The sequence below is a fragment of the Streptomyces sp. NPDC006207 genome (assembly GCF_040613835.1).
Taxonomy (GTDB): Bacteria; Actinomycetota; Actinomycetes; order Streptomycetales; family Streptomycetaceae; genus Actinacidiphila.
Map to the genome: position 1 here is coordinate 55,809 of NZ_JBEXSX010000001.1, position 57,671 is coordinate 113,479.

Genomic DNA, 57,671 nt, shown 5'->3' on the forward strand with positions numbered 1-57,671 from the left:
TGGACATCGACGACGGCGACACCCTCGCCGTGCAGCTGCACGACACCCCCGTCGTCGTGGGCGCCGTCGCCGACAGCCGGCACCACTCGCCGCTGTCCGACCCGCGGCATCTGCAGACCCCGGCCGGGCGCGCCTCCGAGCTCGGCCGTCCGCCGGCCCCCGACGGCGCCTTCGGTCCGCCTGGCAGCGGGAACCCGCAGGTCAGCGCCCCCGTGGGCGGCTTCGGCGCGTTCGAGGACGAGGAGCTGAGCAAGCCCCGCAAGCGCGGCCGGTGGCTCAAGCGCTCGCTGATCCTGCTGGTCGTCCTCGGTGTCATCGGCGGCGGCCTGTACGGCGCGTACCGCTGGACCCAGACGCAGTACTACGTCGGCGTCAAGGGCGACCACGCGGCGATCTACCAGGGCATCGAGCAGAAGCTGGCCTGGGTCAACCTGTCGAAGGTCCACGAGGACCGCCCCGGTATCGAACTCAAGTACCTACCGCAGAACCAGCGCAAGTACGTCACGGCCACGATCGCCGCCAGCGGACTCGGCGACGCGCGCCGGACCGCGGACGAGCTCGAGCACCAGGCGAAGGTCTGCCAGACCAAGGAAGCCATCGACAAGTCCAAGGCCGCCGCGGCGGAGAAGGCCAAGAAGGACGCGCAGAAGGGCGCGGACACCGCCACCGGCAAGACCACCGGCAGCCCGTCCCCCGACGCGTCCAGCTCCCCCAAGCCCGGCACGACCCCCTCCAGCAGCCCGTCGACCAGCCCCACCCTCTCCGACGAGGACCAGTCGCTGGCCCAACAGTGCCCCAGCGGCAGCTAGTGAGCAGGAGGGGCGTCAGTCCAGCATGAGCGTTGTCACGAACACCACGACCATCACATCCGTCGGCGCACCGAGCCGCCGCAACACGGAGCTCGCGCTCCTGGTCTTCGCGGTCCTGATCCCGGTCTTCGCGTACGCGAACGTCGGGCTGGCGAAGAAGGGCACCCTGCCCGCCGGCATGCTCGCGTACGGCCTCGGCCTCGGCGCCATCGCCCTCGTCGCGCACCTGGTCGTCCGCAAGTTCGCCCCCTACGCGGACCCCCTGATGCTGCCGATCGCCACCCTGCTGAACGGCATGGGCCTGGTGTTCATCTGGCGGCTGGACCAGGAGCCCACGCTCCCCGGCGGTTCCTCCGCGCCGACGCAGCTGATGTGGTCGACGCTGGGCGTCGCGCTCTTCCTCGGCGTCCTGGTCTTCCTCAAGGACCACCGCATCCTGCAGCGCTACACCTACATCTCGATGGTCGTGGCGCTGGTCCTGCTGATCCTCCCGGTGTTCTTCCCGCCGGTCTACGGCGCGCGGATCTGGATCACCATCGCGGGCATGTCCATCCAGCCCGGTGAGTTCGTGAAGATCATCATCGCGGTGTTCTTCGCGGGCTACCTGATGGTCAAGCGGGACGCGCTCGCGCTCGCCAGCCGCCGCTTCATGGGGATGTACCTGCCCCGCGGCCGTGACCTCGGCCCGATCCTGGTGATCTGGGCCCTCAGCATCCTCATCCTGGTCTTCGAGACCGACCTGGGCACCTCGCTGCTCTTCTTCGGCCTCTTCGTGATCATGCTCTACGTCGCCACCGAGCGCACCAGCTGGATCGTGTTCGGTCTGCTGCTGTCCGTGGGCGGCGCGGTGGTCGTCGGCAGCTTCGAGTCGCACGTCCACAGCCGGGTGGAGGACTGGCTCAACCCGTTCCGCACCGTCGAGGCCGGCCAGGGCGCCAGCCAGCCCGCGCAGGCCATGTGGGCCTTCGGCTCCGGTGGCCTGTTCGGATCGGGTCTCGGCCAGGGTTACTCCCGGCTCATCGGCTTCGCGGCCAAGAGCGACTACATCCTGGCCACCGTCGGGGAGGAACTGGGCCTGGCGGGCCTGATGGGCATCCTGCTGCTCTACGCACTCCTGGTGGAGCGCGGCGCCCGCACCGCGCTGGCCGCCCGTGACCCCTTCGGCAAGCTGCTGGCGATCGGCCTGTCCGGGGCCTTCGCGCTCCAGGTGTTCGTCGTGGCCGGCGGTGTCACCGGGCTCATCCCGCTGACCGGCATGACCATGCCGTTCCTGGCACAGGGCGGTTCCTCGGTGATCGCCAACTGGGCCCTGGTGGCCATCCTGCTGAGAATCAGCGACACCGCGCGCCGACCGGCGCCGACCCCCGCCTCGTCCCCCGACGCCGAACCGACCCAGGTGGTGCGGACCCAGTGAACAAGCCCCTGCGCCGAGTCGCCATCTTCTGCGGACTGCTCGTGCTCGCCCTGCTCGTCAGGGTGAACTACATCCAGTTCGTGCAGGCCGACGAGCTCAAGAACGACGCGAACAACCGACGGGTCACGATCAACCAGTACGCGACGCCGCGCGGCGACATACTCGTCGACGGCAAGGCGATCACCGGCCACACCGAGACCACGGGCAGCGACTTCAGGTACAAGGCCACCTTCAAGAACGGGAAGATGTGGGCGCCGGTCACCGGCTACGCCTCGCAGGCCTTCGGGACGACCCTGCTCCAGGGCGTCGAGGACAAGATCCTCACCGGTGACGACGACCGGCTCTTCTTCACCCGCACCGTCGACGTGCTGTCCGGCAGGCAGAAGCAGGGCGGGGACGTCGTCACGACCCTCAACGGCGCCGCCCAGAAGGCGGCCTTCGAGGGCCTGGGCAACAAGAAGGGCGCGGTCGCGGCCATCAACCCGAAGACCGGGGCCATCCTGGCCCTGGCGAGCACGCCTTCGTACGACCCCTCCTCCTTCGCCGGCAACTCGCAGAAGGACAGCGAGGCCTGGAACGCCCTGCAGAAGAAGAACAACCCCGACGACCCGATGCTGAACCGGGCGCTGCGGCAGACCTACCCGCCGGGCTCCACGTTCAAGGTCGTCACGGCGGCCGCGGCGCTGCAGGACGGGCTGTACGACGACATCGACGAGCCGACCGACTCCGAGGTGCCGTACATCCTCCCGGACACCAACCACCAGGAACTGAAGAACGAGGGCGGCATCGCCTGCAAGAACGTCTCCCTGAGGGAGGCGCTGCGGGTCTCGTGCAACTCCGTCTTCGGCAAGCTCGGCGCGACCCTCGGCCGCGACAAGATGGTCGAGGAGGCCGAGAAGTTCGGCTTCAACGAGGAGCAGTTCGTCCCGGTCCGCGTGGCGGCCAGCAACTTCTCCACCAAGATGGACAGGCCCCAGACGGCACTGTCGTCCATCGGCCAGTTCGAGACCGCCGCCACCCCGCTGCAGATGGCGATGGTGGCCTCGGCGATCGCCAACGACGGCAAGCTGATGAAGCCGTACATGGTGAGCGAGCTCCGCGGCTCGAACAACAAGCTCGTGGACAGCGTCAGCCCCGAGGAGCTCTCGCAGCCGCTCAGCGCGGAGAACGCGCAGAAGCTCCAGCAGATGATGGAGACCGTCGTGCAGTCGGGCACCGGCACCAACGCCCAGATCCCGGGCGTCACGGTCGGTGGCAAGACCGGTACCGCCCAGCACGGCGTCGACAACAGTGAGAAGCCTTACGCATGGTTCATCTCATACGCGAAGACGGACAGCGGCTCCCCGGTGGCCGTCGCCGTCGTGGTCGAGGACGCCAGCGCGAACCGCGGCGACATCTCCGGTGGCGGCTTCGCCGCGCCGATCGCCAAGAGCGTCATGGAGGCCGTGCTGAACAAGTGATGCCGGTCACACCGTATCCATGGATGTGCGCTATGTCGCACGTCGCGGTACCGGTCGTGTATCGGCTACCGGCGAGGGCCGGGATCGGCACGCGGCGGCGGGTACGGTATGCCCGAGCAGCCACACGGACGGTTTAGGAAGGGCAAGCGCTATGGAAGAGCCGCGTCGCCTCGGCGGCCGGTACGAGCTGGGCTCGGTGCTCGGCCGCGGTGGCATGGCCGAGGTGTACATCGCCCATGACACCCGGCTCGGCCGCACCGTCGCCGTGAAGACGCTCCGGGTGGACCTCGCCCGCGATCCGTCCTTCCAGGCCCGGTTCCGCCGTGAGGCCCAGTCGGCCGCCTCGCTGAACCACCCGTCGATCGTCGCGGTCTACGACACCGGCGAGGACTACGTCGACGGGGTCTCCATCCCGTACATCGTCATGGAGTACGTGGACGGCTCCACCCTGCGTGAGCTGCTCCACTCCGGGCGGAAGCTCCTGCCGGAGCGTTCGCTGGAGATGACCATCGGCATCCTCCAGGCCCTGGAGTACAGCCACCGGTCCGGCATCGTGCACCGCGACATCAAGCCCGCGAACGTGATGCTGACCCGGAACGGTCAGGTCAAGGTCATGGACTTCGGCATCGCCCGCGCCATGGGCGACTCCGGCATGACCATGACGCAGACCGCAGCCGTGATCGGCACCGCCCAGTACCTCTCCCCGGAGCAGGCCAAGGGCGAGACCGTCGACGCGCGCTCCGACCTGTACTCCGCCGGCTGCCTGCTCTACGAGCTGCTCACCGTGCGGCCGCCCTTCGTCGGCGACTCCCCGGTCGCGGTGGCGTACCAGCACGTGCGCGAGGAGCCGCAGCCGCCGAGCGTCTACGACCCCGAGGTCACGCCCTCGATGGACGCCATCGTGCTCAAGGCGCTGACCAAGGACCCGGACTACCGGTACCAGTCCGCCGACGAGATGCGCGCCGACATCGAGGCCTGCCTCGACGGCCAGCCCGTCGCCGCCACGGTCGCCCTGGGCGCCGTCGGCTACAACGGCGGCGGCTACGGGGGCTACGGCAACGACGCACCCACCACGGCCCTCCCGCCCCAGCAGGACGCCGGCACCTCGATGCTGCCGCCCATGCGCGAGGACGACGGCGGCTACGGCTACGACCAGCCCCAGGGCAACGGCCGGCGCAAGCCGAAGAAGAGCAACACGTCCACGATCCTGCTGGTCGTCGCCGCCGTCCTGGTCCTGATCGGCGCGATCTTCATGGGCAAGGCGCTGTTCTCCGGGAACGGCAGCGGCAACGACACGGTGTCCGTCCCGCAGTTCGTCGGCGACACCAAGTCCGAGGCCCAGGACCGGGCCTCGAACGGCGGGATCACCATCACCTTCGGTGAGGCGATCTTCTGCGCCGACCAGCCCAAGGACCACGTCTGCAAGCAGTCGGCCGAGGCCGACAGCAAGATCCCCAAGGACCAGAGCGTCACCCTGCAGCTCTCCAAGGGCGCAGAGAAGATCGAGGTCCCGGACGTCACCGGTGACTCCTTCGAGGACGCCGAGGCGGAGCTGAAGGAAAAGGGCTTCGAGGTCGACAAGCAGTCCAAGACCTCCAGCGAGGAAGAGGGCACGGTCCTCAAGCAGGACCCCAAGAGCGGCGCGAAGCGGGACAAGGGTTCGACGATCACGCTCACCGTGGCCGTGGCGCCCGAAGAGGTCACGATCAAGGACGTGAGCAACAAGACCCAGGCGGAGGCCACTCAGATCCTCCTAGCCGACGGCCTGAAGGTGACCAGCACCCAGGAGGAGTCCGCCGACCACCCCCAGGGCACGGTCATCCGGACCGACCCGACGGCCGGAAGCACGATCAAGGCGGGCGAGACGGTCACCCTGATCATCGCGAAGCCGCCGTCCACCAACGCGATCCCCGACCTGAAGGGCATGACGGTCGCGCAGGTCAACGGCATCGCGCAGGAATTCGGCGTGACGCTGCAGTTGGCCCCCGGCTCGTCGCAGGACCCGAACGCCATCGTCCGGAACCAGAATCCGCAGCCGGGCACCCAGATGAAGCCGGGTGACATCCTGACGGTCTTCGCCCCGGACCAGAACGGCGGCGGAGGCTTCATCAACGGAGGCAACGGCGGCTGACGCCGAACGCACCGGAAACGGCGGAAGGGGCCGCGGACATCACGTCCGCGGCCCCTTCCGTTTGCGTCCCCTGCCCGTGCGGGCGGCTCCTGCGCGTCAGCCCAGCTCCGCCGGAGGCGTCCGCTTCGCGTCCACCTTCTGGGTACGGACGAGTTCGGCCCACACGATGTAGCGGTCGCGCGAGGTGTAGACCGGGGTGCAGGTGGTGAGCGTGAGGTAGCGGCCGGCCTTCTTCTTGCCGCTCTCCTTCGGGATCTGGTCGATCACCTCGACGTTGTACTTCGAGGTCTCGGGGAGCACCTTGTAGACCTTGTAGACGTACCAGGTGTCGCGGTTCTCGAAGACGACCGGGTCGCCGTTCTTGATCTTGTCGATGTTGTGGAACTTGGCGCCGTGGCCGTCGCGGTGCGCGGCGAGCGTGAAGTTGCCCTGCTTGTCCCCGGGCATGGCGGACTCGACGGGCTCGGTGTAGTAACCGGCGACACCCTCGTTGAGCACCTTCGTGGAGGTGCCCTTCTTCACCAGGACCTCGTAGTTCCTGCCCATGGCGGGGACGTGGAGGAAGCCGATGCCGCCCTTGGTGTCGAGCTTGCCCGGGGCGCTGTCGGCCCACTGGCGCCTGATGGCATCGCCCTCGTGCTTGGCGGCGCGGTCGGCGAGGACGTTGGTCCACCAAAGGGAGTAGACGACGAAGAGCCCGAGGATCACGCCCGCGGTGATGAGGAGTTCACCGATCAGGCTGACGGTGGCGGCGAACCACGAGAGCCGGTGCCGGTCGGGCACGGCTTCCCGGGCGCGGTCGTGCTGGGTGGTCGTCACCACTTGCCCCGATCCTTGTACGTCCGTACCTGGCTCAGCCGACCAAGGCGGGCGGCTTGCCCTTGCTGCGCGGCCATTCCTCGACCATCTTGCCCCACACGATCAACCGGAACTTGCTGGTGAACTCCGGTGTGCACGTGGTCAGTGTGATGTAGCGGCCGGGCTTGGTGAAGCCGGATCCGTCGGGGACCGGCTTGATCACCGAGATGTTGGAGGGCGGGGTCGAGGGCAGCGTGCTCGTGATCTCGTACGTGTAGTACGTGCTCTCCGTCTCGACCACGACCTTGTCCCCCGCCACCAGTTTGTTGACGTAGCGGAACGGTTCGCCGTGGCTGTTGCGGTGGGCGGCGAGGGCGAAGTTGCCCTGCTTGTCCCAGGGCATGGCCGTCTCCAGGTCGCCGGAGTAGTGGCCGATCATGCCCTTGTCGAGCACCTTGTGCTTGTCGACGCCCTCGGCGATGGGCGCCTTCACGTCCAGCTTCGGGATGTACATGATCGCGAAGCCCTGCCCGGGCGAGAAGGCGCCGGGGTCGCGGGCCGGGTCCTTCTCGCCCTGCCACTGCTTCTGCAGGTTGTTGGCGGCGCCGCCGGCCTGCTGGTGGGCGAGGACGTTGGTCCACCACAGCTGGTAGGTGACGAAGAGCAGCATCAGCACGCCCAGGGTGATGAACACCTCGCCGGCCACCCGGCTGGCGATCACCGCGGGGCTCTCCTTGGCCGCGCGCGCGGCGCGCCGGGCCTCCATGCGGGACCTGGGTGCGGCCGGTGTCGACGCCATGGGGGCCGTGACGGCCCCTGTGGCGGCCTGGGGGGCCTCGGGGGTACCGGAACGCCTCCGTCCCCTGCCACCGCGCCGTGCGGCCTCCTGGGCCGCTTTCCGGCGGGCGGCACGTCCGCCGCCCTCGGGCGCCGGGACGCCGGAGGGCGGCTGCGGGATCTCCTCCCGGTCCTGCTCCGGCTCGCGTTCCGGCTCGGCCCCGGTCACCACGGGCATCGCCATGGTGTCGCCGGGCGCGCCCGCGACCCGGCGGCGCGCGGCGGCACGCTCCGCGTCGGTGAGCGGACGCCGGACGGCCCTGAACCCCTCGGCGTACGGCTGCTCGGGCGGCCCTCCGTGCCGGGGGCGCGGCTCGGGCGGCTCCTCGGGGCCCGGCGCGGACGACGGCCGGGAGGGCCACGGGTCGGCCGGCTGCGGCTCGTAGGCGGGCCTCGTGGACCCGTAGTACGCCTGCTCCTGCCCTTGTCCCTGTCCCTGCTCGTACACCTGCTGGCCCGGCACCGCGGCCTGGGGGGTGACCGGCTGCGCGGTCGCGGACGGCGGCGCAGGCGGCGTCATGGGGGGCGGCGCAGGTGGCGCCGCGGCGGGCTCCGCGCCGGAGTCCGCGCCGGAGTCCGTGCCGGACTCCTGGGCGGGGCGGGCCGCGCGGCGCCCGGTGCTGGGCAGCGGGTCGTTGAGCGGGTCGGCCAACTGCTCCACCACGGCGGCGAATTCGGCGGTGTCACCGAAGTGCCGATGCGCGGTCACGCAGTCACGCCCTGGTTCCGACCACAGGCGCGAGGCCCGCGGAACGCTCGACGGCGCCCTTGTCGCCGCATTCCACCAGCCAGTTGGCGAGCATCCGGTGCCCCCATTCGGTGAGCACCGACTCGGGATGGAACTGGACGCCCTCCACCCGGGCGCTGCGGTGCCGCAGTCCCATGATGATGCCGTTCTCCGTCCAGGAGGTGATCTCCAACTCCTCCGGCACCGTGTCCCGTTCGACCGCCAGCGAGTGGTAGCGGGTCGCGGTGAACGGCGTCGGCAGCCCCGCGAAGACCCCGCGGCCCTCGTGGGTCACCAGGGAGGTCTTGCCGTGCAGCAGCTCCGGCGCCCGGTCCACCACACCGCCGTACGCCACCGCCATGGACTGCAGTCCGAGGCAGACCCCGAAGACCGGGACGTCGGTGGCGGCGCAGTGGCGCACCATGTCGACGCAGACACCGGCCTCCTCGGGGGTGCCGGGCCCGGGGGAGAGCAGGACCCCGTCGAAGCCGTCCTGGGCGTGGGCGAGCTCCACCTGGTCGTTGCGGAGCACTTCGCACTCGGCGCCCAATTGGTACAGGTACTGGACCAGGTTGAAGACGAAGCTGTCGTAGTTGTCGACGACGAGGATGCGTGCGCTCATCTGACGGCTGCCATCCCCTCGTCGACGGTCACGTCCCCGAACGGCAGCAGCGGCTCCGCCCAGGGGAAGACGTACTGGAAGAGCACGTAGACGGTGGCGAGGACCAGCACCAGCGAGATGAGTGCCTTCAGCCACACGTTGCCCGGCAGATGCCGCCAGATCCAGCCGTACATGCGCCGCCTTCCTGCCCTCCGTGCCCGTGCCTCGCCCAAGATTAGCCCGACAAACCCTCCGGCATACCGTCCTCCACAGGCCGTGTGGATTCCAGGTGCCCCCAGGTGATGAGCCGGTGGCTGTGGCCCCACTCGGGATCGCAGGTGGTCAGGGTCAGATAGCGGCCGGGAACCGTGTACCCGGACTTCTCCGGGACGGGATCGATCACAGCGACGTCGGTGGGGACGGTGCGGTAGGGTGCGCGGTCGATCTCGTAGGTGTACCAGGTGCGCCCGTCGGTCAGGACGACCTCGTCGCCCTTGCGCAGCCTGGGGAAGTCCTTGAACGGGTCGCCGTAGGTGCGGCGGTGGCCGGCGACGGCGAAGTTGCCCACGGCGCCGAGCCGGGCGGTGTCCGCGTAGTGGCCGAGGCCCTTCTTCAGGGTGCCGGTGCCCGTCCCCTCCAGCACGGGCTTGTGCCAGGAACGGCCCAGCCGCGGGACGTACATCACCGCGAAGGCCGTGCCGTCCCGGTACGGCGCCGCGGCCGGCCCCGACGGGGAAGGGGACGCCGAGGGGGTGGCAGCGCCCGTGCCCCCGGGGGACGGGGCGGCCGCGGCGACCGGCCCGGTCGCCCAGCGGTCCTGCAGCCGGTCGATCTCCCCGTCCATCGCGCGGTCCGCCCGTACGCCGGTCCAGAACAGCACGTAGCAGACGAAGAGCACGATCAGCGCGCCCACGGTGATGCACAATTCGCTCAGCGTCCGCACCACCAGGCGCATGATCACCCCACAGGCTTGGCGTACTGCAGGTCCACTGTGCCGGAGTAGCCGGGAAGAGTCACCCGTCGTTCGTCCTCGACCTTCCAGCCGAGCCCGTAGGCCTGGACGTACTGCAGGTAGTTCTGGATCGCGGGGCTGGCGTCGAGCGCCTTGTGCAGCTTCTCCTGGTCGCCGACGGCCGTGATGGTGTAGGGCGGGGAGTAGACGCGGCCCTGCAGGATGAGCGTGTTGCCGACGCAGCGCACCGCGCTGGTGGAGATCAGCCGCTGGTCCATCACCTTGATGCCGGAGGCGCCGCCCGCCCACAGGGCGTTGACCACGGCCTGCAGGTCCTGCTGGTGGATCACGAGGTCGTTCGGCTGCGGATTCGGCACGCCCGGGACGAGCGCCGTCGCGTCCGGCGGCGCGTCGTTCAGGGTGACGGAGACGGCGGGACCGGCGAGCTTCAGGGTGCCGGCCTCGGCGCCGAGCCGCGCCAGCTCCTTGCGCGTGGCGTCGCTGACGCCGCTGTCGGTGTGGGCGAGTCCGTCGACGTCCTCGCGCACCCCTGCGAGCTCGTTCTCCAGCTGCTCGTTCTGCCGGCTCTTCTCCTGGACACGGTCCGACAGGCGCAGCAGCGGGTCGTCGGTGCGGATGTCCAGGCCCTTGGCGGTGTCGAAGCTCATCCAGAACAGCAGACCGGCCATCGCGAAGACCCCGGCGCTGAGCACACGAAGCACCACAGACCGGGCGGATCGGGGGCCCGGGGAGGCGTCCACCGGATTGCTCACCGTAGCCTTATCTCCTTCCAACCCGCGGAAGCACTACGCTAACGGACGCCCGGAGGCGTGGGCCCCCCTGCCGTCGGGCCGCTCATACAAGACGTCACACGCGCGGTTACGCAGCGCATCGACAGGAGAGTCCCTCGTGCCGAAGTCACGGATCCGCAAGAAGGCCGACTTCACTCCGCCCCCGGAGAAGACCACCCCCATAAAGCTGAAGTCCGGCCGCGGCTGGGTGGCTCCGCTCATGCTGGCACTGTTCCTCGTCGGCCTGGCCTGGATCGTGGTCTTCTACGTGACGCAGGGCAGCTTCCCGATCGAGCAGCTGGGCAACTGGAACATCGCCGTCGGCTTCGGCTTCATCGCGGGCGGGTTCGTCGTGTCCACGCAGTGGAAGTAGCAGATCGCACAGTTATCCACAGGCGTCATCCACAGTGTTGAAAAGGTCGCATGATCTGTGGATAACCGCCAGCCGGTTGACACCGGTGTGACCGGTGGTCCGATGTACGGACCACCGGTCTTTCGTTGATCTTGCAGGTCAGACACGGTGTGTAGGGGCACGCGCACGGCTCGCCCACAGGATGCACAGGAGGCCTCCGCCTCTCTGTGGATAACGTCTGATCAACGCTGCGCGTTACGGCCTAGCCGGAGATATTCGCGACCCCGGCCCACACCGTGACCGCCACGGCGAGCAGCATCGCCACGCACGTCCCCCACTGGACCAGCGCCCGGCGCGAGCGGGGCGCGTACGCCATCGCGACGGCGATGATCGCCCCGGTGACGAGACCGCCGATGTGCGCCTCCCAGCTGATGTTCCCCCAGGTGAAGGTGAACAGCAGGTTCAGCCCGAGCAGGATCAGGACGGGCCGCATGTCCATCCGCAGCCGCTTCACGAAGACGGCCGTGGCGCCGAAGAGCCCGTAGATCGCGCCCGAGGCACCCAAGGTCAGGGTCTCCGGGGCCAGCAGCACCACCAGCGCGCCGCCCCCCAGCCCCGCGACCAGGTAGAGCGCGGTGTAGCGGGCCCGGCCGAGCAGCGTCTCCAGCGGGCCGCCGATCCACCACAGCGAGAGCATGTTGAAGGCGATGTGCGCGAAGTCCTCGTGGAGGAACATCGAGCTCACCAGCCGGTACCACTCGCCCGGCCCGCCCGCCACGCCGCACACCGCGGTGCCAGGGGCGTAGCACGGGACGAAGAGCCCCAGCTCGGTGACGAACTGCTTGCCCTCGACCTTGGCGAGCAGGAACACCAGCAGGTTCAGCCCGATCAGGATCTTGGTGACGAGCCGGGGGTCCCCGGCGACCGAGCCGCCCGCCACCGTGCGGGGTTCGGCGGCCTGGGCCGCACGACGACCCTCCCGCACGCACTCCGGGCAGTGGAAGCCCACCGACGCGTTGATCATGCACTCCGGACAGATCGGCCGCTCGCAGCGGGAGCAGCGGATGCCGGTCTCCCGGTCCGGGTGCCGGTAGCAGCGGACGGCCTGGTCGGTCATGTGTCAGCCCTTCGCAGCGGAATCGCCCCGCCCGTCATACGCACGGGCGGGGCGTTCGGGTTCCCGGGACCCTAGCGACGCTCGATCACGACGCTCTGAATCACCACGTCCTCCAGCGGACGCTCGGTGCGCGGGTTGGTGGGGGCGGTCGCGATGGAGTCCACGACCTTCTGGCTGGCGGGGTCGGTGACCTCGCCGAAGATGGTGTGCTTGCGGGTGAGCCACGCCGTCGGGGCGACCGTGATGAAGAACTGCGAGCCGTTGGTGCCCGGGCCGGCGTTCGCCATGGCCAGGAGGTAGGGCTTGGTGAAACCGAGGTCCGGATGGAACTCGTCGGGGAACTGGTAGCCGGGGCCGCCGGTGCCGTTGCCCAGCGGGTCGCCGCCCTGGATCATGAAGCCGGAGATGACCCGGTGGAAGACCGTGCCGTCGTAGAGGTGCTCGTGGGAGGTCCGGCCGGTGTGCGGGTCCGTCCACTCACGGGTCCCCTCCGCGAGCTCCACGAAGTTCTTGACCGTCTTGGGCGCGTGGTTCGGCAGCAGCCGGACGGTGATGTCCCCGTGGTTGGTCTTCAGGGTGGCGTAGAGCTGCTCGGCCACGATCTTGCCTTCCATAGTCCTCACTGACAGGGGCAAATCCTCGCACGTCACGCCTTCCCGCACGCAACTGTCGCGCCCCAGGTCATCCGGTGGCATCGTCGGTGACGGCTCCCCTTGACCCGGATGCCCGTACGCACATGCCGTACCCCGCGACGGCGGGCATGATTTCAAACCGGGTGGAAAGGCGAAAACCGAACGCCACCGAGGAGGAGGTTCTCGTGACCCGCATCGACAGCGTGCGCGACGCAGCCGAGAGGACGAGGGTCAGCGTGCGGCACGCCGCGGACGTGGTGGCGCCGTACGCCGACACAGCGAAGCTCAACGCCGCGCACTACACGGACGAGGCCAGGCTCTACCTGGCACCCCGGGTGTCGGCGGCCGGGCGGCAGGCCCGCGCGGCGGCCCGGACGCAGTACGACGCGCACCTGGCGGCGCGTCTCGACCAGGCCCTGGCGGCGGTGCCGCCGGGCGTCCAGCAGAAGGTGGGGACCGCCGCCCGGCGCACCCGTGACACCGCCCGTCTGGCGGCGGAGTTCACAGCGCCGCGGATGGGCCAGGCGGTGACCACCGTGCGCAGCGTCGCGGCCCCGGCCGCGGAGGAGGCGGCCGCCCGCAGCGCCGCCGCGGTCGCCGTGCTGCGCAGCCACGTCACGGCGGACGACATCCGCAAGCTGGAGCGCCGCCGCGAGCGCCGGGCCCGCAACGGGCGGTTCGCCAAGGGCCTGCTCCTGGCGGGCCTCGTCGCCGGGGCCGGCTTCGCGGCGTGGAAGTGGTGGAGCAAGCAGACCAACCCCGACTGGCTGGTGGAGCCCGCGCCCGCCACCGAGGTCGCCGACCGCGCCTCCCTCAACGGCGGCGTCGGGGCCGACGCCTCGTTCGGCAAGGTCGACGGCTCGCCGGTGGACGCGCTTGACCCGGAGGTACAGGCCAAGCAGGCGGAGTCGGACGCCGACGACCGCCGCGACCGCGGGGACACCCACCCGTGACGTGACGGTCCGGACACCGGCGGCGGTGCGACACGACCGGCAGGAGGGCGGCGGACCCGTGACGGGTCCCGCCGCCCTCCTGCCGTACGCACCCGTCACCGTCCGGAAGGCGCAGGCAGCGGCAGGACCTCCTCCTCGGCCTCTGGGTCGGCGATCTGCGCGGGCACCCCGCGCAGGGCGTACAGCGCCACGACGGCGCCGACCGCGAGCAGCGCCGCCCCCACCACGGTGGTGACCTGGACGCTGTGGCAGAAGGCGTCCTTCGCGGCCGCCAGCAGCGCGGCCCCGTCCGCCCTCGGCACCCGGGCGGCCGCCTCGGCGGCCCCGCCCACCGACTCGCGGGCGGCGTCCGCGGCACCTGCGGGCAGTCCCGCGGGAAGGGCGAGCGCGTCACGGTAGACCGCGCCGAGCAGCGAGCCGAGGACCGCGATGCCCAGCGAACCGCCCATCTCCATGGCGGTCTCCGAGACGGCGGCGGCCGCGCCCGTCCGCTCCTTGGGGGCACTCGCGAGGATCGTGTCGTTGGTGACCGAGACGATCAGGATGATGCCCGCGCCGTTGGCGACCAGCGGCGCCAGCAGCTCCCAGTACGGCGTCCCGGGCGTGGAGAGCCGGCCGAGCACCGCGGTGCTCGCGGCCAGCAGCACCAGGCCGAGGGCCACCACCCGCGCCCGGCCCAGCCGCGGGATCAGCGCGGTGGCCAGCGGAGCGGCGAAGGCCGCGGCCAGCGGGCCGGGGAGCAGCGCCAGCCCCGCGGTGAAGGGAGACCAGCCGCGGACGACCTGGAAGTACAGGGAGAAGGCGAGCGACAGCGTGGACGAGGCGAAGATCATGACCAGGTTGGCGCCGACGGCGCCGCTGAAGGCGGGGTTGCGGAACAGCCGCAGGTCGATCAGGGGCTCCTCGACCCGCACCTGGCGGCGGGCGAACAGCACCAGGGCCGCCGTCCCGATCGCCGCGGCGATCCAGACCGGCGCATGGTCCACGCCGTCCCGGAAACCCTCCTTGACGGCGTAGATGGCGCCCACGACACCGACGACCGACAGCGGCACGCCGATCCAGTCCAGCCGTCCCGGCCGGGGGTTGCGGGACTCCGGCAGCACCAGGGCGCCGGCCACGAGGACGACCGCCATGAGCGGGACGTTGATCAGGAAGACCGAGCCCCACCAGAAGTGGTCCAGCAGCAGACCGCCGACCACGGGGCCGAGCGCGAAGCTCGCGGCGGCGATGCCGCTGCTGATCCCGATGGCCGTGGTGCGCTCCTTGGCGTCGGTGAAGGCGTGGCGTACGACGGAGAGCGTCGAGGGCACCATCGCCGCCCCTGCGACGCCGAGCAGCGCGCGGCCGGCGATCAGCGCCCCGGGGTTCGGTGCGTAGGCGGTGAGCAGCGAGGCCACGCCGAAGGCGGCGGCGCCCAGCAGCATCATCCGCTTGCGGCCGAGCCGGTCGCCGAGGTTGCCCATGACGACCAGCAGGCCGCCCATGGCGAAGCCGTAGACGTCGGAGATCCACAGGATCTCGGTGCCGGACGGACCCATGTCCTTCAGCAGCGACGGGATGGCGTAGTTGAGCACGCTGTTGTCGATGCCGAGGAGCATGGCGGCCAGGCAGCAGACGGCGAGTGCGGCCCAGCGATGGCGGGCGGGGGCCGCGGGCGTCACGGCCGCGGCGTCGTGTGTGCGTGCGGGATTCGTCATGACCGACACGGTGCGCGCGGGCGCTGACCGGCCGCGCACCGTGCGCTGACCGGCGGCAGCCCGGGCCCGGTCAGCGCGTGGTCAGCCCGGTCAGTGCCCGCAGCGCCCGGTCGGCGGGGAGTCCCGCACCGCGCGCGTAGGCCTCCTGGTGGGCCGGGTCGCCGAGGGCGGCCCGTGCGGCGCCCTCGGTGCGGGCGGCGTCGGGACCGGCCGGCACCTCGGTGCCGCGCAGCGCACTTGCCACGCCCAGCAGTTCCGCAGCCCGTGCGGGGTCGCCCTCGGCGAGCGCGAGGCCGGCGAAGGCGTCGGCGAGGTTCGCCGCCAGCGGCAGGTCGCGGGCCCCGTGCTCCACACCCGCGGCCTCGCGCAAGTGCCCGCGGGCGCGGACGGTGTCGCCCTCCTCCTGGGCGATCCTGCCGAGGGCGATGTGCGCCTCGGCACGGGCGCTCTCGCCGGTGTACCAGCCGTCCAGGGACTCGGACAGGGCCAGCCCCGACAGCCGCCGCGCCTCGGCGAGGTCCCCGGTCAGCCGGGCGCACTCGCCGAGGCCCAGGTGGGCCCCGGCGAACATCTCCCGGGCGCCGCAACCGCGGGCGAGCTCCAGCCCGCGCGTGAAGTCGGCCCGGGCCTGCTCGTACCGTCCCGCCCGCAGGCCGCACCTGCCGCGTTCGCCGAGCAGCTCGGCGACGCTCTCGGTGGCGCCCAGCTCAGCGGCGTGACCGAGGGCCTCGTCGATCAGCCCCACGGCCCGCGCCACGTCACCGCGGGAGCCGGACAGCCAGGCCAGCTGTGTGAGGGCCATGGTGGCCCCCCAGCGGTCGCCCAGGGCGCGGAACCCGGCGAGGGCCCGGTCGAACTCCGTCTCGGCCGCGGCGATGTCACCGCCGACCATCCACGCGTGGAACCCCGAGCCGACGTGGACCAGGGCCCGCTGCCAGGGCTCGACGAGGCTCGCCGCGCCGTCCGCGTACCGGGCGTACGTCTCGTCGTCGGGCACTCCCGCGAAGGGCGCCCAGAGCAGGTTGAGCACGGGGTAGCGGCGGGCCATGCCGCCGAGCCCGGCGACGACGTCCGTGGCGGCCGCCAGGTGGACGGCGAGTTCGGCCTGATCCGCGGTGACGGAGGCGGCGGTGATCACGCACAGCGCGTACTCCTCGGCCAGCCCGGGCGGCGCACAAGGCCCGGTCACCGCCAGCAACTCGCTAGCAGGCCGGGCGCCCTCGTAGCGCATGCCGCGCAGCATCCAGTACGTGCACAGGGCCGCGAGCAGCCGCAGCGCCACGGCGGTGTCGCCCGCGGCCACCGAACCGCCCAGCGCGGCGTGCAGGTTGTCGTGGTCGGCCGCGAGCCGGCGCAGCCACTCCAGCTGCTCGGCCCGGCGCAGCCGCGGGTCGGCGGTCAGCGCCAGGTCGAGGAAGTACGCCGCGTGCGCCCGGCGCAGCGCCTCCGACTCGCCCGCCTCGGCGAGGCGTTCGGCGGCGTACGCCCTGATGGTCTGGAGCAGCCGGTAGCGCACACCGCCTCCGTCGCCGTCCGGACGGTCCACCACCACCAGCGACTTGTCGGCGAGGGAGGCGAGCAGGTCGAGCACGTCCTCGGCGTCGATGGCGTCGCCGTCCGCCGGGCCGGCCGCGGGTCCCGCGCAGATCGCCTCGGCGGCCGGGAGGGTCCAGCCCCCGGCGAAGACGGAGGCGCGGCGCAGCACGGTGCGCTCGTCCTCGGGCAGCAGCTCCCAGCTCCAGTCCACGACCCCGCGCAGGGTCCGCTGACGGGGCTGCGCGGTGCGACTGCCCCGGGAGAGCAACCGGAAGCGGTCGCCGGGCCCGGCGAGCACGTCACCGAGCCGGTCGGCGACGTCGGCGGCGGACAACGACCGCAGCCGGGCGGCGGCCAGCTCGATGGCGAGCGGGACGCCGTCCAGGGCCCGGCAGATCCGGGCGGCCTCCTCGGCGTCGGGCAGCCTGCCGGACGGACTCACGGCGGCGGCCCGCTCGAGGAGCAACCGGACGGCGGGGGAGCCGAGCACGTCCTCCTCGGGCGCGCCGGGGGCCGGCAGCGGCAGCGGTTCGAGCGGGCAGAGCGTCTCGCCGTTGACGCCGAGCGCCTCCCGGGTGGTCGCCAGGACCCGCACCCGCGGGCAGGCGGCCAGCAGCTCCGCGGTGATGCGGGCGACGTCGGCGATCAGGTGCTCGCAGTTGTCCAGCACGAGGAGCACGTCCCGGTCGGTCAGCGCGGCCGTGAGACGGGCGAGCGGCGAGCCCTCCGGCCCCCCGGCCTCCCGCCCGGCGGCCCCGGGGAGCAGACCCGCCTCCCGCAGGCCCAGGGCCCCCGCGATCGCCTGCGGCACCTCGGAGCCGTGGGTCAGCCCGGAGAGGTCCACGAAGCAGACCTCTCCCGTGTGCCGCCCGGCCGCCTCCACCGCGGTACGGGTCTTGCCCGCACCGCCCGGGCCGATCAGGGTGACCAGCCGGGCGTCACCGAGTCGCGCCCCGATCCGTGCCAGCTCCTGCTCACGGCCGATGAAGCTGGTCAGCTGGGCGGGCAGCGCGTGCCGGCGGAGCGGCGCGGACGGACTCCCGGCGGACGATGTTTCACGTGAAACACCCGAAGACCGGGCATCCGGCACGCCTTCGGTGCCCCCGGTGACCGCGGCAGGCGCGGTACGGGCGGGCACCGGCTCGCCGCGCAGCACCGCCAGATGCGCCTCCGCCAGTTCCGGACCCGGGTCGGCGCCGAGGGACTCGGCGAGTTCACGCCGTGCGTCCTCGTACACCCGCAGCGCCTCGGACTGGCGGCCGCAGCCGTACAGCGCCCGCATCAACTGGGCGCGCAGCCGTTCCCGCAGCGGGTACCGGGTGACCAGTTCCTGCAGTTCGGCGACGAGTTCCTGGTGGTGCCGTGCGTCCAGCGCCAGCTCGGCCGCGATGCGGTCCTCCACCGCCGCGATCCGCAGTTCCTCCAGCCGCGCCACCTGCGCCCGCGCGAAGGGCGCGTCGCCCACGTCCGCCAGGGCCGAGCCCCGCCACAGGTCCAGCGCACCGCGCAGCAGGCCCGCGGCCCGCCCGGGCTCACCCGCGGCCAGCGCCTCCCGCCCCTCGGCCGCGAGCCGCTCGAAGCGGTGCACGTCCACCTCGTCAGGGGTGACCACCAGCCGGTAGCCGCCCGGATGGCGCTCGATGGGCACGGCGACGGCCGCGCGCAGCCGCGAGACCTGGGACTGCAGCGCGTTGCCGACCCCGGCCGGCGGCTCGTCCCCGTACAGCCCGTCGATCAGCCGCTCGGTGCCGACGATCCGGCCCGGCTCCAGCAGCAACATCGCCAGCAGCGCCCGCCGGCCCGGGCCTCCGACGGCGGCGGTGCCCCCGTCGTCCCGCAGCGCTCTCGTCTCCCCCAGAATGCCGAACCGCACGCCGCCGATTCTGCCGTACGGGTCCGCGGCCGGCACCGGGCCCCGGGAACACGACAGGCCGGGACCTCCATGAGGTTCCCGGCCCGGTCGGACGGTGTGGAGCCTAGGGGAGTCGAACCCCTGACATCCGCCATGCAAAGACGGCGCTCTACCAACTGAGCTAAGGCCCCGTGCCGCAGACCAGCGTACCGGCTGCGGAGAGGATCACCGACCGAGTATCGGGGGTCCGTAGGATGACGGGCAAGTTCGCGGCCGCAAAGGTCCCCCGTCAGGAGCCCGCAATGGACAGCTCGCAGCCGGACGCCACCACCCGCGTCCAGGACATGCAGCGCACCTGGTACGGCGAGCCGCTCGGCGTGCTGTTCCGCCGCCTCATGGAGACCCTGGCGCTCAACCAGGCGCGGCTGGCGGGGGTGCTGGGGCTGTCGGCGCCGATGCTCTCCCAGTTGATGAGCGGGCAGCGCGCGAAGATCGGCAATCCCGCGGTCGTGCAGCGGCTCCAGGCGCTGCAGGAGCTCGCCGCGGAGGTGTCCGGCGGGACGGTGGCCGCGGCGGACGCCGTGCCGCGGATGGAGGAGATCCGCGGTTCCGAGGGCTCACCCCTGCTCGGCACCACCCAGAGCGCGACCGGAGCGCCGCTGCCGCCCGCGCGCAGGGTCGTCCACGAGATCCGCTCGCTGCTGCACGGGGTGGCCTCGCCCGCCGAGATCGCCGAGGCGGCCGATTCCCTCGCCCACCGCCACCCCCAACTGGCAGAGTTCCTCCGGGTGTACGGCGCCGGGCCGTCCGACGCGGCGGTCCGGGACTACGAGGCGCGGAAGCAGGGGGCGGACGCACGCCATGGGTGAGGTCTTCGCGGGCCGGTACGAACTGGTCGATCCGGTCGGGCGCGGCGGGGTGGGCGCGGTGTGGCGCGCCTGGGACCGGCGGCGCGGACGTTACGTGGCGGCCAAGGTGCTGCTGCATAGCGACGCCCACGCCCTGCTGCGCTTCGTCCGGGAGCAGGCGCTGCGCATCGACCACCCGCACGTCCTGGCCCCCACCAGCTGGGCGGCCGACGACGACAAGGTGCTGTTCACCATGGACCTGGTGCGCGGCGGCTCGCTGTCGCACCTCATCGGCGACTACGGTCCGCTGCCGGCGCGCTACGTCGGCGGCCTGCTCGACCAGTTGCTGTCCGGCCTGACGGCCGTGCACGCCGAGGGCGTGGTGCACCGGGACATCAAGCCCGCGAACCTCCTGATGGAGGCGACCGGCACCGGGCGCCCGCACCTGCGTCTGTCGGACTTCGGCATCGCCATGCGCAAGGGGGAGCCCCGGCTCACCGCGGCCAACTACGTCGTGGGCACCCCTGGTTACTTCGCCCCGGAACAGCTGCTCGGCGCCGAGCCCGACTTCCCCGCCGACCTGTACGCGACCGGGCTGGTCGCGCTCTACCTGCTGGGCGGCAGCAAGCCCGACGCGGAGGCGATCGTCACCCAGTACGTCCACGGCATGCCCCGGGCCCCGCAGGGCGTCCCCGGCCCGCTGTGGGAGGTGATCGGCACCCTGCTGCAGCCGGACCCGGAAGCCCGCTTCCGCACCGCCGCGGGGGCCCGCAAGGCCCTGGCGGCGGCGGTGGAGCTGCTGCCGGACCCCGAGCCGGACGAGGAGGCCGTCGAGGTCTTCGACCAGATCGGGCCGCTGCCCGCCGGCTTCTCCCCCGACGGACCGGTGGACCCGGCGCCGTCCGTGGAGGGGACCGGGAGCTTCCGCCTGCCGCCGCCCGCACCCGCCCCGCGGCCCGCCGCGACGGCTCCGACGCCGCCCACACTGCCGACGCAAGCGCCGGTCACCCCGGCGCCCACGCGTCCGTACACGGCCACCGTGGCGGGTGCCGGCGCCCCGGTGGCCGCCGCTGCCGCTGCCGCCGTCGCCGTCGCTCAGCCGCTGCCGCCGCCGATCGCACCGGCCGTGCCCGCCGCCCGGGCCGGTGCGCCGGCGCCGGCGCACCGGCCCGGCCCTCCCGCCAAGGTCGTCGTGCCGATGCTGCTCGTCGCGGTCCTCTGCTTCGCCTTCGGCTTCTGGGCCCTGTCAGCGTCCTCCTGAGACCGCGGCCGGCCCGCGCCGCGCGGCCACCGTCCAGACCGCGAGCGACAGCAGCAGCACGGTGCCGGCGCCCAGGGCCGCGAAGCTGAGGGCGCGCAGCAGCGGGTTCCCGGAGCCGGGCTCCCCGGGGAGGCCCAGGTCCTCGCCGGGGTCACCGTCGTACGACGGCCCCGCCTGCGCGGCGCCCTCGACGTTGATCCGCAAGGTGACCGGGACGGCGCCGTCGACGAAGCCCGCGACCTCCGGGTGCACCGACACCGCCAGGTAGTAGGAGCCGTCGAAACGGGCCGCCGCCACCGCGTCGCCGCTCTCGTAGCGGTTGGCGTAGGCGACCTTCCCGGTCGTGGCGGTGACGGAGGTCTGCTCGCCCGAGTAGGAGGCCGTGTCGCCGCCGATGAAGGCCCAGCGCGGGTTGTAGACCTCCACGCGCACACCGGAGCCGCTGTAGCCGCCCGGCTTCGTCACGTCCGCGTTGGCGAAGTCCGCCGCGGCCCAGGCCTGTTGTCCCCAGCCGACCGGTACCCGGTAGAAGCGCGTCTGCCCGGGCAGCACCTCGTCCTTCCAGACCCCGCTGCCGAGGGCCCCGGCATGGGCGAAGTCCGCGCCGCCGGTGGCCCCGCGGGCGGTGCCGCTCGCGGGCACCGGCGTCTGCGTGCCCGGGCTGAGGGCGGGGCCGGGCGTGGCGCCGCCGGTGAGCCCCGGCTCGTTGGTGAACCGGATCTGCAGCGGCCAGGGCGCGGCGTCCGAGGTGCCCTGCGAGGTGCGGGTCACCTCCAGGACGTACGCGTGCGCCTGCCGGCAGGGCCCGTCCTCGCCGATGGTCCGCTCGACCCAGGTGCCGATGGGCCGTGCCGCGCCGTCGGCGGAGAACGTCCGGCGGTCGCTGTCACAGCGGGTGCCGTCGGTGCTCGTCAGCGTCAGCTCGATGCCGTCCCCGTACGCCACCTCGGTGCCCGGGCGGGGCAGCGCGAAGACCGCGAGGTAGGCCGAGCGCACCGCGTCCAGGTCGAGGGCGTAGTTCTTGCCGCCCTCGTCCGCCGCCAGGCTGTCCCGGTACAGGACCCCGGGTTTGAGCTGCGGGGCGTCCGCGGTGCTGGCCCGCCCCCGTACCTCCTCGCCCTGCGGCTGCCAGGAGGGGACGGCCGGGTCGGCGTACGCCGCTCCCGCCGGTCCCGCCAGCAGCGCGAGAGCCGCCGCCACCGATGTGAGTGCCCTGCGGATCATGCCCCGTCCCTCCGCCTGCGGCCCAGCAGGGCCACCGTCCCGACCCCGACGAGCGCCACCGCGCCTCCCGCGGCCGCCGCCATCGCGTCGCGCGTCGTCATGAAGCCCCCGCCGTCCGCGGGGGCTGCGGCCGCTGTGGTGTCCCCGGCCGCCGCCCATTCCCCGCCGTCCCGGCCGGCGGCCGAACCGCCGCCGCGCGCGGGCGCGTCGTACTCCGGTCCGGCCAGTTCCGTCCCGGTCACGTCCACCCGCAGGACGACCCCCACCGCCGCGTTCCGCGCCAGCCCTGCCGCGCCCGGCCCGAGCGAGACCGCGACGTAGTGCTCGCCCGCCGTGCGGGCGCCCCGGGCGCCCCCGCCGGCGACCCAGCGGTTGGTCCAGGTCACGGGTACCGTGCCGAGCCCCACCGACAGCGGGCGCCCGTAGTAGCCGCGGCGTTGCGAGGCCCCGGAGGCGTCGCCCAGCGGCTGCCGTCCCGGCCCGTACGCGGCCGTCGCCACGAAGGACGAGGCCGTGGAACCACCCTTCTGGAGCGGTTCGTTGGCGAAGTCGGCGGTGTACGTCAGTCGCTGTCCCCAGCCGACCCGCACCTTGTAGAAGCGCGTCTGACCGGGCAGCAGCGTGTCCCGCCAGATGCCCCTGCCGAGCCGGCGCGCGTCGTTGAACCCCGTGCCGCCCTCGACGTCGCGCGGCGCGCCCGTCAGAGCCGCCGGCGGGTCCCCGTAACGGGTCGCGGCCGGTGCCGGGGTGGCACCCGCCGGGAACGGCCGCTCGGAGCCGTACCGCAGCTCCAGGGGCCAGCGGGCGCGGTCGGAGCCGGGGGCGCTGGTGCGGTGCACGGAGAGCACGTAGCGCCCCGCCCTGTCGCAGGCGCCGTCCCGGCCGTCGCCGGGAATCCGGCTGACGGCGCCGCCGATCACCATCGCGCCCTCGTCCTGCCCGAAGTGCGCGGTGTCCGAGCCGCAGGTGAGGGCGTACCTGCCGGTGCCCGCCAGCCGCAGCTCGACGCCGTCCCCGTACGCGGCCTTCACCCCCGGCCGCGGCACCGCGGTGACCGCCAGGTCGGCCGTGGAGGCCGCGTCCAGCGTCATCGCGTACCAGCGGGTCTCGCCGGGCCCGATGTCATCGACGTACTGGCCGGGGGACAGCCCGGGCGCACCGGTGGCGCTCGTCCCGCCGTCCACCCGCCGGCCCTGGAGGCGGTACGCGTCCGCGCTCAGCCGGGAGGCCCGCGTCAGCTGCCGTACGAGCGAGGCGGCGTCGGGGGCGTCCCGGTAGCTGCCGTGACCGGCCTCGGCGATGCACTCCAGCTGCTCGCGGGCGCCGCCGCGCACCTGGAAGCCGATGGTGTCGATCCGCAGGTCCACGCCCTGCCCGGCCAGCCGTGCCGCCACCTCGCAGGGCTCGGGCGCCCCGCAGGTGTCCTCGCCGTCGGAGACCAGCACGATCGTGCGCCGCCCGCCCTCGGGCAGGTCGGCGGCCGCCTTCTGCACCGACAGCCCGATGGGGGTGTCCCCTTGGGGCCGCACCCCGGCCACGGCCTGCTTCAGGGCGTCCCGGTCCAGCGGCCGTACGGGCTCCAGCAGACGGGTGTCGTCGCAGCCGTGCTCCTTGCCCGCGCCGTAGACCCGCAGTCCCGTCGGGTAGCCGTCCGGCAGGGCGTCCACGACGGCGCCGACGGCCTTCCTGGCCGCCGTCATGCGGGCGCCCGCCATGGAGCCGGAGGAGTCCAGCACCATGACCAGCCCGTCGCCGTCGTTCACGGCCTGGGCCCGGGCCCGGGCCGCCCCGGCCGGGCCCAGCAGGGCGGCCAGCACCAGCAGCCCGCACGCGGCCGCCCACAGCGGCGCCACGGGCCCGCACGGCAGCGCCTTCCCTCGTCGCATGTGCTGTTCCCCCTCGCACATCGTCGGCCTCAGCGAAGCTATTGATTTGCGACAGCAAATACAAGCGGATCGCATCACGGTCGGGCAACAACGCCCGGGCGACCACGGGCGGACATGACGAGGCCCCGACCACATCGTGATCGGGGCCTCGGGAATCCTTCGTCCGGGCTGTGCCGTCTCAGACGCTCGCGCCGGAACCCGCCGGAACGGAGTCCGTGGCCTCCGTCCACAGGTCCTGCTCGGCGCGGTCCGCCTGGATCTGGCGGTACACGAGGAGACCGCCGATGGCGGCCAGTGCGACCAGGAGAAACTTCTTCACCGCGCGACCTCGTCCTTCTTGCGTTGAGGGTCTTCCGACGGGCCCGACTATACACACCGGTCGATATCGAACGGTGACCTGCCACCGGAACCAACTGCGCGGACGCGGACAAGGAAACGGCCCGTACGGATGATCCGTACGGGCCGTTCACGCGGTGGGGCTAACAGGACTTGAACCTGTGGCCTCTTCCTTATCAGGGAAGCGCTCTAACCGTCTGAGCTATAGCCCCGCGCTGCGTTGAAAGATTAGCGCACCCGGGGCCGTGGCCCAAAATCGGTTACTCGTCCTCCGCCAGAGTCAGCTCGATCCCGCCCACCATGCCGGCCGACATGTTGTAGATGAAGGCGCCGAGCGTCGCCAGCGCCGTGGCCAGCACGACGTCGATGACCGCGATGACCGCCGTGAAGGTCAGCACGCGCGACAGCGACAGGAACGACACCAGGTCGAACCCGCCGTCCGAGCCGGAGGACGTCGCCTCGCTGAGCGTGCCGCCGACCGTGGTGAAGACGCCGATGGCGTCCATCACCATCCACAGCACCGCGACCGCGATGACCGTGCAGATGCCCAGCGCGATGGAGAGCAGGAAGCTGACCTTCATCACCGACCACGGGTCGGCCTTCGCCACCCGCAGCCGCGCCTTGCGCGTGCGCGGGACCGTACGGGCCGCAGGACGCGGCTGGCGGACGCCCGCGGTCGCGGGGGGCCCGGCCGGGGGCGCGTACGCCTGGGGCGGCTGGTGCGGGTCCTGGGTCAGCTGCGGCGCCTGCTGCGGCTGCTCGGCGACCGGGCCGGCGGGGCCACCGCCGTAGGTCTGCTGGTGCACAGCGTGCTGGTGCTGCGCTGGACGGGTGTCGGTCACGGTGATTCCCCCCTGGTGCGGGCCGTTGTCCGTACGTGGGCCAGGGGCACCGCCGATCGCGTCCGGAACGGCTGCCGGCATCGGCTGCCCTCCGTCCGCGCCCGTCCCACCCGCGGCGCCCTCGGCTCCACTCACGGCTTTCTACTCCTCCGACTCGGCGGCCAGGGGCTGCTCGCCCTCGGCCTCTTCGGCGGCGACGACCTCTTCGGCCTCCGCCCCCGCCTCGGCATTGCGGGCGACGCCCACGACTGCATCCTTTTTACCGAGGTTGATCAGTTGGACGCCCATGGTGTCACGCCCGGTTTCCCTGATCTCGTTGACACGGGTGCGGATCACACCGCCGCCGAGGGTGATGGCGAGGATCTCGTCGGTCTCCTCCACCACCAGCGCCCCGACCAGGGAACCCCGGTCCTCGACGATCTTGGCCGCCTTGATGCCGAGTCCGCCGCGCCCCTGGACCCGGTACTCGTCCACACTGGTGCGCTTGGCGTACCCGCCATCGGTGGCGGTGAAGACGAACGTACCCGGTCGCACGACATTCATCGAGAGCAGTTCGTCCCCTTCGCGGAAGCTCATGCCCTTCACGCCCGAGGTCGCACGGCCCATCGGCCGCAGCGACTCGTCCGTCGCGGTGAACCGGATGGACTGCGCCTTGCGGCTGACCAGCAGCAGGTCGTCGTCCGGGCCGACCAGCTCGGCGCCGATCAGCAGGTCCTCGCTGCCGTCCTCGGTCTCCCGCAGGTTGATCGCGATGACACCGCCCGAGCGGGGGGAGTCGTAGTCCTTCAGCGAGGTCTTCTTCACCAGGCCCGACCGGGTGGCGAGCACCAGGTAGGGCGCCGCGTTGTAGTCGCGGATGGCCAGCACCTGGGCGATCTGCTCGTCGGGCTGGAAGGCCAGCAGGTTCGCCACGTGCTGCCCGCGGGCGTCGCGCCCGGCGTCCGGCAGCTCGTACGCCTTGGCGCGGTAGACCCGGCCCTTGTTGGTGAAGAACAGCAGCCAGTGGTGGGTGGTGGTGACGAAGAAGTGGTCGACGATGTCGTCTTCCCGCAGCTTCGTGCCGCGCACGCCCTTGCCACCGCGCTTCTGCGAGCGGTAGTCGTCCGTCTTGGTGCGCTTGACGTAGCCGCCACGGGTGATCGTGACGACGATGTCCTCCTCTGCGATCAGGTCCTCGATGGACATGTCACCGTCGAAGGGGACCAGGGCCGAGCGCCGGTCGTCGCCGAACTTCTCGACGATCGCCGTCAGCTCCGTGCTGATGATGCCGCGCTGCAGCTCGGGCGAGGCCAGGATGCGGTTGTACTCGTTGATCTTCGCCTGGAGCTCGTCGTGCTCCTGGACGATCTTCTGCCGCTCCAGGGCCGCCAGGCGGCGCAGCTGCATCTCCAGGATCGCGTTGGCCTGGATCTCGTCGATCTCCAGCAGGCCCATCAGGCCTTCACGCGCCACGTCCACGGTCGCGCTGCGCCGGATCAGGGCGATGACCTCGTCGATCGCGTCCAAGGCCTTCAGCAGACCGCGCAGGATGTGGGCGCGCTCCTCGGCCTTGCGCAGCCGGAACCGCGTCCGGCGGACGATGACCTCGATCTGGTGGGTCACCCACTGCTTGATGAACTGGTCCAGCGAGAGCGTGCGCGGCACGCCGTCCACCAGCGCCAGCATGTTGGCGCCGAAGTTCGTCTGCAGGTCGGTGTGCTTGTAGAGGTTGTTCAGCACCACCTTGGCGACGGCATCGCGCTTGAGCACGATCACCAGGCGCTGTCCGGTGCGCGAGGAGGTCTCGTCGCGGACGTCGGCGATGCCGCCGACCCGGCCGTCCTTCACCAGGTCGGCGATCTTCTGCGCCAGGTTGTCCGGGTTGACCTGGTACGGCAGCTCGGTGACGACCAGGCACTGCCGGCCCTGGATCTCCTCGACCTCGACGACCGCGCGCATCGTGATGGAGCCGCGGCCCGTGCGGTACGCCTCCTCGATGCCCTTGCGGCCCACCACCAGGGCGCCGGTCGGGAAGTCGGGGCCCTTGATGCGCTCGATGAGGGCCTCGAGCAGTTCCTCGTTGGACGCCTCCGGGTTGGCCAGGTACCACTGGGCGCCCTCGGCGACCTCGCGCAGGTTGTGCGGCGGGATGTTGGTCGCCATGCCGACCGCGATGCCGGCGGAGCCGTTGATCAGCAGGTTGGGGAAGCGCGACGGCAGGACCGTCGGCTCCTGGTTGCGGCCGTCGTAGTTGTCCTGGAAGTCGACGGTGTCCTCGTCGATGTCCCGGACCATCTCCATGGACAGCGGCGCCATCTTGCACTCGGTGTACCGCATGGCGGCGGCCGGGTCGTTGCCCGGGGAACCGAAGTTGCCGTTGCTGTCGACCAGCGGCATGCGCATCGACCACGGCTGGGCCAGGCGCACCAGCGCGTCGTAGATCGAGGAGTCGCCGTGCGGGTGGTAGGTACCCATGACGTCGCCGACGACACGGGCGCACTTGTAGAAGCCGCGCTCCGGGCGGTAGCCGCCGTCGTACATCGCGTACAGCACGCGGCGGTGGACGGGCTTGAGGCCGTCCCGGACGTCGGGCAGCGCGCGCGAGACGATGACGGACATCGCGTAGTCGAGGTAACTGCGCTGCATCTCCGTCTCGAGGCCCACGGCCTCGATCCGCGTCGTGGTGTCCGCCTCGGCGGCGCCCGCGGCGTCCTGCGGGGTGCCGGGCGTGACAGGGGTGTTCTCGTCGGCCATTGCTGGTCAAAGTCCTTTCGGGCGGCGGCTGATGGGGGCCGACTCAGATGTCGAGGAAGCGGACATCCTTGGCGTTGCGCTGGATGAAGGAGCGCCGGGCCTCGACGTCCTCGCCCATCAGCACCGAGAACAGGTCGTCGGCGAGGGCCGCGTCGTCCAGGGTGACCTGGCCGAGCACACGGTGGTCGACGTCCATCGTGGTGACCCGCAGTTCCTCGGCGTTCATCTCGCCGAGGCCCTTGAAGCGCTGAATCGAGTCCTCGCGCACGCGCTTGCCGTTCTGGCGGCCCAGCTCGATCAGGGCGTCGCGCTCGGAGTCGGAGTACGCGTACTCGAAGTCGTCCCGGCCCCACTTGATCTTGTAGAGCGGGGGACGGGAGAGGTACACGTGGCCCGCCTCGACCAGCGGCCGCATGAAGCGGAAGAGGAAGGTCAGCAGCAGGGTGTTGATGTGCTGGCCGTCCACGTCGGCGTCCGCCATCAGGATGATCTTGTGATAGCGCAGCTTCGAGATGTCGAAGTCCTCGTGCACACCGGTGCCGAAGGCCGAGATCAGCGCCTGGATCTCGGTGTTCTGCAGGATCTTGTCGATCCGCGCCTTCTCCACGTTCAGGATCTTGCCGCGGATCGGGAGGATCGCCTGGTACTGCGGGTTGCGGCCGGACTTGGCCGAGCCGCCGGCGGAGTCACCCTCGACGATGAAGATCTCGCACTTGGCGGGGTCGTTGGACTGGCAGTCGCTCAGCTTGCCCGGCAGCGACGCCGTCTCCAGCAGGCCCTTGCGACGCGTCAGGTCGCGCGCCTTGCGGGCCGCGACGCGGGCGGTGGCCGCCTGGATGGACTTGCGGATGATGTCCGAGGCCTCGTTGGGGTTGCGGTCCAGCCAGTCCGTCAGGTGCTCGTGCACGACCTTCTGGACGAAGGTCTTCGCCTCGGTGTTGCCGAGCTTGGTCTTCGTCTGGCCCTCGAACTGCGGCTCGCCCAGCTTGACCGAGATGATCGCGGTCAGACCCTCGCGGATGTCCTCACCGGTGAGGTTGTCGTCCTTCTCGCGGAGCAGCTTCTTCTCGCGCGCGTACTTGTTGACCAGCGTGGTCAGCGCGGCGCGGAAGCCCTCCTCGTGGGTGCCGCCCTCGTGGGTGTGGATGGTGTTGGCGAAGCTGTAGACACCCTCGCTGTACTGGGTGTTCCACTGCATCGCGACCTCGACGGAGAGCAGCCGCTCCTTGTCCTCCGCGTCGATGTCGATCACCGACGGGTGGACCGGCTCGCCCTTGCGCGAGTTCAGGTACTTCACGAAGTCGACGATGCCGCCCTCGTAGTGGTACGCGACCGAACGCGGCTGGCCCTCGTTCTCCACGTCCGCGTGCTCGGGACGCTCGTCGGTCAGCGAGATGGTCAGGCCCTTGTTGAGGAAGGCCATCTCCTGGAAGCGCCGCGACAGCGTCTCGAAGGAGTACTCGGTGGTCTCGAAGATGTCACCGTCGGCCCAGAAGGTCACGGTGGTGCCGGTCTCCGCGACCGGCTCGTTCTTCTGCAGCGGGGCGGTGGGCACACCGAGCTTGTAGTCCTGGGTCCAGCGGAAGCCCTCACGCTTGACCTCGACCGCGACCTTGTTCGACAGCGCGTTCACGACCGAGACGCCGACGCCGTGCAGACCGCCGGAGACGGCGTAGCCGCCGCCGCCGAACTTGCCGCCCGCGTGCAGCACCGTGAGCACGACCTCGACGGCGGGCTTTCCCTCGGACGGGACGATGTCCACCGGGATGCCGCGGCCGTTGTCGACCACGCGCACGCCGCCGTCGGGGAGGATCGTGACGTTGATGGTGTCCGCGTGACCGGCCAGTGCCTCGTCGACGGAGTTGTCGACGACCTCGTACACCAGGTGGTGCAGGCCGCGCTCGCCCGTCGAGCCGATGTACATGCCCGGGCGCTTGCGAACCGCGTCCAAGCCCTCAAGGACGGTGATCGCGCTGGCGTCGTACGCCCCGCCGGTGGCGGGCGCGGCGGAGCCGTCAGCTGCGGACGTATTGATCTCGTTGGGGTTGCCGGAATCGGCCACGAAGCGCCCTTTCTGGCACAGCATGAGCGGGGTCCCGCGGCGCGGAACCGGCTGCATCACTCGACATCGTTCGACTGGTCCCGCTGGGGTCCCCCGGTGCCGGAGGCCAGGGGCGGGCGGTACTGCTACCAGTCTACCGGTAGCGCCGACATAGATGGGGCTTTGGCGGTACCTGAGTTCCCGTGTACCCGACGGAAGTACCTCCAGCCGACTCCCCACACGCGGACCGGGTCCCAAAACGGCTCACGCGGGCGCACAGGGCTTCGACCCGATTACGCACAGCAGGTTCCCGGCCTATCCGTACGTATCGCCCGGCCCACGGCTCCCGGGAGCACGCAGACGGCCGTACGAACGCACCGGTCCTCCCGGCCCCAGGACCTTGATCAACTTCACGGTGCCGTGCCCGAGATCGGCGTTCAGCCTGGCCACGAGCGTCGGGGCGAGCAGCCGCAGCTGGGTCGCCCAGGCCGTGGAGTCGCACTGCACCGTGAGGACCCGTTCCTCCTCGTCGTACCGCTGCGGCTGGCAGTGCAGGGCCACGTCGTCGCCCACCAGTTCCGGCCAGCGGCCCATCACGCCGCCCACCGCCGCGGGGGCCTCCCAGCCGCGCTCGGTGATCAGCCGGCTGATCGCGGCGCCCAGGGGCAGCGGGTCCCGCCCGTCCGCCCGCGCACCACTGCGCAGGCCTCCGCGCCGGGCCTGCTTCTTCTGCTGGGCGGCCGCGCCCCTCGCGCGGGCCTGCTCCTTGGCGGCGCGCAGCGCGACCCTGGCCAGGTCGACGCCGGACACCGGCTTGTCCTGGGCGCCCGGCTCCTGCCCCGGCTGCTGAGGTGGCTGCTGGTCCGTCATGCCCGCTCCACGCCGCCGTCCTCCACCGCGTACCGGGCGCCGACCAGCACGTCCGGCACGTCGTCGTCCACCGCCGCCGTCACCAGCACCTGCTCACCGGGGGCCACCAGCTCCGCCAGCCGGGTGCGGCGCCGGGCGTCGAGCTCGGCGAAGACGTCGTCGAGCACCAGCACCGGTTCGCCGCCGTCGGCGCGCAGCAGGTCGTACGAGGCCAGGCGCAGCGCCAGCGCGTACGACCAGGACTCGCCGTGGCTCGCGTACCCCTTGGCGGGGAGCTGTCCCAGCTTGAGGGAGAGGTCGTCCCGGTGCGGACCGACCAGGGTCACCCCGCGCTCGATCTCCTGCTTTCGGGCCTCGCCCAGGGCCTCCAGCAGCAGTCCGTACAGCTGCTCGCGGCCCGACGCCCCGGCGATCCGTTCGCCGATCGAACTGCGGTACTCCAGGACGACGGGGCCCCCGCCCGGTGCCAGCTGCTCGTACGCCTTGTCCGCCAGCGGCTGCAGGGCCTGGGTGAGGTCCAGGCGCTGGGCCAGCAGCTCGGCGCCGGCCCTGGCCAGGTGCTGGTCCCAGATGTCGAGCGTGGACAGGTCGGCCCCGCGGCCGCCGTGGCGGCGGGCCATGGCGGCCGACTTCAGCAGGGTGTTGCGCTGCTTGAGGACCCGCTCGTAGTCGCTGCGGACGCCCGCCAGCCGGGGCGCCCGGGCGGTGAGCAGCTCGTCGAGGAAGCGCCGGCGCTCCCCGGGGTCGCCCTTGACCAGGGCCAGGTCCTCGGGGGCGAAGAGCACCGTCCTGACTATCCCCAGCAGGTCGCGCGGGCGGACCTGGGAGGAGCGGTTGAGCCGGGCCCGGTTGGAGCGGCCCGGATTGATCTCCAGCTCGATCAGCTGTTGCCGCTCGCCCTGCACCACGGACGCCCGCACGATCGCCCGGTCCGCGCCCATCCGCACCAGCGGGGCGTCGCTCGCGACCCGGTGACTGCCGAGGGTCGCCAGGTAACCGACCGCCTCGACCAGGTTGGTCTTGCCCTGGCCGTTGGGGCCGACGAAGGCGGTGACGCCCGGGTCGAGCGGGACCTCGACCCGGGCGTAGGAACGGAAGTCGGCGAGCGACAGATGCGCGACGTGCATGGCTGCGCGCCGCCTCCTTCCCGTGGGTGTGACTAGTGCTTCTCGACGGCGTGGCCGCCGAACTGGTTGCGCAGCGCGGCGATCATCTTCATCTGCGGGGAGTCGTCCTGGCGGGACGCGAAGCGGGCGAAGAGCGACGCGGTGATCGCGGGCAGCGGCACGGCGTTGTCGATGGCCGCCTCGACGGTCCAGCGGCCCTCGCCGGAGTCCTCGGCGTACCCCTTGAGCTTGGCGAGGTGCTCGTCCTCGTCGAGGGCGTTGACGGCCAAATCCAGCAGCCAGGAGCGGATGACGGTGCCCTCCTGCCAGGAGCGGAACACCTCGCGCACGTCGGTGACCGAGTGGACCTTCTCCAGCAGCTCCCAGCCCTCGGCGTAGGCCTGCATCATGGCGTACTCGATGCCGTTGTGGACCATCTTGGCAAAGTGGCCGGCGCCCACCTTGCCGGCGTGGACGGAACCGAAGTTCCCCACCGGCTTGAGGGCGTTGAATACCGGCTGCACCCTCTCGACGTGCTCGGGCTCGCCGCCGTACATCAGCGCGTAGCCGTTCTCCAGGCCCCAGACGCCGCCGGAGACACCGCAGTCGACGAAGCCGATGCCCTTGGCGGCCAGCTCCTCGGCGTGCTTCTCGTCGTCCGTCCAGCGGGAGTTGCCGCCGTCGACGACCACGTCACCGGGGGAGAGCAGGTCGCCGAGCTCGTCGATCGTCGCCTGGGTCGCGGCGCCGGCCGGCACCATCACCCACACCACCCGCGGGGCCGCGAGCTTGTCCACAAGTTCCTGCAGGCTGTGGACATCGGCGAGATCCGGGTTGCGGTCGTAGCCGACGACAGTGTGACCGGCCTGGCGGATGCGCGTGCGCATGTTCCCGCCCATCTTGCCGAGACCGATGAGACCGAGCTCCATCGTTGATCCTTCGTTCGAAGCCTGCCTGACCTACGTCGAGCCTACGTCGGTACCTGCAGGGCGACGCGACCGGACAGGCCTCGCGTCAGCCTGACAGCCGGACCGGCATGATCAGGTACTTGTACGCGTCGTCGGCCTCGGCGTCGACCGCCGGACGGCCGCTGAGCAGCGCGGGCTTGGTCGACGTGGTGAACGACAGCTGCGCCACCGGCGAATCGATCGCGCTCAGGCCGTCCAGCAGGAAGGTCGGGTTGAAGGCGATCGAGATGTCGTCGCCCTCCAGCTTGGCGTCCACACGCTCCACAGCCTGTGCGTCGTCGCTGGAACCCGCCTCCAGGGTCAGCACGCCCTGCTCGAAGCTCAGCCGGACCGGAGTGTTGCGCTCGGCCACCAGGGCCACGCGCTTGACGGCCTCGACGAACGGAGCGGTCTCGATCACCGCGACGGAGTTGAACTCGGTCGGGAAGAGCGTCCGGTACTTCGGCAGGTCGCCCTCGAGCAGGCGGGTGGTGGTGCGGCGGCCCGCGCCCTCGAAGCCGATCAGACCCTCGCCCGCGCCGGAGCCGGCCAGGGCGATGGCGACCGAGTCGCCGTTGGTGAGGGACTTGGCGGTGTCCAGCAGCGTCTTGGCGGGCACCAGGGCGACCGCGGAGATGTCCGGGGTCTCCGGCTTCCACAGGAACTCGCGGACCGCGAAGCGGTAGCGGTCGGTGGCGGCCAGGGTGACCGTGTCGCCCTCGATCTCGATCCGCACACCGGTGAGCACCGGCAGGGTGTCGTCACGGCCGGCGGCGATCGCGACCTGGGCGGCGGCCGCGGCGAAGACCTCGCCGGGGACGGTGCCGGAGGCGGTCGGCATCGCGGGCAGCGCCGGGTACTCCTCCACAGGCAGGGTGTGGAGTGTGAATCGCGAGCTGCCGCAGACGACGCTCACGCGCACGCCGTCGGTGGCGATCTCCACAGGCCTGTTGGGGAGCGCCCGCGAGATGTCGGCGAGCAGCCGGCCGGAGACCAGGACGGTGCCGTCCTCCTCGACGTCCGCCTCCACGGAGACGCGGGCCGAGACCTCGTAGTCGAAGCCGGACAGGCTCAGCTGGCCTTCCTCGGCCTTCAGCAGCAGGCCCGCCAGGACCGGCACCGGGGGACGGGCCGGGAGACTGCGGGCCGCCCAGGCCACTGCCTCCGCGAGTACATCGCGCTCCACCCGGATCTTCACCGGAACCGCCTCCTGCTGTTGCTGGCTGTCTGTGGCCGACTGTCTCTTGGCCCTGCTGGCCCTCTTGCCGGAGAACAGTCTGACAGCCGCCACGGACATGCGGTGCGGGTTGCGGTCAAGCCGGAGGGCGGGGAGGCGGACGGCCCGCGGCTCGGTTGTGCACAGGCCCCACTTCGAAGCAGGTTCCCCGGTAACTATCCCTGGTCGTAGTAATAGGGGGTGTGGATACCGTGGATAAGTGGTCCCGGTGCAGGTCAGGCCCTGTTTTTTATCCACCGCGCCTGTGGGTGGAGCCCGTGGACAACCCGGCCGATCTGTGGACGCCCGGAAGTTGTGCACACGCGATTCACAGGGAGGCTCCGGTTCTCCCCAGCGCTGTCCCCAGGAATACCCAGGTTCTCCCCAGCCCAACCCACCACGTTGGTGTGATGCGGTTCACTCCGATCGGTGAGCGGGTGTGTTCCGTTGCCGAACAGTGGACAGGACTGTGGAGAAGTGGCCCCTGACTGGGGACAACGAGCCCCTGCCTGTGGGCGGCCGGTGGACAACCGGGAGGGCGGCCTTGTGGGCGGCCGGAGCGTCCACAGTCTGTGGATCAGGGTTGCCCACAAATCCACACGGCCTCCAGCAGCCCGAATGAGTATCCCGCGGCCGTGCCTGTGGACACGTTCGGGACAACCCGGGCATCCCCAGGCTGTGGACGGGGGAAAACCGCCCCCGCCTGTGGAGAGACGTTCCTGTCCCCAAGACACGGCCGGCGCAATCGAACAACGAGAAGCGCCCCGGGAGTTGGCCCGGGGCGCTGTGGAGGTCTCGGTGGACGCCGAGGGCGCTGCGCTCAGCTCTTGATGCGGTTGGTGAGCTCGGTGACCTGGTTGTAGATCGACCGCCGCTCGGCCATCAGGGAGCGGATCTTGCGGTCCGCGTGCATGACGGTCGTGTGGTCGCGGCCGCCGAACAGGGCGCCGATCTTGGGCAGCGACAGGTCCGTGAGCTCACGGCACAGGTACATGGCGATCTGCCGGGCCGTGACGAGCACCCGGCTGCGGGAGGAGCCCGAGAGGTCCTCCACGTCCAGACCGAAGTACGAGGCGGTCTCCGCCATGATCGCCTGCCCGCTGATCTCGGGGACGGAGTCCTCCCCGCCCGGGATCAGGTCCTTCAGCACGATCTCGGTGAGCTGGAGGTCCACCGGCTGCCGGTTGAGGCTGGCGAAGGCCGTCACGCGGATCAGCGCGCCCTCCAGCTCGCGGATGTTCCGCGAGATCCGGGAGGCGATGAACTCCAGCACCTCCGGCGGGGCGTTGAGCTGCTCCTGCACGGCCTTCTTGCGGAGGATCGCGATCCGGGTCTCCAGCTCGGGCGGCTGGACGTCGGTGATCAGGCCCCACTCGAAGCGGTTGCGCAGCCGGTCCTCCAGGGTCACCAGCTGCTTGGGCGGCCGATCCGAGGAGAGCACGATCTGCTTGTTGGCGTTGTGCAGGGTGTTGAAGGTGTGGAAGAACTCCTCCTGCGTCGACTCCTTGCTCGCCAGGAACTGGATGTCGTCGACGAGCAGGATGTCCATGTCGCGGTAGCGCTTGCGGAACGCGTCCGCCTTGCCGTCGCGGATGGAGTTGATGAACTCGTTGGTGAACTCCTCGGAGCTCACGTAGCGCACCCGTGTCCCCGGGTAGAGGCTGCGGGCGTAGTGCCCGATCGCGTGCAGCAGGTGCGTCTTGCCGAGGCCGGACTCCCCGTAGATGAACAGCGGGTTGTACGCCTTGGCCGGTGCCTCCGCGACGGCGACCGCCGCGGCGTGCGCGAAGCGGTTGGAGGCGCCGATGACGAAGGTGTCGAAGAGGTACTTGGGGTTCAGCCGCGCCGTGGGCTCGGCCGGGCCCACGGAACCACCCGAACCGCTCGCCCCCGTCCCGGCGCCCGTGGCGGAACCGGCACCACTGCCGCCACCGGTGCGCGGCGTCGGCATGGTGGGCATGGCCGGCCGCTGCGGCGGCACCGGCTCCGGACGCCCCTGAGGCTGGTGGGGCGGGGGGATCTCGTAGCGGGAGGCGGGCGGCCGGTACGGCTCGCGCTCCTGGTAGTCGCCGAAGTGCTGTTGCTGCCAGCGGTCCTCGGGCTCGTGGGGCGGCCAGCCGCCGGCACCGCCGGTGGACCCGACCGCGTGGTCGGGGTAGGCCGGGCGCATCCGCGGGACCTCGCCGTAGCCGTGCGGCTGCTCGCCGTACCGGGCGGGCTCCGCCCCGTACACGGGGGGCTGCTGCTGGCCCTGGGACTGTGGTTCGGGGGCGACCGGGGCCGGCGGCGCGGGGGCCGCCTCCGGTTCGCCGCCCGAGGCCACGGCGATGGCGATGCCCACGGGGTGCCCGAACTCACGGCTGAGGACATCGGTGATCAGCGGGAGGAGCCGTCCCTCCAGCACGCTCTTGGCGAACTCGTTGGGGGCGGACAGCACCGCCGTGCCCGCGACGAGCGCCAGCGGCTGCGTCCGCTGCAGCCACTCCGCGTCCTTCGGCTTGAGGTCGTCGCTTTCGGCGAGCAATTTCTGCAGGACCCTGGGCCACACTGAGGCAAGATCGGCAGTTACGTCAGCCACAGTGCACGCTCTCTCGTCGGTCGCTGGTTGGTGCCGATGGGTCCCACGAAGGTGTGGTTCTTGGGACGGACGGGAATGTTTCGGGGTTCGGCCACGGTAGTCAGCGCGGGCTACCTGGTTCAAGTCGTTGTCCACAGGGTGTGCAAAACCACGTCCGGATGGCGGTGCCGACGGCCCGCGCCCCGGCGGGTTTGACCTGATGCCGCGGCCCCGCGTACCGTAACCAGGTCGAGTTGTCGATGGCTGCTGCCGCCTGCCTACCGATGGGCGAGGATCACCAAGGTGATCGTCAAGCGGTGCACACCTGAATGTTCCGCGAGCTTCTCGTGGGCGCACGGTGACAGCCAGGCGACGCCCCGCCACCACCCGATTCATCCTGGAGCCCCCGAGTGAGCAAGCGCACCTTCCAGCCGAACAACCGTCGTCGCGCCAAGACCCACGGCTTCCGGCTGCGTATGCGTACGCGTGCCGGCCGCGCCATCCTCGCGACCCGCCGCAGCAAGGGCCGCGCCCGTCTGTCCGCCTGATCGCACCGAAGCGCGAGGTGTGAGTCGTGCTGCCCACCGGTAATCGGCTGAGGCGGCGCCAGGACTTCGCGACGGCGGTACGTCGAGGACGCCGGGCCGGACGGCCGCTCCTGGTCGTCCACCTGCGCACCGACAGTGACACAAGGGACCCGCACGCGGCGGGGGGGAGTGCTTCCCCGGCGCGTGCGGGTTTCGTCGTGAGCAAGGCCGTCGGTGACGCCGTGACCCGGAACCTGGTCAAGCGTCGGCTTCGTCACCTCGTCCGCGAACGTCTGTCCGTGCTGCCCCCCGGTAGCCTGGTAGTCGTACGAGCGCTGCCCGGTGCGGGTGACGCAGACCATTCACAGCTGGCCCGAGACCTGGATGCCGCCCTCGGGAGGCTCCTGGGGGTGGCGCTATGAAGTACCTGTTGCTGGCCTTGATCAAGATTTACCAGTGGACCATCAGCCCGTTGCTCGGTCCGGTCTGCAAGTACTACCCCTCGTGCTCCCACTACGGGTATACGGCGATCGATCGGCACGGCGCGATCAAGGGCACTGCCCTGACCGCGTGGCGGATCCTGCGTTGCAACCCGTGGTCGCTCGGCGGTGTGGACCATGTCCCCCCGCGCAAGCGACCGCCGTGGCACGCTCGCCTGCGCGAAGCCCTCCGGGGTGACGCACCAGGCGGGTCCGTTACTCCCGAGCCCGTCGAGACGCCTCATGCCCAAGGAGCCTGACCGTGGGGATCTTGAACCCCCTCTACGCCGCCGTTTCGTGGATCATTGTCCAGTTCCACTCGCTGTACGGCCTTGTCTTTGACAAGGACGGCGGCCTGGCCTGGGGTCTGTCGATCGTCTCTCTGGTGGTCCTGATCCGGATCTGCCTGATCCCGCTCTTCGTGAAGCAGATCAAGTCGACCCGGAACATGCAGGCGCTCCAGCCCAAGATGAAGGCGATCCAGGAGCGCTACAAGAACGACAAGCAGCGCCAGTCCGAAGAGATGATGAAGCTGTACAAGGAGACGGGCACCAACCCGCTCTCCTCGTGCCTTCCGATCCTGGCGCAGTCCCCCTTCTTCTTCTCGCTGTACCACGTGCTGAGCTACATCGCGCAGGGCAAGCAGGTCGGCGTGATGAGCCAGGACCTGGTCAACAGCGCCCAGAAGGCCCACATCTTCGGCGCCCCGCTCGCCGCGAAGTTCACCGACAGCGCTGACAAGCTCGCCACGCTGGGCGCCTCGGTCACCGACGTCCGCGTGGTCACCGTCGTCATGATCATCCTGATGTCGGCCTCGCAGTTCTACACGCAGCGCCAGCTGATGACGAAGAACGTCGACATGACGGTGAAGACGCCGTTCATGCAGCAGCAGAAGATGCTGATGTACGTCTTCCCGATCATGTTCGCCGTCTTCGGCATCAACTTCCCCGTCGGTGTCCTCATCTACTGGCTGACCACCAACGTGTGGACCATGGGGCAGCAGATGTTCGTCATCCGCCGGAACCCGACCCCCGGCAGCCTCGCCTTCCAGCAGCGCCAGGAGCGCCTGAAGGCCAAGGGCAAGCTGAAGGACGAGCCCGCCGCCGGCAAGGAGCCGCAGGACGCGGCGCCGGTGAAGCGCAGCCAGCCCAAGCGCCAGACCAAGTCCCAGCGCCAGACGGGCGGTCCCGCGCAGCCGGGTGCTGCTGCCGGCGGCACCAAGCCGAAGCCCAAGCCGGGCGGCGGAACGACCGCGGGCACCAAGCCCAAGCCGAGCAGCGGCGCGGACAAGCCGAACCTGTCGAAGAAGAAGTAGTAGAGGAGTCCTGCCGTGACGGACGGCAACACCACCGACGCGCTCACCCGCCTCGAGCAGGAGGGCGAGATCGCGGCCGACTACCTCGAGGGGCTGCTGGACATCGCCGACCTCGACGGTGACATCGACATGGACGTCGAAGGGGACCGCGCTTCGGTCTCCATCGTCGGCGACCCGTCGAGCCGTGACCTCAACAAGCTCGTCGGCCGGGACGGTGAGGTGCTGGAGGCGCTCCAGGAGCTGACCCGGCTCGCGGTCCACCGGGAGACCGGCGACCGCAGCCGGCTGATGCTGGACATCGCCGGTTTCCGGGCGCAGAAGCGGGCCGAGCTGACCGAGCTGGGCGAGAAGGCGGCCGAGGAGGTCAAGGGCTCCGGCCAGCCGGTCAAGCTGAAGCCGATGACGCCCTTCGAGCGCAAGGTCGTGCACGACGCCGTGGCCGCCGCGGGGCTGCGCAGCGAGTCCGAGGGCGAGGAGCCCGAGCGCCGGGTGGTCGTCCTTCCGGCCTCCTGAACCTCCCCCGGTCTCAGCGGTACTCACTCGGCCCCGTCTGTTCGCAGGCGGGGCCGAATCTTGTCAGCCTGGAGAAGGCCCGTAACAACGGAAGGACGGTTCTCGTGACGGAGGCAGCGGCGGAGCTTCCCCCGGCGCCGGAGGCGGCACGTGAGGTGTTCGGGGAGCGCTTCGCGGACGCGGTGCGGTACGCGGAACTGCTGGCCGACGCGGGGGTGCGTCGAGGGCTGATCGGTCCGCGGGAGGTGCCCCGGCTGTGGGAACGCCATCTGCTGAACTGCGCGGTGCTCGCCGAGGTGATCCCCCAGGGCGTCTCGGTGTGCGACGTGGGCTCGGGGGCGGGACTGCCGGGCATTCCACTGGCACTGACCCGGCCGGACCTCAGCATCACCCTGCTGGAGCCGCTGCTGCGCAGGACCACCTTCCTCGAGGAGGCCGTGCGGCTGCTGGGGCTGTCCAACGTCGTGGTGGTGCGTGGACGGGCCGAGGAGATGGTGGGCAAGGTGCCTCCGGTGGACGTGGTGACCGCGCGCGCCGTGGCCCCCCTGGACCGGCTCGCCGGCTGGGGGCTTCCCCTGCTCCGTCCGCACGGGGAGATGACCGTCCTCAAGGGCGACACGGCCGAGGAGGAGCTGAAGGCGGCGCGTGCCGCGCTGAGCCGTCTCGGTGCCGTGGAGACCTCCGTGGTCCAGGTCGGCGAGGGGATCGTGGATCCGCTGTCGACCGTGGTGCGGGTGCTCGCGGGGGAGAGCCCCGGCGGTGTCCGTGCGGCGACCCGGAGGGCCAAGGCGGCCCGGGAGAGCCGACGGCGCCAGCGCTGATCGCGGCCGGGGTCGTGTGCTCCATACAAACGGCCATACGTACATGATCCGGAGTGTCGTGTAGGAAACGGTCGCCGCGCTGCGCATCGTGTTTCACGTGAAACGGCGCTCTCTGCTTCCAGGAATCCTCGGCCGCGCCCGTGCCGCGGCCGAATCGCTCTCTCATCGAGCCGTCGAGATGACCCATTCAGCGACCCAACCGGTGGATTCATCCACAGGAGAACGGCCCTCACTGGTTCGTGACCCCGAAAGCATGGCAGGCTCTGTTCATTGCGAGCTTGTAGTCGAGGAGAGTGAATCCTTGCGGTCCGACGCCAACATCGCGGGACCGATGGCCGATCCGGTCCCCGGTCCCCGTACCGAGTCGTTCGGGGATGATGTTTCACGTGAAACACCGCCCCCGATGGACGACACCCCCATCGGCCGTGCAGCCCAACTGGCCGTGGAGGCGCTGGGGCGGGCCGGTGAAGGACTCCCCCGCCCACCCCAGACCCGAGTGGTCGTGGTCGCCAACCAGAAGGGCGGGGTCGGCAAGACCACCACCACGGTCAACATGGCCGCCTCCCTGGCCCTGCACGGGGCCCGGGTGCTGGTCGTCGACCTCGACCCCCAGGGCAACGCATCCACCGCCCTCGGGATCGACCACCACTCCGAAGTCCCCTCCATCTACGACGTCCTGGTCGAGAGCAAGCCGCTCTCCGACGTCGTCCAGCCGGTGCCGGACGTGGAGGGCCTGTTCTGTGCCCCCGCCACCATCGACCTGGCCGGGGCCGAGATCGAGCTGGTCTCGCTGGTGGCCCGGGAGAGCCGGCTGCAGCGGGCCATCGAGTCCTACGAGCAGCCGCTGGACTACATCCTCATCGACTGCCCGCCCTCGCTCGGTCTGCTGACCGTCAACGCCATGGTGGCCGGTGCCGAGGTCCTCATCCCCATCCAGTGCGAGTACTACGCCCTGGAAGGACTGGGCCAGCTGCTCCGCAACGTGGAACTGGTCCGGGGCCACCTCAACCCGAAGCTCCACGTCTCCACCATCCTGTTGACCATGTACGACGGCCGGACCCGGCTCGCCTCGCAGGTCGCCGAAGAAGTGCGCACCCACTTCGGCAAGGAGGTGCTGAGCACGAGCATCCCGCGCTCGGTCCGCATCTCGGAGGCCCCCAGCTACGGCCAGACGGTGCTGACCTACGATCCAGGTTCGAGCGGAGCGCTGTCGTACCTCGAGGCGGCACGCGAGATGGCCCTGCGCGGGCTGGGACGCACCCAAGAAGTCAATGAGCAGAACACGTCGGAGGGGATCCAGTGAGTGAGCGACGCAGAGGGCTCGGCCGTGGTCTCGGCGCGCTGATTCCCGCCGCACCGAACGGTGCGGACGCGGCGGCCGCGACCGCGGTGGCGACGGCGGCGAACGCCGCCCCGGTCCTGGCGCCGGAACGAGGGGTCGCCGTCGCCAAGGTGGCGGCCCTGGTGGAACAGCAGGGCCGTGAGGGCACCGCTGCGATCCCGGTTTCACGTGAAACCCCGGAAGCCATCGCGGCCCAGGAGCCGCCGATGGTGGCAGGGGCGTACTTCGCCGAGCTGCCGCTGGACGCGATCATCCCCAACCCGCGTCAGCCGCGTGAGGTCTTCGACGAGGACGCGCTGGCCGAGCTGGTCACCTCCATCAAGGAGGTCGGCCTCCTGCAGCCGGTCGTCGTCCGTCAGGTCGGACCGGAGCGCTACGAGCTCATCATGGGTGAGCGTCGCTGGCGGGCCAGCCGTGAGGCGGGCCTGGAAGCCATCCCGGCGATCGTGCGGGCCACCGAGGACGAGAAGCTTCTCCTGGACGCGCTGCTGGAGAACCTGCACCGTGCCCAGCTGAACCCGCTGGAGGAGGCGGCCGCCTACGACCAGCTCCTCAAGGACTTCGCCTGCACGCACGAGCAGCTCGCCGACCGCATCGGCCGCTCCCGCTCCCAGGTCTCCAACACCCTGCGCCTGCTGAAGCTCTCCGCGCCCGTACAGCGCCGTGTGGCGGCCGGTGTGCTCTCCGCCGGGCACGCACGGTCCCTGCTCGCCCTGGAGGACGTGGAGGACCAGGACCGGCTCGCCAGCCGGATCGTGGCCGAGGGGCTCTCGGTGCGCGCGGTCGAGGAGATCGTGCATGTGATGAACTCCGAGTCCCAGCCGACGAGGAAGGCCCCGTCCCCCCGGGCCGGCAAGCGGATGTCCCCCGCGCTGACCGATCTCGCCCTGCGGCTCTCCGACCGCTTCGAGACCCGGGTGAAGGTGGACCTCGGGCAGAAGCGCGGAAAGATCGTCGTGGAGTTCGCCTCGATAGAGGACCTGGAGCGCATCCTCGGCTCGATGGCCCCGGGTGAGGGCGAGGTCCTCGAGCGGTCGCTCACCGAGGAGACCGACGAGGAGGAGTGATCCTCTCCCCGTCATGTGACGGGCCGCAACTTCTGGGCGGGTCGCATCCCGAGAGGGATGTGGCCCGCTTTTTGCTGTGCCGTTCGCGTTGCTCCGGTGTCGGACTTGTCCGCTCACGGATACGATGCGTACGGGATGGAGCACTACCTCCGAGGAGGGGCTCATGCGATCGGTGCGGCGCGTCGGAGTCGAGCACGATTGGCAGAAAGCCGCCCTCCTCGCAGCGGGGCTTGGGCTGGGCGCCGTGGGTGGCTTCGTCGGCAGTTGGGTCCACGACAGAAACGAGGGTCAGACCTCATGGGGCGTCGGCTCGTTCCGCTCACGCTGGACAACCTCCCGGATCTCCCCAACCGCTGCCGCGCGTGCGTCTTCTGGGAACTCGATCCGGTAAGCGGTGAGGCCGCCGTCCAGGCCGGCAAGCCCGAACTGGAGAAGGAAGCCTGGATCTCCGCGGTGCTTCTGGAGTGGGGTTCCTGCGGCCGTGTCGTCTACGTGGACGAGGTGCCGGCCGGCTTCGTGCTCTACGCCCCGCCGGCTTACGTGCCGCGCTCGACGGCCTTCCCCACGAGTCCCGTCTCCCCCGACGCGGTCCAGCTGATGACCGCCCGCATCCTCCCGGGCTTCCAGGGACAGGGACTGGGCCGGGTCCTGGTGCAGTCGGTGGCCAAGGACCTCGTGCGACGGGGCTTCCGGGCGATCGAAGCCTTCGGTGACGCGCGCTGGGAGGAGCCCGCGTGCGTGCTCCCGGCCGAGCACCTGCTGGCGGTCGGGTTCAAGACGGTGCGGCCGCACCCGCGGTTCCCCCGGCTGAGGCTGGAACTGCGGACGACGATCTCCTGGAAGGAGGACGTCGAGATGGCGATCGACCGGCTGCTCGGCGCCGTGCAGAAGGAACCGGCGCTGCGGCCCCTGTGACGGACGAAGGGCCCGCCCCTCACGGGGGCGGGCCCTTTCGTGTCCGTCTGCGGTGCTCAGCCGATGAAGTCGGACAGGTCGCGCTCGATGGCGGCCTTCGGCTTGGCGCCGACGATGGTCTTCACGACCTCACCGCCCTTGTAGACGTTGAGGGTCGGGATCGACATGACGCCGTACTTGGCGGCGGTGACCGGGTTCTCGTCGATGTTCAGCTTGACGATGGTGATCTGGTCGCCGTGCTCCGCGGCGATCGCCTCCAGGGAGGGGGCGATCTGGCGGCACGGACCGCACCACTCGGCCCAGAAGTCGACGAGCACGGGCTTGTCGCTGGACAGGACCTCCTCGTCGAAGGTCGCATCGGTCACGGTCTTGGTGTTGCCGGCCACGGCTGTCTCCTCGGTGTGTAGGAAGGGTGGTTGTTCGTGCGGTGCGGTCAGACGACCGCGGCGACGGTCTGCTCGGGCTCGCGGGTGTGCTCGCTGCCCGCGTCGCTCAGAGCGGCGAGGTAGCGCTCGGCGTCCAGGGCGGCGGAGCAACCGGTGCCCGCGGCGGTGATCGCCTGGCGGTAGGTGTGGTCCACGACGTCGCCGGCGGCGAAGACACCCGGGATCTTCGTACGGGTGCTGGGGGACTCGACCTTGAGGTAGCCCTCCTCGTCCAGGTCGAGGATGCCCTTGAACAGCTCGGTCCGCGGGTCGTGGCCGATCGCGATGAAGAGTCCGGTGACCGGCAGCTCGGAGGTCTCGCCGGACTTGGTGTTCCGCAGGACCAGGCCCGAGAGCTTGCCGTCGCCGTTGATCTCGGCGACCTCGTTGTCCCAGACGAACGAGATCTTCGGGTCGGCGAAGGCACGCTCCTGCATGGCCTTGGAGGCGCGGAGGGTGTCCCGGCGGTGGACGACCTTCACGCTCTTGGCGAAGCGCGACAGGAAGGTCGCCTCCTCCAGGGCGGTGTCGCCGCCGCCGATGACGGCGATCTCGTGGTCCTTGAAGAAGAAGCCGTCACAGGTGGCGCACCACGAGACGCCGCGACCGGAGAGCTGGTCCTCGTTGGGCAGGCCCAGCTTGCGGTGCTGGGAACCGGTGGCGATGATGACGGCCTTCGCCCGGTGGACGGTGCCCGCGGAGTCGGTGACGGTCTTGATGTCGCCCGCGAGGTCGACCTCGACGATGTCGTCCGGGATCAGCTCGGCACCGAACCGCTCGGCCTGGGCCCGCATGTTCTCCATGAGGTCGGGGCCCATGATGCCGTCGCGGAAGCCGGGGAAGTTCTCCACATCGGTCGTGGTCATCAGAGCACCGCCGGCCGTGACCGCCCCTTCGAAGACCAGGGGCTTGAGGGAGGCGCGGGCGGTGTAGAGCGCGGCTGTGTATCCCGCCGGACCGGAACCGATGATGATCACGTTTCGGACGTCGCTCACGGGTGCTTCCTCGTCTCTGCTGTGCCGACTCGCCGGGTGCCTCGGCGACGGGACCATTGTCATCCCGCCTAACGGATCCTACGGTCCGGGCATTCCCATCGGCGCGGCGCTAGCGAGGGTATGTCTCCTCACGGAGGAGGGTGCCCGTGTCGGGGGGCTGCGCGGTGGCGCACGAGGCGTCCACGACGTAGGCGTCGACCAGTGCGGGGTCGCCCTCGTGCGGCATCACGACCAGGTAGGAGTCCATGCCCTCGTACCTGCCCCGCTGGAAGGCGATCGGGGCCTCCCGGCGGTCGACGGCCCCCAGGACGCAGGACGGCGCGGCGCTGTCCATGCCGACCATGGGGGACTGCCCCTGGGGCTTGCTCTCCGGGCCCTTGCTCGTGCGGTCTGTCAGCAGATCGTGTACCTGCACGCCGAGCATGTCGGCGTCAGCCTTGGCACCCGCATCGGAGGCCGACGACGACTGGCTGTCGGAGCTTCCCCCGGCGTTCCAGCCGGACTGGGCGAGGACGGTCCCGAGACCGAGCACGGCGGCCACGGAAGCGGTGATGAGGATCCCCTTCCCCCAGCGGCGACGGGACCGGGTGCCCGGGCGGCCGGGCCCGCTGGGACCGGTGCCGCGGCCGGTGGGCCTTCCGTCTGCCGGGGCCGATGTTTCACGTGAAACACGGGACGGCTCCGTGGTCTCTGTTTCACGTGAAACATCGGCCCCGCTCGCGGCGAGCAGTGCCTCGGCGGCGAGTGCGGCGTCGATCCGGCCCGCGATGTCGGCCGGCATCCGGGGCGGGCCGGGGAGGGTGCCCAGCAGCCCCCGGATCTCGTCCAGCGAGGCGTGGACGTCGGCGCAGAGCGCACAGCCGTCGATGTGCCCGCGGACGTCGGCCGAGCGCTCGGGCGGGAGGATGCCCTCGGTGAGCGCGGAGATCTCGGCGACCTCGGGGTGCTCGTCCGTACCCGTCGTCGACGTCATGGGTGTCCACCTCCGCCCTTCGTGAAGCCGTGGCCCGGCCGGGCCTCCGTCTCTGGGACGGATGCGTTCTCCGTCCGGTTCCTTCCCCCTGGGTGATCGCCGCTACTCCCCGGCGCCTCCCGTAGATGGGAGAGGAGCGGCAGCAGTCGTGCCCTGCCGCGGGCGCATCTGCTCTTGACCGTCCCCGTTGGCACGTCCAGGACGGCGGCGGCCTCGGCCACGGGGTAGCCCTGCATGTCGACCAGGACCAGGGCGGCCCGCTGCTCCACGGGGAGCGTCCCGAGCGCCCGCAGCAGTTCCCGGTGGAGCTCGCCCCGCTCGGCGGGGGCCGCGGCGGACTCATGGGGTTCGAGCAGTTCCTCGAACTGCTTCTCGTCCGTGACCGGAGCGGTGCGGCGTGAGGCGGCCTTGCGTGCCCGGTCCAGGCACGCGTTCACGGTGATGCGGTGCAGCCAGGTCGTGACGGCCGACTGCCCGCGGAAGGTGTGGGCGGAGCGGAAGGCCGAGACGAGCGCGTCCTGCACGGCGTCCGCGGCTTCCTCGCGGTCCCCCAGGGTCCGCAGCGCCACCGCCCACAGCCGGTCGCGGTGCCGGCGGACGAGTTCCCCGAAGGCGTTCGGGTCCCCCGCGACATGACGGGCGAGGAGGTCGCTGTCGCTGACCTCCCCGCCCGTTCCTTGCGTGCCCACCGTCCCCCTCCCCGCGGGGCTATTGCCCCTCGAACCTCACGTCGGTGATGGCCTGCTTGTACCCCGACCCGCTGAAGTTGTCCGCCGGAGAGTTGGGCATGGCCGTCAGCCAGACGAGAACGTACCGCGTCTCCACGGGTTGCTTCGTCGTGAGCTTGGCGGAACGACCGGAGGTCTTGACCGTGGCGATCTTCTTCATGCCCGAGAGGTCGGCCGACGAGGACAACGAGTCCGCTGCGTACAGCTCGACCGTGGTGTGGTCTCCGCCGTAGTAGAGGCCTATCGTCGCCGTGCTCAGCTTCTTCACGGCACCGAGGTCGTAGACGATGCCGACCCCCTTCTTGTAGGGGGCGAGCACCGGGCCCTTCTGGAAACTCCTGCTGCGCCAGTAGCTCCCGGCGTCCTGGTCGTAGGTGAGCTTCACCTGGTCGGTGTGCTGCGGCGTGCCGTCCGGGTAGTACTCGGCGGCGTCCTGGACCGGCAGCGGCTTCAGCGTCACTTGGTTCGCGCCGCCGTTGTCGCTGCCGCCGTCGCCGCCCGTGTTGTGGGAGGTGGAGGTCCCTCCGGACCTCGCCTGGTTCTCGCGGTCCATCAGGGTCTCCGCGAGCTGCCAGCTGCCGAGGCCGAGGGCGACGATGAGGAGGGCCGAGACGGACCACTTGAGGGCCTTGCCGGTGCGGCCGGGCAGGGCCGGGGGCGGCGCGGCGGGGAGGGACGCCGTGGCGCCGGGGGACGCGGGGCCCGCGCCGGTCTGGCGGTAGGAGCCCTGCTGGTAGGTGGTGCGCGAGTAGGGCGCCATCGCCGGCTCGGGCGGCCGGATCTTGGGGATCGCGGTGACGGCCTTGGCCAGCTCCTCGGGGGTGGTGCAGGGCTCCGGCTCACGGGAGGCCGTCGCCCCGTCGTTGACCAGGGCACGCATGGCCAGCTCCGACAGCCCACGGTGGACCCCTGCCCGCACCTGGTCGGGCGCGACCAGGCCGACGTCCTTGGGGAGGCCGGTGAGCCCGTGCTCGTCCTCCGGGTACGGCCAGCGCTGGGTGAGCGAGGCGTACAGGAGGGCTCCGATGGCCTCGGTGTCCTCCCGCTGCGGGCGCTCGGAGGAGATCCCGCGCAACGCGGCGGCGACCGCCAGACCGCGGATGCGGTACTGGCCGGAGTCGGTGCGCAGGACGGCGTCGGGGCCGAGCCGCAGATGGGCCAGCCCCTCACGGTGGGCGGCCGCCATGGCCTGGGAGATCTGGCTGACCATCTGGTAGGCCTCGTGCGGCTCCAGGGGGTCGGCGGTGATCAGGGCGGTCAGTTCGCGCGCGTCCGGGAGCCACTCGTGGATGACGTAGACGAGGTCGTTCTCCTCGACCGCGTCGAGGACCTGGACGAAACGGGGGTCACCGAGCAGGGCGGCGGAGCGGGCCGCAGCCAGCACCGAACGGGCCCGGCCGTGGTCGGCGGGCAGGGTGTGGATGCCCACGGCGCGGCGCAGCTTCTCGTCGACGGCCCGCCAGCTGCTGAAGCCGTCGGAACGGGTGAGGCACTCTTCCAGGCGGTAGCGCTTGGCGAGCTTGTGGCCGCTGTGGAGCTCCGGCGGCTCGGACTTGGTCGGTGCTGTCTCCTCGGGGATGGTCTGCTCTGGCGCGTCCTGCTCTTCGCTCCGGTCCGTCGCCTCGTCGGCCGTGGCCCCGTCCGTGTGGGCGGCGAGCTGCTCTTCGCCGCCCTCGTTGGCCACTCCGACGGCAGCCGTGCTCCGTTCCGCCACCGTCGTTCCTGCCTCCCCATCCGTTGCAAGATCTGACAACACAGCCGAGGACAATTGTGCCAACAGTCCACCGCTATGCACGACACACGACGGCCCACGAAGGTTGCGCGCTGGGCGCCGTCAGCGGCCCAGCCGGCCCCTGACCATGCCGACCATGGCCGTCAGTTCCTCGACGCGCATGCGCTTGGCGGCGATGAAGAAGATCCCGCCCAGCACAAGGGCGCCGAGCACCAGCGACAGCAACGATGCGGCAGCGCCGTGACCCAGCGATTGCGAGACACCGTAGACGACGGCGCCGGCGCCCGCAGCGGCGGGGATGCACGCACCGAAGAGCCTGGCGTACGTGCGGACCACGCGCTTGCCGTCGATGTCGCCGCCGAGGCGCCTGCGCAGCCGCTTGACCGCCACTCCGACGCCGATCGTGTAGGCGAGGCCGTACCCCGCCGCCATGCCGACCACGGCCCAGCGGGCGGGGAGAACGAAGTAGCAGACGGCGGCCGCGACGGCGTTGCAGGCGGCGACGATGACCGTGTTGTAGAAGGGGGTGCGGGTGTCCTCGTACGCGTAGAAGCCGCGCAGGACGATGTACTGCACCGAGAACGGGATCAGCCCGAGGCCGAAGGCCATCAGGATGTAGCCGATGTTCAGGGCGCCCTCTCCGGAGCTGCTGTAGAGCAGGGTGGCCATGGGGAGGCCGAGGGCGAGGAAGGCGAACGCGGCGGGCACGACGGCCACGCCCGAGGTCCGCAGGCCGTAGGAGAGGTCGTCGCGGACGGCGGCGGCGTCACCGTCGGCCGCGGCGCGGGAGATCCGCGGCAGCACGGCGGTCATCACGGAGACGGTGATGATGGCCTGCGGCATCTGCCACAGGAGCAGCGCGTAGTTGAAGCCGGTGATGCCCGCGCCCTCGTGGCCCGTCTTCTCGGCCGCCGCGCCCGCCGCCGTGGCGAACTGGGTGAGGACGATCATGCCGACCTGGTTGGCGAGGACGAAGAAGAAGGTCCACTTGGCCAGCTTCGCCGCGTGGCCGAGGCCGTGGCCGCGCCAGTCGAAGCGCGGCCGGATCCGGAAGCCGGCGTCGCGCAGGTAGGGGAGCATCGCCAGCGCCTGCACCGCCAGGCCCAGCAGGGTGCCGAGGCCCAGCAGCCGGACCCCGTCAGGGGTGATGGTCCCGGAGGAGACGCGCGTGTCGGTGAAGGAGCCGAAGGCCCAGATGAAGGCGCCGAAGGTGGCGATGATGACGACGTTGTTGAGGACCGGGGTCCACATCATCGCGCCGAAGCGGCCGCGGGCGTTGAGGATCTGCCCGAGGACGACGTGCACCCCCATGAAGAACATGGTGGGGATGCAGTAGCGGGCGAAGGTGACCGCGACCTCGAACCTGACCGGGTCGGAGGCGATGTCGTGGGACATCGCCTGGATGAAGACCGGTGCGGCGATCACGCAGACGGCGGTGACGGCTGCCAGTCCGACGACGACCAGGGTGAGCAGGCGGTTGGCGTAGGCCTCGCCGCCGTCGTCGTCGTTCTTCATGGCCCGTACCAGCTGGGGGATGAAGACCGCGTTGAGGGCGCCGCCGCCGACCAGGATGTAGATCATCGTGGGCAGGGTGTTGGCGACCTGGTAGCCGTCGTTCAGCGTGCCGACGCCGATCGCGGCCGCCATGACCAGGGTGCGGAGGAATCCGGTGACCCGGGAGACGAGGGTGCCGGCCGCCATAAGCGCGCTGGACTTGAGGATGCTGCCGGCCCGTCCGCCGGACTTCCCGGCCACGGGCTCCGCCGCGGGCTCGGGCTCCGCCGGGGCCGTCTGCACCGGCTCGTCGCGGAAGAGGTGGGCGTACTCGTCCGGCCGCGCCGACCTCCCGTCCTCGTCCGGGGCGTGGGAGACCAGCTCGTCGACGCCGACGTACCGGGTGTTGGCGTCGTCGGCGTAGGGCATGCGGTACGGCTCCTGGTGCGCGTACGGCGGCCCGTAGGCATGGGGCTGGGCCGGCGGGTGCGCGGTGCGGTCGTACAGCGCCTCGCCCACCGGGTCCTGCGCGGTCGGATCCTGCCGCTGGTACGGGTCGCGGGCGTAGGTGTCCTGCAGGTACGGGTCGGGCGCGGCAGGGTACTGCCCGGGCTGCTCGGGAAACCGCTCCCCGGCTTCCCGTTCGCGCTCACCGTCGTACGGTGCGTTCATCTCTGCCCCACCTCATCGGCCATGGCTCGCTGGCTATCGGTCCACCTTCTCACCCGTCCCGGACGGGTCCGTACTTTCCGGGGAGGTGTCCGGCGCCAGGTCACCCGGCTGCTCGTCCTCGACGCCGTCCCGGTCACCCATGGTGCCCTCTGCGGCGTCGTCCTCGTCCTCGCCCGTGTCCCCGTCCCCGGACGGGTCCGCGTCGTCCTCGGACGGATCAGTGTCGTCGTCCTCGCCCCCGGCGGCCGCGCGGCGCTTGCGCTGGTGGTACATCCGGACGCCCGCGAGCACGAGCAGCAGGAGCCCGGCGGCGATCACCAGCATGACGGTGGATGTGATGGAGGTGACATCCACCTGGAAGGTGATGGGGTAGCCGAACCTGGCGCCGTCCGCCGTGTAGAGCTGGGCGGTGACCGTGTTCAGTCCGTTGCGGGCGGCGGTTCCCTCGAACTTCAGGGAGCGGGTGTGGCCGCCCTCCACGGTCACGGGCTGCGCTTCGCCCGGGTCGAGGCTGTTGCCCTGGCTGGACGTGAGGCGCAGCTCCAGGCCCTGCACGGTCTGGCCGAGCTCGTTCTTCACGGTCACCGGGATGGTGCCGCTGCGGCCCGACAGCGTGAGCGTCCCGGTCTTGGGGAGCAGGTAGACCAGGCTCATCAGGTCGGACAGGTAGTCGAAGATGGCCGTGCGGTAGGCGGCCGACCCCCGGGGGGAGCCGCGCCACTCGGTGGACATCGAGCGCATCAGTGCGTTGCCGAAGGGGGTCCGCACCCGGTCGGGCTTGCTCAGGAGGGCCATGAAGTCGTCGAGCTCGCCCTGGGTCGCCTGGATCTGGCGGAAGGCCGCGGTGCTCAGCTCCTGCTTGCGCAGGCGCTTGGGGTAGGACCCGGTACCGGGCACCGTGCGGTTGGCCTTGGGGTCGGGGGTGGCCTTCGCCGCCGCGGAGAAGTCGACGGTCTCGGCCCAGCCGCCGGCGGCGACCTCCGTGATGGCCTGGGCCATGGCCTGCGCCTGTGAGGCCTTGGCCATGCGCTGCGGGGCGACGACGATGCTGCGCTGCCGGTCGGGCGCCTGCATCGTGATCATGAGCGTCTGGGCCAGGTACTTCTGCACCGCGAGGGTCGAGGTCCCGGCCGACGTCATGTCGCCCTGGAAGGCCTTGGAGAGCCCGGAATCGGCGACCACCGCCGTGGTGCCCCCGCCGATGGGCCGCGCCGAGGTGGGGGTGTACCTGAGGCCGCCGGGCTCGCCGAGGCTGTCGCTGCGGGCGATCACCTTGTCGGCGCCGGCCGAGGTGGCCACGTCGACGATGGAGGGGTCGACGGCGCCCTCCACGGGCCAGGAGACGTCCGTGTCGGGGGTGACCACGCCGTTGAGGACGGTCTCCACCGTCGTGGTCGCGAGCTCCGTGGCGGTCTTGAGGTGGTTCAGGGTGCCCGGGACGCTCTTGCCGTGGTGCGCGATCGAGGCGAGGTCGGGGTCGGCGAAGGGCAGGGCGACGACCTCGTCCCCGGCGACGGCCTCCTTGAGGCTGTTCAGCCAGCGCTTCGCGTCGTCGGTCCCGGTGCCGGACGTGGTGTGGTCGAGATCACCTTCGGGCCCCGCGACCTGGTACCGGCGCGTCATCGCGTCGACCGTGGCGAGCAGGTCCGGGTCGATGACCCAGGTGACGGGCAGGTCCCGGCCGAGCGCCACCATCTGCTGAAGACGGCCGCCGGGCGCCAGGTCCGCGGCGAGGTCGTCGTTGAGGAAGATCGGGCTCTGCTGGTCGTCGCTCTCGCTGCGCACGGCGAGGTGCGGGCGGTCGATCAGCGGCCACAGGAAGGTGTAGCGGGTCGGCTTGGCGTCCCCGTCCGGGTACCAGGGGAGGAAGGTCCGCTCGATCCCCAGGTACTCGTCGTAGCCGCGGTCCCTGGTCCGCCCGGTCAGGGAGACCCCGAGCTGGTAGACGCCGTCCCGGCCCAGGTCCAGGTCCTTGACCGGGACCTCCAGGGTGAAGCTGCGGCTGATGCCGGCCGGCAGGTCGTCGACGGGCACGGTGTGCCCGGGGATCTCCTCGCCGTCGGCCGCGGTGTGGGGCGCGCTGGTGGAGGTGCCGCTGATGGCGCTGCGGCTGCCCAGCGGGCCCTGAGGGGCGATCTCCACGCCCACGTGGGCACCGCTGACGGTGTGCTTGCTCTTGTTCGTGACGGTGCCGGTCACCGTGAGGGTGTCGCCCTTGGCCGGCACGGTGGGGGACAGTGAGTTCACCGACACGTCCACGGCCCGGCCGTCGGAGCCCTCCGCGTACGCCGCGGGAGCCGTACGGGCCTGGACCAGGCCGGTGAACAGGGTGGCGCCCACGAGCAGTGCCGTGGCCCGGCGCAGCCTCGAACGGGCCGGAGTGCCTCCGGGGTGCTGTGCCGCCTCGCCCACGCGCTGGCCGTCCCTCGTCGTCATCGGATGTGCGTCCTGGAATGGTAACGATGCTCGAAGACCCAAAGTGCTGTGAGTGGGCCACAAGATCGATACAGTCCGGGGGCGCGGAGGCGTCGGCAAGATCGCGGATGCCGGTAAACCGGTCCGCCGCGGGGCGCATGGCCACGTACCCTTTTCTGTTGTGCCGAATGCCAACAACGCCCCCCAGACCCTGAAGACCGCGCCGGTGATCGCGCCGGTGGCCGAAGAGCTCGGCCGTCGCTTCAAGGACGCCGGATTCCGGCTTGCCCTCGTCGGCGGCTCGGTCCGCGACACCCTGCTCGGCAGGCTCGGCAACGACCTCGACTTCACGACCGACGCCCGGCCCGACCAGGTACTGAAGATCATCCGCGGGTGGGCGGAGGCCGTCTGGGAGGTGGGCATCGCCTTCGGCACGGTCGGCTGCCGGAAGTACGGCTACCAGATCGAAGTGACCACCTACCGCTCCGAGGCCTACGACCGCACCTCGCGCAAGCCGGAGGTCTCCTACGGGGAGACCATCGAGGAGGACCTGGTCCGCCGGGACTTCACCGTCAACGCGATGGCGGTCTCCCTGCCGGAGGCGGAGTTCGTCGACCCGTACGGCGGGCTCGGTGACCTCGCCCAGCGCGTGCTGCGCACTCCCGGCACCCCGGAGGAGTCCTTCTCCGACGATCCGCTGCGGATGATGCGCGCCGCGCGCTTCGCCGCCCAGCTGGACTTCGAGGTGGCTCCCGAGGTCGTGACGGCGATGACGGAGATGGCCGACCGCATCGAGATCGTCTCCGCCGAGCGGATCCGGGACGAGCTCAACAAGCTGGTCGTCTCCGACCACCCCCGCAAGGGCCTGCAGCTGCTGGTGGAGACCGGCCTGGCCGCACGGGTCCTCCCGGAGCTGCCGGCGCTGCGCCTGGAGCGTGACGAGCACCACCGCCACAAGGACGTCTACGAGCACACGCTGACCGTCCTGGACCAGGCGATGGCACTGGAGACGGAGGGGCCGGACCTCGTGCTGCGCCTCGCGGCGCTGCTGCACGACATCGGCAAGCCGCGGACCCGGCGCTTCGAGCCCGACGGACGGGTCTCCTTCCACCACCACGAGGTGGTCGGCGCCAAGATGACCAAGGGACGGCTGACCAAGCTCAAGTACCCGAACGACACCGTCAAGGACGTCGCCCGGCTGGTCGAGCTGCACCTGCGCTTCCACGGCTACGGGACCGGGGAGTGGACCGACTCCGCCGTCCGGCGCTACGTCCGGGACGCCGGACCGCTGCTCGACCGGCTGCACAAGCTGACCCGCTCCGACTGCACGACCCGCAACAAGCGCAAGGCGGGGGCCCTGTCGCGCACCTACGACGGGCTCGAGGAGCGCATCGCGCAGTTGAAGGGCCAGGAGGAGCTGGACGCGATCCGGCCGGACCTGGACGGCAACCGGATCATGGAGGTCCTGGGCATCCCTCCGGGCCCCCAGGTCGGCAAGGCGTACAACCACCTGCTGGAGCTGCGCCTGGAGAACGGTCCGCTGGGCGAGGAGGCCGCTGTGGCCGCACTGAAGGAGTGGTGGGCCGCGCAGGGCTGAGCGTCACCCCGTCCGGGCCGTGGACGTGCCGAGGGGGTCGTGTTTCACGTGAAACACGACCCCCTCGGCCTTAACGCCCGTCCCGTCACTTGCTGATGGTCTGCAGGCAGAGCACCACGTTGTTGAAGTCGGTCCCGGACTGGGTGTAGTAGACGTCCGACTCGGTGACGGACTCACACTGCTTCTGGTCGGTCGAGTCGTCGAACTTCTTGACGATCTTGAACTGTGCATCGCCGGAGGAGCAGTCGGCGTCCACCAGGTCCGGGCTCTGCTCGGTGCCCTTGTTGTGGAGGCAGCTGCCGACCTTCGACGTCTCGGCGTCGGTCTGGTCGAACTGGGAGAAGGCGAATCGCACGCCGATGATGACCACGATGGTGACGATCACGCCGATGATGCGCTTGCCGATGTTTCTGCCGCGCCGCGGCGGGGCGGCAGGCGGCGGGAAGGCGCCGGGCTGACCCTGCGGGGGCGGGAAGGCGCCGGGCTGGCCCTGGGGCGGCGGGAAGGCGCCGGGCTGGCCTTGCGGGGCCGGAATGTTGGTGTTGTCGGGCGGCGGAGTCGCCATGGTCGTTCCCCTCCCTGGGATGAACCTGTCAGTTCCTGTGAACGCGCGAACGTTACTGGAGGGGTCGGACAGCCCATCCGCCGGGGCATGTGTTTCACGTGAAACGGGCGGACGCGGGGTGATCTTCGTGTTTCACGTGAAACGACGCGGAGTCCCGGCGGTGCCGACCGCCACCGCCGCATAGACCGCGGAGAGCCCGAGGAGGAGCCCCACGGAGCGACCGTCCGGCGGGAGGACCAGCGCGCAGATGGCTGCGGCGCCGACGAAGGCGACGTTGAACAGCACGTCGTAGATCGAGAAGATGCGCCCCCGGTAGGCGTCGTCGATCGAGGACTGGACCACTGTGTCGGTGGCGATCTTCGCCCCCTGGGTGGCCAGCCCCAGCACGAAGGCCGCCGCCAGCACCGGCGCCGGCTCGAAGGGGAGGCCCAGTGCGGGGAGCAGGACGGCGGCCGAACCCGCGCAGACGGTGATCCATCCGAAGGTGCCGAAGCGGCCCGTGGCCCAGGGGGTGAGCACGGCCGCCGCGAAGAAGCCCGCACCCGAGACGGCGACCGCCAGCCCGAGCAGCGCCAGTCCGTCCGCCGTTCCACGGCCGGTCCCGTCGGATCCCGCCCAGGCGTAGCGGCAGAGCATCAGCACCGTCACCGTGAGCCCGCCGTAGCAGAAGCGCATCGCCGTCATCGCGGCCAGCGCGCGTGCGGCGCGCGGCCGCCGGCGCAGATGCCCCAAGCCGTGCACCAGGCCGCGGAAGGTGCTGAGCAGCGCCTCGCCCACCCGCGGCTGGATGCGGGACGGGTCCGGCCCCAGCAGGTCCCGCCCCAGGGTGAGTGCGGCGAGCCCGGCACAGAGGTAGAGGACGGCGCCCAGCACCACGACCAGGACGTCGGAGCGGGTGCCCTCGGCCAGCACCAGGTGCACCAGGAAGGCCGCTCCCCCGCCGGCGGTGGCCGCGAGCGTGCCGGCGGTCGGGGACAGCGCGTTCGCCATGACCAGGCGCTCGCCGTCGACGACCCGGGGCAGGGCGGCCGACAGGCCCGCGAGCACGAAGCGGTTGATGCCGGTGACCGAGAGGGCGGACAGGTAGAAGAGCCAGTCCGGGACGCGCAGCAGCATCAGCACGGCGGTGCCGACGGAGAGCGCCGCCCGCAGCAGGTTGCAGTGGAGGAGGACCTGCCGGCGCCGCCAGCGGTCCAGCAGGACGCCCGTGAACGGCCCCAGGAGCGAGTACGGCAGCAGCAGGACCGCCATCGCGGAGGCGATCGCGGCCGGCGAGGTCTGCTTCTCCGGGGAGAAGACCACGTAGGCCGCCAGCGCCACCTGGAAGACCCCGTCGGAGAGCTGGGACAGCAGCCGCACCGTCAGCAGCCGGCGGAAGTCCCGGAAGCGCAGCAGCACACGGAGATCACGGACAACGGGCATGCGCACAGCCTCACATGACGCACAGGCCCCCGGGTGCGATACCCGGGGGCCTGTGCGGTCGCGTCGTACGACGAGTGGTGACGGGGGTTAAGCCGCTGTTCAGCGCTCGACCTCGCCGCGGATGAACTTTTCCACGTTCTCGCGGGCCTCGTCGTCGAAGTACTGCACCGGCGGGGACTTCATGAAGTAGGAGGACGCCGACAGGATCGGGCCGCCGATGCCGCGGTCCTTGGCGATCTTCGCCGCGCGCAGCGCGTCGATGATGACACCCGCGGAGTTCGGGGAGTCCCAGACCTCGAGCTTGTACTCAAGGTTCAGCGGCACGTCGCCGAAGGCACGGCCCTCGAGACGGACGTACGCCCACTTGCGGTCGTCCAGCCAGGCCACGTAGTCCGAGGGGCCGATGTGGACGTTCTTCTCACCCAGGTCGCGGTCGGGGATCTGGGAGGTGACGGCCTGCGTCTTGGAGATCTTCTTGGACTCCAGGCGCTCGCGCTCGAGCATGTTCTTGAAGTCCATGTTGCCGCCGACGTTCAGCTGCATGGTGCGCTCGACGATGACTCCGCGGTCCTCGAAGAGCTTGGTCAGCACGCGGTGCGTGATGGTGGCGCCGACCTGCGACTTGATGTCGTCACCGACGATCGGCACACCGGCCTCGGTGAACTTGTCCGCCCACTCCTTGGTGCCGGCGATGAAGACCGGGAGGGCGTTGACGAAGGCGACCTTGGCGTCGATGGCGCACTGCGCGTAGAACTTCGCCGCGTCCTCGGAACCCACGGGCAGGTAGCAGACCAGCACGTCGACCTGGCGGTCCTTGAGGATCTGCACGACGTCCACCGGCTCCTCGGCGGACTCCTCGATGGTCTCGCGGTAGTACTTGCCGAGACCGTCCAGGGTGTGGCCGCGCTGGACGGTCAGGCCCTTCTGCGGCACGTCGCAGATCTTGATGGTGTTGTTCTCGCTGGCACCGATGGCGTCCGCGAGGTCGAGACCGACCTTCTTCGCGTCCACGTCGAAGGCCGCCACGAACTCGACGTCACGCACGTGGTAGTCGCCGAACTGCACGTGCATGAGGCCGGGCACGCGGGTGCCCGGGTCGGCGTCCTTGTAGTACTCGACACCCTGCACCAGCGAAGCGGCGCAGTTGC

The 57,671-nt window shown here is 71.0% G+C and carries 48 protein-coding genes, 2 tRNA genes and 1 pseudogene (2 of these 51 cut by a window edge); 18 read left to right on the top strand and 33 right to left on the bottom strand.

What is annotated here, in order from left to right; genetic code table 11:
* The 4 genes from ABZ312_RS00265 to pknB all read left to right on the top strand — a co-directional run.
* Window positions 1-809: the 3' portion of a PP2C family protein-serine/threonine phosphatase gene (locus ABZ312_RS00265; RefSeq protein WP_500331631.1), read on the top strand. It extends 742 nt beyond the left edge of the window; 809 of the gene's 1,551 nt are visible here — the last part of the coding sequence; its start codon lies beyond the left edge, outside the window; it ends in the stop codon at window positions 807-809.
* A gap of 25 nt (window positions 810-834) precedes the next feature.
* Window positions 835-2,223, top strand: coding sequence for an FtsW/RodA/SpoVE family cell cycle protein (locus ABZ312_RS00270; RefSeq protein ID WP_499512868.1), 1,389 nt, complete (start codon window positions 835-837; stop codon window positions 2,221-2,223).
* Window positions 2,220-3,683, top strand: coding sequence for a peptidoglycan D,D-transpeptidase FtsI family protein (locus ABZ312_RS00275; protein WP_500331612.1), 1,464 nt, complete (start codon window positions 2,220-2,222; stop codon window positions 3,681-3,683). Before ABZ312_RS00270 ends, ABZ312_RS00275 begins: the two co-directional genes overlap by 4 nt.
* 151 nt (window positions 3,684-3,834) lie before the next feature.
* Window positions 3,835-5,814, top strand: a complete 1,980-nt coding sequence (gene pknB, locus ABZ312_RS00280) for a Stk1 family PASTA domain-containing Ser/Thr kinase (protein ID WP_500436014.1) — start codon at window positions 3,835-3,837, stop codon at window positions 5,812-5,814.
* Window positions 5,815-5,910: 96 nt separating this feature from the next.
* On the opposite strand, the gene ABZ312_RS00285 is transcribed toward pknB, so the two are convergent.
* The 6 genes from ABZ312_RS00285 to ABZ312_RS00310 all read right to left on the bottom strand — a co-directional run bounded on the left by ABZ312_RS00285 (window position 5,911) and on the right by ABZ312_RS00310 (window position 10,502).
* On the bottom strand, window positions 5,911-6,597 hold the full coding sequence (locus ABZ312_RS00285) for a class E sortase (protein WP_499516889.1): 687 nt from the start codon (window positions 6,595-6,597) through the stop codon (window positions 5,911-5,913).
* A gap of 70 nt (window positions 6,598-6,667) precedes the next feature.
* On the bottom strand, window positions 6,668-8,158 hold the full coding sequence (locus ABZ312_RS00290) for a class E sortase (RefSeq protein WP_500331616.1): 1,491 nt from the start codon (window positions 8,156-8,158) through the stop codon (window positions 6,668-6,670).
* A gap of 4 nt (window positions 8,159-8,162) precedes the next feature.
* Window positions 8,163-8,798 (bottom strand): aminodeoxychorismate/anthranilate synthase component II, encoded by a 636-nt coding sequence (locus ABZ312_RS00295; RefSeq protein WP_354792929.1) that lies wholly within the window; start codon window positions 8,796-8,798, stop codon window positions 8,163-8,165.
* Window positions 8,795-8,971, bottom strand: coding sequence for a hypothetical protein (locus ABZ312_RS00300; protein ID WP_499512872.1), 177 nt, complete (start codon window positions 8,969-8,971; stop codon window positions 8,795-8,797). Before ABZ312_RS00300 ends, ABZ312_RS00295 begins: the two co-directional genes overlap by 4 nt.
* 41 nt (window positions 8,972-9,012) lie before the next feature.
* On the bottom strand, window positions 9,013-9,732 hold the full coding sequence (locus ABZ312_RS00305) for a class E sortase (protein WP_500359619.1): 720 nt from the start codon (window positions 9,730-9,732) through the stop codon (window positions 9,013-9,015).
* Between the two features lie 2 nt (window positions 9,733-9,734).
* Window positions 9,735-10,502, bottom strand: coding sequence for a DUF881 domain-containing protein (locus ABZ312_RS00310; protein ID WP_500359621.1), 768 nt, complete (start codon window positions 10,500-10,502; stop codon window positions 9,735-9,737).
* Between the two features lie 136 nt (window positions 10,503-10,638).
* Between ABZ312_RS00310 and crgA the strand changes: the two genes are divergently transcribed.
* Window positions 10,639-10,893, top strand: a complete 255-nt coding sequence (crgA, locus tag ABZ312_RS00315) for a cell division protein CrgA (protein ID WP_089229113.1) — start codon at window positions 10,639-10,641, stop codon at window positions 10,891-10,893.
* Between the two features lie 241 nt (window positions 10,894-11,134).
* Here the strand turns inward: crgA and ABZ312_RS00320 are convergent, their stop codons facing one another.
* Entirely contained in the window at window positions 11,135-11,989 is an 855-nt protein-coding gene (locus tag ABZ312_RS00320; protein WP_500331620.1) for a rhomboid family intramembrane serine protease, read from the bottom strand.
* A 71-nt stretch (window positions 11,990-12,060) separates the two neighbouring features.
* Window positions 12,061-12,588: a peptidylprolyl isomerase gene (locus tag ABZ312_RS00325; protein WP_499516890.1), complete on the bottom strand. Its 528-nt coding sequence runs from the start codon at window positions 12,586-12,588 to the stop codon at window positions 12,061-12,063.
* 218 nt (window positions 12,589-12,806) lie between these two features.
* Between ABZ312_RS00325 and ABZ312_RS00330 the strand changes: the two genes are divergently transcribed.
* Entirely contained in the window at window positions 12,807-13,574 is a 768-nt protein-coding gene (locus ABZ312_RS00330) for a DUF5324 family protein (RefSeq protein ID WP_500436016.1), read from the top strand.
* A gap of 95 nt (window positions 13,575-13,669) precedes the next feature.
* Here the strand turns inward: ABZ312_RS00330 and ABZ312_RS00335 are convergent, their stop codons facing one another.
* The 3 genes from ABZ312_RS00335 to ABZ312_RS00345 form a co-directional block, all read right to left on the bottom strand.
* Window positions 13,670-15,271: an MFS transporter gene (locus ABZ312_RS00335; protein WP_500358666.1), complete on the bottom strand. Its 1,602-nt coding sequence runs from the start codon at window positions 15,269-15,271 to the stop codon at window positions 13,670-13,672.
* Window positions 15,272-15,341: 70 nt separating this feature from the next.
* Complete coding sequence (locus tag ABZ312_RS00340; RefSeq protein WP_500436018.1) at window positions 15,342-18,680, bottom strand: AfsR/SARP family transcriptional regulator; 3,339 nt, start codon at window positions 18,678-18,680, stop codon at window positions 15,342-15,344.
* Between the two features lie 97 nt (window positions 18,681-18,777).
* Window positions 18,778-18,850, bottom strand: a tRNA-Ala gene (locus ABZ312_RS00345).
* Between the two features lie 111 nt (window positions 18,851-18,961).
* Between ABZ312_RS00345 and ABZ312_RS00350 the strand changes: the two genes are divergently transcribed.
* Entirely contained in the window at window positions 18,962-19,528 is a 567-nt protein-coding gene (locus ABZ312_RS00350) for a DNA-binding protein (RefSeq protein ID WP_500331628.1), read from the top strand.
* Window positions 19,521-20,768, top strand: a complete 1,248-nt coding sequence (locus ABZ312_RS00355) for a serine/threonine-protein kinase (RefSeq protein ID WP_500436019.1) — start codon at window positions 19,521-19,523, stop codon at window positions 20,766-20,768. Before ABZ312_RS00350 ends, ABZ312_RS00355 begins: the two co-directional genes overlap by 8 nt.
* Here the strand turns inward: ABZ312_RS00355 and ABZ312_RS00360 are convergent.
* From ABZ312_RS00360 to dnaA, 12 genes and pseudogenes are all read right to left on the bottom strand, one after another.
* A complete protein-coding gene (locus ABZ312_RS00360; RefSeq protein ID WP_500436021.1) occupies window positions 20,754-21,992 on the bottom strand; it encodes a hypothetical protein in 1,239 nt (412 codons plus the stop codon). The two genes, ABZ312_RS00355 and ABZ312_RS00360, sit on opposite strands and share 15 nt — an antisense overlap.
* Window positions 21,989-23,878: a vWA domain-containing protein gene (locus tag ABZ312_RS00365; RefSeq protein ID WP_500358662.1), complete on the bottom strand. Its 1,890-nt coding sequence runs from the start codon at window positions 23,876-23,878 to the stop codon at window positions 21,989-21,991. The genes ABZ312_RS00360 and ABZ312_RS00365 overlap by 4 nt, the downstream gene beginning before the upstream one ends.
* A 178-nt stretch (window positions 23,879-24,056) precedes the next feature.
* Window positions 24,057-24,197, bottom strand: a complete 141-nt coding sequence (locus tag ABZ312_RS00370) for a DLW-39 family protein (RefSeq protein WP_018559211.1) — start codon at window positions 24,195-24,197, stop codon at window positions 24,057-24,059.
* A 155-nt stretch (window positions 24,198-24,352) separates the two neighbouring features.
* Window positions 24,353-24,426 (bottom strand) — tRNA-Ile (locus ABZ312_RS00375).
* Between the two features lie 48 nt (window positions 24,427-24,474).
* Window positions 24,475-25,191 (bottom strand): DUF3566 domain-containing protein, encoded by a 717-nt coding sequence (locus tag ABZ312_RS00380; RefSeq protein ID WP_500332043.1) that lies wholly within the window; start codon window positions 25,189-25,191, stop codon window positions 24,475-24,477.
* Window positions 25,192-25,197: 6 nt separating this feature from the next.
* Entirely contained in the window at window positions 25,198-27,789 is a 2,592-nt protein-coding gene (gyrA, locus tag ABZ312_RS00385) for a DNA gyrase subunit A (RefSeq protein ID WP_500436023.1), read from the bottom strand.
* Between the two features lie 43 nt (window positions 27,790-27,832).
* Entirely contained in the window at window positions 27,833-29,875 is a 2,043-nt protein-coding gene (gyrB, locus tag ABZ312_RS00390; RefSeq protein ID WP_500436024.1) for a DNA topoisomerase (ATP-hydrolyzing) subunit B, read from the bottom strand.
* Window positions 29,876-30,145: 270 nt separating this feature from the next.
* The gene (locus ABZ312_RS00395; RefSeq protein ID WP_500332040.1) at window positions 30,146-30,700 is read right to left on the bottom strand and encodes a DciA family protein; all 555 of its coding nucleotides are present in this window, start codon (window positions 30,698-30,700) and stop codon (window positions 30,146-30,148) included.
* Window positions 30,697-31,827 carry a DNA replication/repair protein RecF gene (gene recF, locus ABZ312_RS00400; protein WP_500332039.1) on the bottom strand — a complete coding sequence of 377 codons (1,131 nt, stop codon included), beginning with the start codon at window positions 31,825-31,827 and terminating at the stop codon, window positions 30,697-30,699. Before recF ends, ABZ312_RS00395 begins: the two co-directional genes overlap by 4 nt.
* Before the next feature lie 32 nt (window positions 31,828-31,859).
* A pseudogene (gene gnd / locus ABZ312_RS00405) lies at window positions 31,860-32,741 on the bottom strand (phosphogluconate dehydrogenase (NAD(+)-dependent, decarboxylating)); the annotation flags it as partial.
* 79 nt (window positions 32,742-32,820) lie between these two features.
* The gene (gene dnaN / locus ABZ312_RS00410) at window positions 32,821-33,951 is read right to left on the bottom strand and encodes a DNA polymerase III subunit beta (protein WP_500358659.1); all 1,131 of its coding nucleotides are present in this window, start codon (window positions 33,949-33,951) and stop codon (window positions 32,821-32,823) included.
* An 838-nt stretch (window positions 33,952-34,789) separates the two neighbouring features.
* Window positions 34,790-36,547, bottom strand: a complete 1,758-nt coding sequence (gene dnaA, locus ABZ312_RS00415; RefSeq protein ID WP_500332037.1) for a chromosomal replication initiator protein DnaA — start codon at window positions 36,545-36,547, stop codon at window positions 34,790-34,792.
* A gap of 389 nt (window positions 36,548-36,936) precedes the next feature.
* Between dnaA and rpmH the strand changes: the two genes are divergently transcribed.
* The 9 genes from rpmH to ABZ312_RS00460 all read left to right on the top strand — a co-directional run bounded on the left by rpmH (window position 36,937) and on the right by ABZ312_RS00460 (window position 43,505).
* Window positions 36,937-37,074 carry a 50S ribosomal protein L34 gene (gene rpmH, locus ABZ312_RS00420; protein ID WP_003975051.1) on the top strand — a complete coding sequence of 46 codons (138 nt, stop codon included), beginning with the start codon at window positions 36,937-36,939 and terminating at the stop codon, window positions 37,072-37,074.
* A gap of 26 nt (window positions 37,075-37,100) precedes the next feature.
* Window positions 37,101-37,475, top strand: coding sequence for a ribonuclease P protein component (gene rnpA, locus ABZ312_RS00425; protein WP_500332036.1), 375 nt, complete (start codon window positions 37,101-37,103; stop codon window positions 37,473-37,475).
* On the top strand, window positions 37,472-37,792 hold the full coding sequence (yidD, locus tag ABZ312_RS00430; protein WP_500436026.1) for a membrane protein insertion efficiency factor YidD: 321 nt from the start codon (window positions 37,472-37,474) through the stop codon (window positions 37,790-37,792). The genes rnpA and yidD overlap by 4 nt, the downstream gene beginning before the upstream one ends.
* A gap of 2 nt (window positions 37,793-37,794) precedes the next feature.
* The gene (gene yidC, locus ABZ312_RS00435; protein ID WP_500332035.1) at window positions 37,795-38,847 is read left to right on the top strand and encodes a membrane protein insertase YidC; all 1,053 of its coding nucleotides are present in this window, start codon (window positions 37,795-37,797) and stop codon (window positions 38,845-38,847) included.
* 15 nt (window positions 38,848-38,862) lie between these two features.
* Window positions 38,863-39,360, top strand: coding sequence for a Jag family protein (locus tag ABZ312_RS00440; RefSeq protein ID WP_499512890.1), 498 nt, complete (start codon window positions 38,863-38,865; stop codon window positions 39,358-39,360).
* 104 nt (window positions 39,361-39,464) lie between these two features.
* Window positions 39,465-40,181, top strand: a complete 717-nt coding sequence (rsmG, locus tag ABZ312_RS00445) for a 16S rRNA (guanine(527)-N(7))-methyltransferase RsmG (protein ID WP_499512891.1) — start codon at window positions 39,465-39,467, stop codon at window positions 40,179-40,181.
* A gap of 253 nt (window positions 40,182-40,434) precedes the next feature.
* Entirely contained in the window at window positions 40,435-41,484 is a 1,050-nt protein-coding gene (locus tag ABZ312_RS00450) for a ParA family protein (protein ID WP_500332034.1), read from the top strand.
* Complete coding sequence (locus tag ABZ312_RS00455) at window positions 41,481-42,590, top strand: ParB/RepB/Spo0J family partition protein (RefSeq protein WP_499512893.1); 1,110 nt, start codon at window positions 41,481-41,483, stop codon at window positions 42,588-42,590. The genes ABZ312_RS00450 and ABZ312_RS00455 overlap by 4 nt, the downstream gene beginning before the upstream one ends.
* Before the next feature lie 297 nt (window positions 42,591-42,887).
* Window positions 42,888-43,505 carry a GNAT family N-acetyltransferase gene (locus ABZ312_RS00460; protein ID WP_499512894.1) on the top strand — a complete coding sequence of 206 codons (618 nt, stop codon included), beginning with the start codon at window positions 42,888-42,890 and terminating at the stop codon, window positions 43,503-43,505.
* 56 nt (window positions 43,506-43,561) lie between these two features.
* Here the strand turns inward: ABZ312_RS00460 and trxA are convergent, their stop codons facing one another.
* The 7 genes from trxA to ABZ312_RS00495 all read right to left on the bottom strand — a co-directional run bounded on the left by trxA (window position 43,562) and on the right by ABZ312_RS00495 (window position 52,960).
* Window positions 43,562-43,891 (bottom strand): thioredoxin, encoded by a 330-nt coding sequence (gene trxA, locus ABZ312_RS00465; RefSeq protein ID WP_431958961.1) that lies wholly within the window; start codon window positions 43,889-43,891, stop codon window positions 43,562-43,564.
* Window positions 43,892-43,938: 47 nt separating this feature from the next.
* On the bottom strand, window positions 43,939-44,925 hold the full coding sequence (gene trxB / locus ABZ312_RS00470; protein WP_500332032.1) for a thioredoxin-disulfide reductase: 987 nt from the start codon (window positions 44,923-44,925) through the stop codon (window positions 43,939-43,941).
* Window positions 44,926-45,034: 109 nt separating this feature from the next.
* On the bottom strand, window positions 45,035-45,898 hold the full coding sequence (locus ABZ312_RS00475) for an RsmA family anti-sigma factor (protein ID WP_500436028.1): 864 nt from the start codon (window positions 45,896-45,898) through the stop codon (window positions 45,035-45,037).
* On the bottom strand, window positions 45,895-46,587 hold the full coding sequence (gene sigM / locus ABZ312_RS00480) for an RNA polymerase sigma factor SigM (RefSeq protein WP_500358655.1): 693 nt from the start codon (window positions 46,585-46,587) through the stop codon (window positions 45,895-45,897). Before sigM ends, ABZ312_RS00475 begins: the two co-directional genes overlap by 4 nt.
* 19 nt (window positions 46,588-46,606) lie before the next feature.
* Window positions 46,607-48,340 carry a protein kinase family protein gene (locus tag ABZ312_RS00485; protein ID WP_500332029.1) on the bottom strand — a complete coding sequence of 578 codons (1,734 nt, stop codon included), beginning with the start codon at window positions 48,338-48,340 and terminating at the stop codon, window positions 46,607-46,609.
* Window positions 48,341-48,460: 120 nt separating this feature from the next.
* Window positions 48,461-50,524: a murein biosynthesis integral membrane protein MurJ gene (murJ, locus tag ABZ312_RS00490; RefSeq protein WP_500332028.1), complete on the bottom strand. Its 2,064-nt coding sequence runs from the start codon at window positions 50,522-50,524 to the stop codon at window positions 48,461-48,463.
* 33 nt (window positions 50,525-50,557) lie between these two features.
* Complete coding sequence (locus tag ABZ312_RS00495; RefSeq protein WP_500332027.1) at window positions 50,558-52,960, bottom strand: DUF6049 family protein; 2,403 nt, start codon at window positions 52,958-52,960, stop codon at window positions 50,558-50,560.
* A gap of 160 nt (window positions 52,961-53,120) precedes the next feature.
* On the opposite strand from ABZ312_RS00495, the gene ABZ312_RS00500 reads away from it, so the two are divergent.
* Entirely contained in the window at window positions 53,121-54,536 is a 1,416-nt protein-coding gene (locus tag ABZ312_RS00500; RefSeq protein ID WP_500332026.1) for a CCA tRNA nucleotidyltransferase, read from the top strand.
* Between the two features lie 85 nt (window positions 54,537-54,621).
* Here ABZ312_RS00500 and ABZ312_RS00505 read toward each other — a convergent pair whose 3' ends face one another.
* From ABZ312_RS00505 to ABZ312_RS00515, 3 genes are all read right to left on the bottom strand, one after another.
* Window positions 54,622-55,101 (bottom strand): LppU/SCO3897 family protein, encoded by a 480-nt coding sequence (locus tag ABZ312_RS00505; protein WP_500332025.1) that lies wholly within the window; start codon window positions 55,099-55,101, stop codon window positions 54,622-54,624.
* Window positions 55,102-55,233: 132 nt separating this feature from the next.
* Entirely contained in the window at window positions 55,234-56,523 is a 1,290-nt protein-coding gene (locus tag ABZ312_RS00510; RefSeq protein WP_500332024.1) for an MFS transporter, read from the bottom strand.
* A gap of 99 nt (window positions 56,524-56,622) precedes the next feature.
* On the bottom strand, window positions 56,623-57,671 hold the 3' portion of the coding sequence (locus ABZ312_RS00515; protein ID WP_499512904.1) for an inositol-3-phosphate synthase. It continues 34 nt past the right edge of the window; 1,049 of the gene's 1,083 nt are visible here — the last part of the coding sequence; the start codon falls outside the window, past its right edge — the gene reads right to left on this strand; the stop codon is at window positions 56,623-56,625.

What these genes read in the sequence shown, in the direction of transcription:
- ABZ312_RS00270 (WP_499512868.1), top strand. Translation starts at nt 835, where the DNA reads ATGAGCGTTGTCACGAACACCACGACCATCACATCCGTCGGCGCACCG.
- pknB (WP_500436014.1), top strand. Translation starts at nt 3,835, where the DNA reads ATGGAAGAGCCGCGTCGCCTCGGCGGCCGGTACGAGCTGGGCTCGGTG.
- ABZ312_RS00295 (WP_354792929.1), bottom strand. Translation starts at nt 8,798, where the DNA reads ATGAGCGCACGCATCCTCGTCGTCGACAACTACGACAGCTTCGTCTTC.
- ABZ312_RS00300 (WP_499512872.1), bottom strand. Translation starts at nt 8,971, where the DNA reads ATGTACGGCTGGATCTGGCGGCATCTGCCGGGCAACGTGTGGCTGAAG.
- ABZ312_RS00305 (WP_500359619.1), bottom strand. Translation starts at nt 9,732, where the DNA reads ATGCGCCTGGTGGTGCGGACGCTGAGCGAATTGTGCATCACCGTGGGC.
- ABZ312_RS00320 (WP_500331620.1), bottom strand. Translation starts at nt 11,989, where the DNA reads ATGACCGACCAGGCCGTCCGCTGCTACCGGCACCCGGACCGGGAGACC.
- ABZ312_RS00335 (WP_500358666.1), bottom strand. Translation starts at nt 15,271, where the DNA reads ATGACGAATCCCGCACGCACACACGACGCCGCGGCCGTGACGCCCGCG.
- ABZ312_RS00350 (WP_500331628.1), top strand. Translation starts at nt 18,962, where the DNA reads ATGGACAGCTCGCAGCCGGACGCCACCACCCGCGTCCAGGACATGCAG.
- ABZ312_RS00355 (WP_500436019.1), top strand. Translation starts at nt 19,521, where the DNA reads ATGGGTGAGGTCTTCGCGGGCCGGTACGAACTGGTCGATCCGGTCGGG.
- ABZ312_RS00360 (WP_500436021.1), bottom strand. Translation starts at nt 21,992, where the DNA reads ATGATCCGCAGGGCACTCACATCGGTGGCGGCGGCTCTCGCGCTGCTG.
- ABZ312_RS00365 (WP_500358662.1), bottom strand. Translation starts at nt 23,878, where the DNA reads ATGCGACGAGGGAAGGCGCTGCCGTGCGGGCCCGTGGCGCCGCTGTGG.
- gyrA (WP_500436023.1), bottom strand. Translation starts at nt 27,789, where the DNA reads ATGGCCGACGAGAACACCCCTGTCACGCCCGGCACCCCGCAGGACGCC.
- gyrB (WP_500436024.1), bottom strand. Translation starts at nt 29,875, where the DNA reads ATGCTGTGCCAGAAAGGGCGCTTCGTGGCCGATTCCGGCAACCCCAAC.
- ABZ312_RS00395 (WP_500332040.1), bottom strand. Translation starts at nt 30,700, where the DNA reads ATGACGGACCAGCAGCCACCTCAGCAGCCGGGGCAGGAGCCGGGCGCC.
- recF (WP_500332039.1), bottom strand. Translation starts at nt 31,827, where the DNA reads ATGCACGTCGCGCATCTGTCGCTCGCCGACTTCCGTTCCTACGCCCGG.
- yidD (WP_500436026.1), top strand. Translation starts at nt 37,472, where the DNA reads ATGAAGTACCTGTTGCTGGCCTTGATCAAGATTTACCAGTGGACCATC.
- ABZ312_RS00450 (WP_500332034.1), top strand. Translation starts at nt 40,435, where the DNA reads ATGGCAGGCTCTGTTCATTGCGAGCTTGTAGTCGAGGAGAGTGAATCC.
- ABZ312_RS00460 (WP_499512894.1), top strand. Translation starts at nt 42,888, where the DNA reads ATGGGGCGTCGGCTCGTTCCGCTCACGCTGGACAACCTCCCGGATCTC.
- ABZ312_RS00475 (WP_500436028.1), bottom strand. Translation starts at nt 45,898, where the DNA reads ATGACGTCGACGACGGGTACGGACGAGCACCCCGAGGTCGCCGAGATC.
- murJ (WP_500332028.1), bottom strand. Translation starts at nt 50,524, where the DNA reads ATGAACGCACCGTACGACGGTGAGCGCGAACGGGAAGCCGGGGAGCGG.
- ABZ312_RS00495 (WP_500332027.1), bottom strand. Translation starts at nt 52,960, where the DNA reads ATGACGACGAGGGACGGCCAGCGCGTGGGCGAGGCGGCACAGCACCCC.
- ABZ312_RS00505 (WP_500332025.1), bottom strand. Translation starts at nt 55,101, where the DNA reads ATGGCGACTCCGCCGCCCGACAACACCAACATTCCGGCCCCGCAAGGC.
- ABZ312_RS00510 (WP_500332024.1), bottom strand. Translation starts at nt 56,523, where the DNA reads ATGCCCGTTGTCCGTGATCTCCGTGTGCTGCTGCGCTTCCGGGACTTC.